Below are 57671 nucleotides of genomic sequence, written 5' to 3'. Positions count from 1 at the left end.
CACCGTCGCGTTGATGTCCAGCTTGCGGCGTTCAATGGAGGCGTCGATCGCCGCTTGCGGTAAGCCGCTTCGGCCGATCTCCTGCAGCCACAGCTGCCGGTATTTCTCATCGAAGAAAGCCGATGGTCCAGCGGCTTGGTCGGCATTGACGAACACGCCGCCGTCCTTCAGCGCGGCGAAGATATGGCGGAACAGCGCCTGCTTCGCTTCGTGCGTCAGATGGTGGATGGACAGCGAGGAGATGATGGCGTCATAGGGCTCCGTTGTCGGGAAAGCCGTGTAGTCCGCCACAATCCGCTTCACGTTCGGGTGATCGCCGAATCGGATCCCGGCTTGGTCGAGCATGGCCTCGCTAAGGTCCATTAAGGTGAATTGGCCTTGCGGGTACTTCTGCTGCACGAACGCGGAGAACAAGCCGGTGCCTGCGCCGAGATCGAGAATGCGCGGTTCCTGAGCAGTGGCATGGACCCATGATGCGGCAATGCCGTAGAAATCATCGAAGCACGGGATAAGTCCTCTGCGCTGCTGATCGTATTCCTTGGCGACCTGATCGAACTGCTGTTTCACGTATGGATTCATAACGCTTCACTCCTTCGCTATTTAGATCATCGTTTGTTGCATGGAATGCGTGCCGCCATGAAAGGCGACGATAGCCGTTCCATCTGGTTAGATCCATACTACTGCTTTGTTCTTCATTATTGAAATAGATATATCTCATTATGGTTATAGGTATTGACTATAAGCGGGTGCTTAAAGTTCGTTGAAAATGCGTTCTAACGCATGATCGAGCCGTTTCCATCGAGAAGATGGCTGTGTCGATTGCCAAGCGGTCCGAGCCTGCGACCGGCGCTAGCCAATAAGGAACGATCCGCCAGCAATGAACCGGGGCAATAACCAAGCCCTGGTTTATTTTTAATTTTAAATCCGACTAAACTTATTGACTTTAAAGTAATTGGAGTTATGATAGAAGTAACAATAATTTACAAACGGGAGCGGTAAGCTTCAGACGCGGAGGGATGAGGATGAAGGTTGTAGCGATTATCGGTGGCAGTCAGACGAATACGTTCAATAAGCTCGGCGAGCGGCATGGGTTTATCGTGGAGCATCACGATGGCAAGACGGGCGGCGGTTCGGTGGAGAGTTATTTTACCCGAATCATTAACCGGGCGGATGTGGTGATCATTCTAAGAGGCGCGATCAAGCATACCTCGATGTGGGCGGTACGCGAGCTGGCGGAGAAGAAAGGCAAGAAGATCGATTACCATGACGGCTTTGGCGCGACGGGCGCTTTCGAGAAGGCGCTTCGCCTGATCGGTTAATCTTGTAGCAATCAACTCCCTCTACACATCGCGTAACTTGATAACGAACTAAAGGTTGGTGGCAGCAATTACAGCATATTCGACTTGTAGATAGACCTTCTTCCCGTATCGGTGGGAAGAGGGTCTTTTTGGCGTTTCATCTGCTAGACTGCCCTATGGTATACTAAATCGTTGTACGAGAATCGGCATCGTGAGAAAGGTTGAGGGCAAATGGAGAACACCAACCCATTATTGGAAGCATTCAATCAAGCAGCATATAAACTCGGCGGGCATGGCAATCGGGACATTCAGGTGTTGAAAGAGGCACTTGCGCGAATGGACGACAACATGGTTGCAGATATGTACGGTAAGGGAGCCATTATTGAAGATTTTCAGCGCAAAATGGCGCTTCTGCTCGGCAAGGAATCCGCCGTCTTCTTCCCGAGCGGCACGATGGCTCAACAGATCGCGCTGCGCATCTGGTGCGACGAACGGGGACTGAAGCAAGTCGCCTACCATCCGCTCAGCCATCTTGAAATTCACGAGGAGCGCGGGCTGCACGAGCTGCATCACATCGAACCGGTGCTGCTTGGCGATAAGGAACAGGTCATCACGCTGGAGGATGTCAAGCGGATCGACCGGCCCATCGCATGTTTGCTGCTCGAACTGCCGCAGCGAGAGATCGGCGGCCAACTGCCGGCCTTCGAAGAGCTGGAAGCCATCTCCGCTTACTGCAAGGAGCAGGGGATCAAACTGCACCTGGACGGCGCGCGGCTCCTTGAGATTCTTCCGTTCTACCAGAAGAGCGCGGAAGAGATCTGCGCGTTGTTCGATAGCGTCTATATGTCGTTCTACAAAGGCATCGGCGGCGTAGCGGGCGCGATTCTGGCCGGCGATACGGCCTTCACCGAGCAGTCCAAAGTGTGGAAAAGACGCCACGGCGGCGATCTGATCCACCTGTATCCGTATATTCTGAGCGCGGATTATTACTACGAGCATCGCGCTGGCAAGATGGCGCAATATTACGAGGAAGCGCAGGAGTTAGCCCGTTATGTCAACGCATGCGGAGAACGGATTAAGACCGTTCCGTCCGTCCCGGTGTCGAATATGTTCCATGTGCACATGGCAGCGACGGTGGAGCAGATGACACCGATCCTGGCGGAAGTATGCGAACGTACGGGCGTCGGCCTTACGTCCTATGTACGCGTACGCGGCGAAGCGGAATCGTATTTCGAGCTCAGTCTCGGGGATCGTTACGAGGCGATTCCGAAGGTGAAGCTGGAAGAAGCGTTCGCGCTGCTGGGCGAGAAGCTGAAGACGTTGTAAATCCTGGTGTTGTGCAGGGTACAAGCCAAGTGAGTGTGATGATTGGTGACGGGCAATTAAAGCGGCAACTGTGCGCCTAAAGGCTTATCGGCGCGAGCCCAAGGCATCTACAATTTAATCGTCGCTTCTAGTGAAAGGTAATGCTATAATTTGCAGGGGACTCGAGCGATCGGGTCTCCTGCTTTTATACGGGTTAGCCTATAGTCGATTGCGCGTACGGTCTTGCCATCCTGCCGATGGTTACAGTGGTGCGTGGAGCAAAAAGGTGGAAGCAGGGCAAGAAATCCGAGTCGCTCGCACGGCTGAGCGAACTTGTAGAGCAGCATCCTTTTATAACCGAGTGGCAACAAGAATGGAAGTCGAAGCAGACGGCGCACGAGCAGCTGTCCAACAACTAAGAACTGGGGATATTCAGATGAACCGCAACAAGACACTCACATTACTTATTATTTCGCAACTTATTTTTGTATTGCTCATTATCGTCTGGATGGTCGTGGCAGGTTTGTCGATCATGATGTTCGATAGCCCGGAAGCGGCGACGCATGTGCCGACGTGGCTGTTCTTCCTCTACATCGCCTCTTATCCGATCGGCGTTATCGCAGGCATCATCACGGGTTGGGTGCTGTTCGCCAAGAAGCGGTACAAGGCGGCGCTCATCTGGAATAGCTTACCGCTCTTATGGATTGTACCGATTACGATACTGCTATTGGTCCTCTAAACGTCGAGGACGCGCGAAGCCCGGACATGGAAGCATGTTCGGGCTTTTGCTTCTACTCGGGCAGGAATTTATTTCCTGATCATCGAATTGTTCCTCATCGACCAAAGGGGGCTACTAACGAATGGGAATGCTCACGTTAAGCGGCGACTATACGAGATTCACGGCTTTCTCGCTGACGCATATTGTTGCGCTAGTCGCATGTGCGCTGCTCATCTTATTGCTCTATGTCGCCAAAAGCTGGCTGCAGCAGGGCGACAGACGGAGGCTATTCGCTCGCCTTACCCTGGTCGGCATACTAGGTGCGGCCGAGGCGGCGCTCAATGTCTGGTATGTCCGCGAGGACGCGTTCGGCCTGTCCGATACGCTGCCGCTTGAGCTGTGCAGCATCTCGCTTTATATGTGCATCTTGATGCTGCTGTTCCGCAGCAAGCGTTTGTTCCAGATCGTCTACTTCACCGGCATCGGCGGCGCGATGCAGGCGCTGTTGACGCCTGTGCTCACGTATGGCTTCCCGCATTTTCGGTTCTTGCAATTTTTCCTGGCGCATAGTTTCATCATTCTGGCCGTTCTCTATATGGTCTGGGTGGAGAAGTTCCGTCCGACCTTGCGCTCGATCGGGCTCACGATGATCTTCCTCAATCTGCTGCTGGTCATTATCCTGCTCGTGAACAAGGCGACAGGCGGCAATTACATGTTCGTCTCCCGCAAGCCGGACACCGCCTCGGTGCTCGATCTTCTCGGACCGTACCCTTGGTATCTGCTGTCGATGGAAGGGTTGGCGGTCGTTATTTTCTTGCTGTTGTATGCGCCATTCCATGCGGGCAATCGTCGTGAGCGGAGGCAGCTGCAGCTGAATAAGCAAGGTGATTAACCGTATATCTCACCGAATATCACGCGTAGTAGCCGCTGTCCATGTGACGGCGGTTTTTTTGAAATATAAGAATGTATAAGTTTCACGTTTATTAATCATCTTCTATTTCTCTGGAATGAAACTTAATACGCCGCCAGAGGACGGCGCAAGCCGTTTCACCTTGCGCGGCCGCAAAAGATGCAAAAGGTACTATGCGAATTTGGTACTATCCGCTTCCCATCATGCGCGTTACAGTGTGTACAGATTGGAATAAAACCGAGAGGCCGGAGGTTTCCGCATGACAAAATGGGTTGCGCTGCTCTTGCTCGCCGCGCTGTGTCTTCTCAACTATACCTACAACGACACTCCGGGCCAGGATCCGTACCTCATCACCGATTACAGCCGGCTTCATCCGGTAAAGGTCGAACGGGTAGCCAGCGGACACGAGGAGGAACAGCTGCGCGAACTGGTGAAGGAAGCGCGGGACAAAGGTCTGACCATCTCCATCGCAGGCCAGCGTCACAGTCAAGGCGGGCACACCTACTACAAAGACGGCATTGTCGCGGATATGACATCCTACAATCGCGTGCTCGAGTTCGACCCGAAGCGCAGAACGATTCGCGTGCAGGCAGGCGCTACCTGGAAAGCTGTGCAGGATTACGTTAATCCGTACGGGCTTGCGGTGAAGGTGATGCAGTCGCAAAATATGTTTACCATCGGCGGCTCAATCAGCGTGAACGCGCATGGACGGGACATTCGGAATGGCTCGCCCATCAAGACCGTTGAATCCTTTCGCCTGCTGAAAGCGGATGGTCAGATCGTGAACGTAAGCCGCACGGAGCATGCGGATCTGTTCCCCTATGTGATCGGCGGTTACGGCTTGTTCGGGATCATTCTCGATATTACCTTGACGCTTACGGAGAACGAGATGTACCGGATGGCTATCGAGCGAACAGATGTGGACCGTTACAGCGAATACTTCCGGGATCAAGTGCTCGGTAATCCGGACGTGAAGATGCATATTGCCCGGATCTCGGTCGCGCCGGACAGCTTCTTGACCGACATGTATGCGATCAATTATGCGGAGGAGCAGTCGGTCCCGCTACAAGGCCATGACAAGTTGAAGACGCGGGAGTTCGGCGTAACGGCCGCTAAACTGATGTTTAACCTGAACCGGACATCTGATTGGGGGAAGAATGCATTCTGGCGCATGCAGGAGCGATTCTTCGCGATGCAAGACGGCACCCGGATTACGCGCAACAATGCGATGCGGTCCGAATCCGCGTTCATGGAATTCCATGATGCGAGTAGCAACGATTTGCTGCAGGAATATTTTGTGCCGGTGGATCAGTTCGCGAGCTTCGTCAGCGAGTTTCGAGACGTGTTGCATGAAGAGGAGTTGAATCTGCTCAACATTACGGTTCGTTATGTGGAGCGGGATGAGGAAGCGGCGCTTTCCTATGCGAGATCGGATATGTTCGCGCTGGTCTGCCTGTTCCATGCTCCGCTGTCGGATAAGGGGCAGGAGCGATTGCAAGCGGGCATCCGGAAGGTCGTCGATCGCGTACTCGCGCATCAAGGGACGTATTACTTGCCTTATGCCGCCTATCCGAGCGTCGAGCAATTTCAAGCGGCATATCCCGGGCAGGCGTCATTTTTCGCCAAGAAAGATCAGATTGATCCGGAACATCGGTTCATGAACTACTTCTACATGGATTATAGAGGGGAGGGACATTAATGGATACGAGATGGTTGATCCGTTCGCAGAGCCTCATCACGCTGGCAGGAGGCATGATCTACCCCTATTATCTATTGTTCCTGAAAAATCTCGGCAACAGCTTCTCCAAATACGGGCTGGCGTTCGCGGTATTCACGATCAGTTCCGCTGCCGCTTCCCAATGGTTGGCGCCGCGGCTAGAGAAGCAAGGCCTTCGGATGCTCACCTGGAGCTCAATCGGGATGATGTCCGCTATGCTGGCGTTCCCGTGGGTGGAGAGCTACGCTATGGTGCTCTTGCTGCAGCTGCTGATGGGCATCTGCAACGCGATGCAAAAGATGAGCGAGCGCCTTCTGCTGGCCGAGCATACGGAAGCAGGCGGGCGCGGCGCTGTTATCGGCTCGTTTCACTTCTGGACGTCGGCGGCCTCCGGGTTGGCCGTCCTACTCGGGGGTTACGTCATCGATTGGCTGACCATACAGGCGCTGTTCTATGTGAGCGCCATGTTCTATGGCTGGAGCGCATGGATGACGGCGCGGGCGGACAGAAGGCTGCGGATTATCCGACGTCTCGAACATACAGGAACTATTGATTTGGAATAGGAGAACCTATGAAACTATGAAAACCTTTTTCCATAGTTGGATCAGTGAGGAATTCATAACATGGGGGAATAGGGATGAGAAAATGGACGCTGCTGCTCCTGGTTTTTACGCTAATAGCCATAGCACTTGCACCGATCGCCTCGGCAGCTGATCCGGCGATAGCGCAAAAGGCTTCGCAACAAACTTCGCAACAAGCGAAGCCAATCCCGCTGTACGTGAACGGACAGCCTGTTGGCTATAAGAAAATAAGCGTCAAAGGCGTTAGCGAGAATATGATCGCGGTGCGAACGGCTGCAGCTGCGCTGAAGTTGAAGCTGACCTGGTCGTCTATGGCGAAGGAATGGACATTATCCAATGCTAGTCACGCGATACAATTCAAAGCCAATACAACGACGGATGAAGTGGATCATCAGAAGAAGACGCTCCGGGTCGCGCCGACCATGGAGAAGGGCACGTTATACATACCGCTCCGGTTCATCGTCGAGTCCAGCGGCGGCTCACTTCAGTATTACAAAGGGCACATCGAGCTGTTCTGGGTGCTGACTTATGACCAGAACCAGCTTATTCACGCGCTAGTAAAAGACGATGCGGGGCAGTTGAAGGCATTGCTTAAGGATTGGAAGGACCTCACGATTCCGGTAGGTGTGGATGGAATTATGCCTTATGGTTTCGCGATTGATACGGTAGCGGAAGCGAAAGCGGTGCTAGAAGCTGGATTTCCTGTCAATTATCAAGATTTTGATTATGCGGGTTCCGGTATTCCGCATTTTGGATATACGCTTCTTCATAACGCAGTCAGTAACGGTAAGTTGGAGGTCGTGCAATTGCTGCTCGACAACGGAGCCGACCCGAATTTGACAACAAGGCTTACGAATTCGAATGCCCTTGAGTTGGCAATAGACGGGAAGAACAATGCCAGCGAAGGGTTCTATGATTATATGACACCGGATCACGAAGGTTTGGTGAAGACTTTTGAAGCGATGATCGCCCTCATAGAGCCGCTTATGAAAGTGAAGATTTATTTCAAAGACGAGGATGGCCATGTTCTGCTGACCAGTGATGATATTGTGCCGGGTTCGATCGAAGTCATGGAGCAACCGGGGTTTAATGGGGGCACGCAATATAGCCTCTACTTTACGTTCAAAGACGCAGCCAAATGGGAGCAAATCACGACGGATTTGATCGGGAAGACCTTGTCCATCTACATTAATCACTTACTGCTCGCGCAGCCTCGGGTTTACTACGCGATGACGGAAGGCAATGCAGGCGTTTCGGGAGCTTTCTCGGAAGAGGAGATTCGAGAAGTCGCGCATCAGTTCGAGCTTGCCGTTGGCAAATAACAACCAATAATCCCTTGCAACATGTGGCGCTCACATTGGCTTGCGAGGGATTTTTGCGTCTGCCGCTTGTAAGTGAAGCCCGCTCTCGTGGTACACTAATGCCTATCATATCCATTGACGTTAACGTAAACGTGCACCGGTGCGAGGGCGCTCCTGAGGGGGCGCGCTCGCCGGATTGCCTTGCGTATAGGAGAGGTTAGGCGTTGAAACATTCCATCTACGAGTTCGTGGAGACGAGCGATAACCTGCCGTTCGACGTATCGCTCCACAGCGTGAATTACATCCCGAGCCACTGGCACAACAGCGTGGAGATCATCTTCGTGCTGCGCGGGACGCTTGAGGTGACGGTCAACCAGACGATGACGGCGCTCTCCGAGGGAGACGTGCTGCTCATCAACTCGTGCCATGTGCATGAGGTGATCGGCCTGGACAAAAATATTATCGCGACCTATCTGATCCCGGACGCTTATCTCAAGGCCAACCTGAAGGGCGTCGAAGCGGCCAGCTTCGGATTCGATTCCCATTCGGCCGGCAAGGAGAGGCGTCCCGCGCTTGATCGGATTCGCCAGCTGCTGGCTGAGATGGTGCAGCTCAAGCATAAGAAGAGCGAGTATTACGAGCTCGACATGCAGGCGCGCATGCTCCAAATTTTCTCCATCCTGCTTAAGCAGTTCCGAATTCCCGCTAGCGGGGAAGCGGTCAGCGAGAAATATATGGAGCGGATGCTGCGGATCATCGACTATCTGGAGACGCACTACAGGGAGCCGATCTCCTTGCAGGACCTGGCGGACCGGGAGTATCTGTCCGTGCCGTATTTATCCAAGTTTTTCGGCGAGAACTTCGGTCTCAATTTCCAGTCCTACCTGACGAGCATCCGGCTCAAAAATGCGGTGGAGTCCTTGCTTCGACTCGAGGAAGCGCCGATCGCCGACATGGCGATGGAGCACGGCTTCCCGAACGCGAAGTCGTTCTACGCGGCGTTCAAGAACAAATACCATATGACGCCGAACGATTACCGCAAGCGCTATCGCCCCGAGACCGAGACGAAGCGGGAATCTTCGTCCTCATCGAATTATATGGCGTTCAGCCAATCGAGCGCGCTCGGGATCATCCATCAATTCCTGCAGCGGAGCAAGGTGCGAGATCTGGAGGAGACGGATCATGTCGAGGGAATCGAGACGGAGCATATTCCGCTGCAACTGTCCGGGGATAACCGGCACGCGCCGATCCGGCATACGTGGCGGAACCTGATCACGATCGGCAAGGCGAAGGAAGGGCTGCACGCCGATGTGCAGCAGCAGCTGCGCGAACTTCAGCGGCGCTGTCCATTCCGCTACTTGCGCTTCCACGGCATTTTCGACGATGCGATGATGGTGTATCAGGAGACGCAGGCAGGGCAGCCGATCTACAACTTCCGGTTCGTCGAGCAGCTGTTCGACTTCCTGCTATCGATCGGGCTGAAGCCGTTCGTGGAGCTTGGATTCATGCCTTCGGAGCTGGCGCATGACCGCAGCAAGACGATCTTCTACAACCAGAGCTACGTGAGCGGACCCAAGTCGCTCGATCGCTGGTGCGAGCTCGTCGGACGCTTCCTGCGCCATTGCATGAACCGGTACGGAGCCGCCGAGGTGGAGAGCTGGAAATTCGAGTTCTGGAATGAGCCGCAGCTCCAGTTGTTCTGGCCCGGCACGATGGAGGAATACTTCGAACTGTATCAAGTTACTTACCGTACGCTCAAGAGCTGTTCGGACAAGCTGCAGATCGGAGCGCCCGGGACCGTCATTTCGATGGAGACGCGAGCGTTCAATCAACACTTCTTCGCCTATTGCAGGGAGCATGATTGCTTGCCGGACTTCATCCCGCTGCACTTCTATCCGCATGATACGCTGGACGACTGGTCAGAGGGACTGCGGCAGGAGATGGATAAGAGTTGGACGCCGTACCGCCAGCTGCTGGAGGAATTCGGCGGCGTATCGGCCAATCCGGATTTCCTGAGGGATTGCCTGGCGAAGGAGCAGGCGATTCTTCGCGAATTAGGCATCGACGATGTAGAGCTCTACTTAACGGAATGGAACTCGACCGCCTATCATCGGGAACTGACCAACGATACCTTGTATAAGGCCGCTTATATCGCCAAAAATATCGTGGACAATCTGGATGCGATCGACGGCTTCGGCTATTGGGTGCTCAGCGACAATATCGAGGAGACGGCGGCTTCGCCGATGCTGTTCCATGGCGGACTCGGACTGCTCGCCCAGTATGGGATTCCGAAGGCGGGCATGATCGCGTACGAACTGCTCGCGAAGCTCGGCGACCGGCTCATAGCAAGGGGCGACCGTTACATCGTCACGACAGGCCGCGGCGGGTACCAGATACTAACCTTCAACTATTGCCACTTCGATGATCTGTATGCGCTTGGCGATATCTCGTTCATCGATGCGACGAACCGATACAATGCGTTCAAGAACGTGAAGACGGTGAAGCTGGAGATGGATCTGCAAGGCGTGCCCGATGGAACCTACAAGATGGAGATAACCGCGCTGGGTCGCAAGCATGGCAGCAGCTATGACTCTTGGGTTGAGATGGGCGCGCCGGACAGCATCACGACGGAAGATGTGAGCTATCTGAAGGCAAGCGCCAATCCGCGCAGGTACGTGACGAAGATAGAGGGCGGAGCGCATGTGAACTACGTCTCCGTTCTCGAGCCCCATGGCGTAATGCTGATGGAGTTGATCCCTCAAGCGTAGAAAAGTTTCGGGTCAATTTTTAATGTGCTTCGGCAGCCCGATGAAAGCGTTATCGCAAAACAACGTAAAAATCGTAACAAAACACCTTAAGCCGCCGCCTCTCATCTGGGAGGCGTTTTCTTTTATAATCAAGTTGTAATCGCTTACAGATAACGTTTTCAAATTCAAGCATATTTGTCCCTAGGAGGTCATCGTATGGCAGGATCAGCAATAAGAGGGCAGATCGTAACGCCCCTGAAAAGACTAACGTTCGGAATATCGCTCGGGTATGGGCTCATGATGCTTGCGCTCATGACACCGGCATTATTGCTTCTCACCTTCAAAATGATCGAAGTCGATCCTGACGGCTACACGTCGTCCTATGGTCTCGTCTCCGGCGTCGGCGCATTCTTCGCCTTGATCGGTAACCCGCTCGGCGGGGCGCTGAGCGACCGCACGAACATCGCGTTCGGCCGTCGCCGGACGTGGATGCTGATCGGTCCTATTATCGGCTCGCTCGCGTTGCTATGGGTCGGCTTGGCGACGGAGATCTGGCAGATCGTCATCGGATGGTCGATCGCGCAGCTGTTCTTCAACTTCGGGATGGCCGCATATACGGCACTCATTCCGGATCAGGTGGAAGAGAGCAAGCAAGGGACCGTATCGGGCGTTCTCGGACTGATGATGCCGGTAGCAATGGCGATCGGCATGGTGCTCATGATGGTCATGACGGATGTACCGTCCGAGGTCAAATGGTCGCTGCTCGCGATCTGCGGGATTATCGGCCCGATTATCAGCGCGTTCATCATTAAAGACGGCAGAATCGAAGTCGTCCAGCAGCCGAAGTCGCACATCTCCCTTGGCGAGAAGCTGAGCAAGATCTACCCGAGCCCGCGCAAGTATCCGGAGTTCACATGGGCCATCGCTTCCAAGTTCCTGCTCATGATGGGCTATTGCAGCAGCCTCTACTTGACGGTCATGCTCGTGAACCGGATGGGCTTCACGGAAGCGGAAGCGACGACCAGCGTAGGCGTCATCAATATTATCGCCATGGTCGGCATGGCGCTGACCAGCGTGTTCGGCGGCGTACTGTCCGATAAGTTCGGCAAGCAAAAGCCTTTCCTGTACGGTTCTGCGGCCATTATGGTCGTCGGCATCCTAATGTACGCGTTCATCCCGCAATACGCCGTTTATGTCATCGCTTCCGCTGTCATCGGCCTTGGCTACGGCTGTTTCTCGGCCGTCGATATGGCGCTCGTGTCGCGTATTCTGCCGCGCAAGGAAGATGCGGCGAAGGACTTCGGCCTGATGAACGTCGCCAACGCATTGCCGCAGTCGATCGTGCCGGCGATTGCGCCCGTATTGCTCGCGATCGGCGGATGGTCCTTCTTCTACATCATCTTGGCAGCATGCGTAGTAGCCGGTGCATTCGCGGTTCGTCCGCTCCCTGAAGTCGGCGGCGAGGCACGCAGAGATGCAGCAGCTCCGGCAGACACGTCGAGAAAAGCGGTTTAATCTTTACACGAATCATGCCTTGAACATAAAGGAGGACGACATGCAATGAAGACGCAAACGGAATCCAGCGAGACGATTCAATACGTGAAGAATCCAGGTGGACCAACGCTCGGCTACTCGGAGCAATCCGGCGTTACCATTCTGGAGCAGGACGGACTGTTCTTCAAGGATCTTAGCCGCGACGGCAATCTCGACAAGTATGAGGATTGGCGCTTAAGTCCGAAGGAGCGGGCACAAGATCTTGCTTCCAAAATGACGATCGAGCAAATCGCGGGCCTTATGCTGTACAGCAGGCATCAGTCGGTTCCGGCCGCAAGCCGCGGCTGGTTCGCCAGCAAGTATAACGGCAAACCGTATGAGGAGAGCGGCGCCAAGCCATGGGATCTGACCGATGAGCAGGCGGCTTTCCTGGCCAACGATAATCTGCGCCATGTTCTCGTCACGACGGTGGAGAGCCCTGAGATCGCGGCGCATTGGAATAACAAAGTTCAGGCGTTCGCGGAAGGAACGGGGTTGGGCATTCCGGCCAACAACAGCTCCGACCCGCGCCACAGCTCGGATTCGAGCTCGGAATTCAATGCCGGCTCGGGCGGCCACATCTCGATGTGGCCGGAGACGCTAGGCCTGGCAGCCACGTTCGACCCGAAGGTGACGCGGCGTTTCGGCGAGATCGCCGCACGGGAATACCGCGGGCTTGGCCTTACGACCGCGCTGTCCCCGCAGATTGATATCGCGACGGATCCGCGCTGGTTCCGCTTCAATGGCACCTTCGGCGAAGATTCGAAGCTCTCCACCGACATGGCCCGTGCTTACGTCGATGGCTTCCAGACATCGGAAGGGGAGCGGGAGATCGAGGGCGGCTGGGGCTATGACAGCGTCAACACGATGGTGAAGCATTGGCCGGGCGGCGGTTCGGGCGAGAGCGGCCGGGATGCGCATTATGCGTGCGGCAAATATGCGGTCTACCCGGGCAACAATTTCGAGGAGCATCTGAAGCCGTTCGTGGACGGCGCGTTCCAGCTCGAGGGCAAGACGGGGATGGCGTCCGCGGTAATGCCTTATTATACGATCTCGGTCGACCAAGATACGGTGAACGGCGAGAACGTCGGCAATTCCTACAACCGTTATCTGATCCAGGACCTGCTGCGAACCCGATACGGTTATGACGGCGTCGTCTGTACCGACTGGCTGATCACGGGCGACGAGAATGGCGCCAAGGACAGTTTCCTCTCTGGCAAGCCTTGGGGCGTCGAGGAGCTGACAGTAGCGGAGCGCCACTACAAGCTGATTATGGCGGGAGTGGACCAATTCGGCGGCAATAACGAGATGGGTCCGGTGCTTGAGGCTTACCGGATGGGCGTCGCCGAGCATGGGGAAGCGTTCATGCGCAGCCGGTTCGAGCAGTCGGCGGTACGCTTGCTGCAGAATATGTTCCGTCTCGGCCTGTTCGAGAATCCGTATTTGGATCCGCAGGAAAGCGCGAGTCTCGTCGGCAATCCCGCATTCATGAAGGAAGGCTACGACGCGCAGGTCAAATCGATCGTGCTGCTCAAGAATAAGGACCAGCTGCTGCCGCTTCAAGAGAAGCGCACGGTCTATATTCCGAAGCGTTACACGCCGGCAAGCAAAGATTGGTTCGGCAATCCGACGCCGGAGAAGCTGGAGGACCCGGTGAATCTTGCGATCGTGGCCAAATATTTCAACGTCACCGATAATCCGGACGAGGCGGACTTCGGCCTGGTCTTCATCAGCAGCCCAAGATCCGGTTCGGGCTACTCGGCTGAAGATGCGGCCAGCGGCGGCAACGGCTATGTGCCGCTCAGCCTGCAATACAAGACGTACACGGCCGAGCATGCCCGCGAGCGCAGCTTGGCCGGCGATCCGCGGGATTCGGATGTGCTCGACCGCTCCTATAAGGGCAAGTCGGTGACGGCCGAGAACACGTCGGACCTCGATGCCGTCTTAACGGCGAAAGAAAAGCTGCAGGGCAAGCCGGTCATCGTATCCATGCTGCTGCACAACCCGACGGTGGTGGAGGAATTCGAATCCGAGGTCGATGCGATCATCGCGGACTTCGGCGTGCAGGTGCAGGCGATCATGGAAATACTGACCGGAGCGGCCGAGCCGTCGGGCCTGCTGCCGATGCAGATGCCGGCGAACATGAAGACGGTCGAGGAGCAATTCGAGGACGTCGCGCATGATATGGAGTGCCATGTCGACAGCGAGCATAACCGCTACGACTTCGCCTTCGGCCTGAACTGGAGCGGCGTCATCGAGGACGACCGTACGCGCAACTATAAGAAGTAACGCTAAGCGGTATCGTATGCCGCCTGGACGTAAAAGATTTGCAATGATGTTTTGGACTTGAAACGAAGAAGGTCCCCGTAATTCCGCAAGCCCGAGGGCGACCCGGAGGAGGGGATCTTTTTTCGCTTAACAGCATATATATTTGCCATGAATATACCTATTTTGCAAGCTCGGGTGTGTGATAAGATGAAGCAAATCCGCTGTGGATAAAATATAGAATCGTTTAGGAGAATGGAAACCATGTCTGTGTCCAACAAGTTTGACCGCCTCCGACTAGTGCTGCTGCTCGGCGCTTTCTCGGCGCTTGGCCCGCTTACGATCGATATGTATTTGCCGTCCTTCCCGCAGATCGCCGACGACTTCGGTACCCAGGCTTCGCTCGTTCAGCTGAGTTTGACCGCATGCCTCATCGGATTAGGCGCGGGTCAGATCATTATGGGACCGTTAAGCGACGTGTTCGGGCGGCGCAATCCGGTTATTATTTCGCTTCTTTTCTATCTGGCTGCTTCATTCGCCTGCGCCGTCTCCCCGAATATTTATTGGTTTATCGCCGCCCGATTCGTGCAAGGCTTCGCGGCTTCCGCGGGAATCGTTATCTCCCGGGCCATCGTGCGCGATGTATATAGCGGCACGGAATTAACGAAATTTTTCTCCCTGCTCATGCTCGTTAACAACTTGTTCCCGATGATCGCGCCGATGGCCGGCAGCGGCGTCATCTCGTTCACGACATGGGTCGGCGTGTTCTTCGTCCTGAGCATTGTCGGCTTGCTGCTCGCGATCGTCGCCACGACGAACCTGAAGGAGACGCTGCCTGCCGAGAATCGGGTACCGGCCAACTTCGGGGAGCTGCTCAGCGGCATTCAAATGCTGCTGAAAGACCGGCAGTTTGTCGGCTATGCGCTGGCGCAAGGCATTATGATCGGCGGCGTGTTCGCCTACGTGTCGGGAACGCCGTTCGTCTATCAGAATATTTACGGCGCTTCTCCGCAGCTGTTCGCTCTGTTATTCGCTTCCAACGGCATCAGCCTGATTATCGGCTCTCAAGCGGTTGGGCTGCTGAGCAAATCGGTCTCGGAACGCAAGTTCGTCTTGATCGGGTTGCTGCTCGCTTGCACATCCAGTCTCACGGCATTGATCGTCATCCTGTTGAAGGGGCCTTTGCTGGCATTGGTCATTCCGTTGTTCTTCTTCGTTGCGTCCATCGGTATGACCGCTACGGCGTCCTTCGTATTGGCGATGGGCTCGCAGAGCAGCCGTGCCGGCAGCGCAGCCGCCTTGCTGGGCTTGCTGCCTTTCGTCATCGGCGCCTGCACGTCACCGCTCGTCGGCGTGGCGGGGGAGAATTCCGCGGTTCCGATGGGAGTCATCATCCTGTCCACGAGCCTGCTTGCGCTGCTCGCGTTCTTCGGGCTTGCCCGCAAGCCAAGAGGGGCGATGGCGCAGCATAATTCGGCGACGGCTAAGTCGTCCACATAGCGGCGCAAATAAAAAGGCGATCTGTCGGTTAGACAGATCGCCTTTTTCTATACGTATATGAAGCGTGATGACTAAGCGGTGCGAACCTTCGGTCTTGATTGTTTGCCGCCCGCGGCACCCCAGCCGCCTTGAACATTCTCCATATCCTCGCGCTCAAGCGTCTCGGGAATATCTTCGATCTCCGGTTGTTTCTGTTCAGCAGCCTCTTCGTTCAATACTGGTTTGACTTCTTCCGTCATGCTGCATGCCTCCTTTTCCTGCTGTTAACTTCAGTCAATCCTATCGTAGCTGTTTTTACTCGATGCTCCTATACCGCATTTAGGGTATATTTATCGGCTTGGCCAGCCGCCGTGAATGGTCGATTGGTAAAAAATTGTTAAGAAAGGCGGGATTCGCTTCATATTTGCTCCGAAACGGTATAGGGTGATAATAACGAAATACTAGAATCGATCGGAGGATGAGCATGAGCCGGAACATAGAAGAGGCAAGCGAGCTTGGCACAGGGCAGCGTACAATGAAAGCCATGGTTTACGACCGCTATGGAACGACGGAAGAGCTGAGGCTGGAAGAAGTCGAGGTTCCTTCGCCCGGAGAAGATGAATTGCTGATCGCCGTTCACGCTGCCTCGGTCAACTCCTGGGATTGGGACCTTTTGCGGGGGAAGCCGTACATCACCCGCCTCGGCGGATTTCGTAAGCCCCGCTATCGTATTCTGGGGGCGGATATTGCGGGTACGGTCGTTGCCGTTGGAGCCGCCGTTAAGCGGTTCCGGCCGGGAGACGAAGTATTCGGGGATCTGTCGGGCTGCAATTGGGGCGGATTCGCGGAATATGTATGCGCCCGCGAAGCGGCATTGACCTTGAAACCTGCCGGTATCAGCTTCGAGCAGGCCGCGGCGATTCCTCAGGCCGCCGTGCTTGCCTTGCAAGGACTGCGCAACAAAGGCCGGCTCAAGAAGGGCGATAAGGTGCTTATTAATGGAGCAGGCGGCGGAGTCGGCACGTTCGGGATTCAGTATTGCAAGTGGATCGGGGCGGAAGTGACGGGCGTGGATAGCGGCGCCAAATGGGAGACGATGTTTGCGATCGGGGCGGACCATGTCCTGAATTATGAGCAGGATGATTTTACGAAGCAAGGAATTCGCTACGATCTCATTCTGGATGTCGTCGGGAATCACTCGGTTCGATCCATTCAGCGCGCGCTCAAGCCTGGCGGCATCTATGTCATGGTAGGCGGACCGATGCCCCGGCTTCTTCAGACGCTGGTGGTATCGCCGCTGAGCGCGCGGTTCCACAAGAAGCAGCTCACGATACTTGTCCATCGACCGAATCATGACGATCAACTGGTCTGGAAGGAGCTTGTCGAGAAAGCTCAAGTTACGCCTGTCGTAGATAGGTGCTTCCCGCTCAGCGAAGCGGATCAAGCGCTCCGGTATCTTGGTGAAGGCGCAGCGAAGGGGAAAGTGGTCGTGCGAATAAAGAACTAGTCAGACGCGCATTCGCGCCAGCTCGACTAGTACAACGGAAGGAATGGCAGCCCTCTGAAGGCTTGCCGTTCCTCTTCGTTCTGCTAGGTGGTGACGAGCTGAGGCGTCTTGTTCGTCTGCTGCCAGAAGGTTATGAGCTCTTGCGATCCTGCCGCCATGCCGAAATAAGTACCGACTGTCTTGACGGTCATGTCGTGTTCGGCTTGCGAGAAGGCCGCGCAGGCATCTTGCACGAGCACGATACGATAATCCAGCATAAACCCGTCTCTTGCGGTAGATTCGACGCACAGATTCGTGCTTACGCCGGTCATGATCAACGTTTCGATCTTCATCGTTTGCAAGACCGATGCGAGCCGCGTATGAATAAACCCGCTGTACCGATGCTTGTTGACCACGGTTTCGTTCGGCAGCGGAGCCACCTCGTAGAATTCCGCTCCCCAGCTGCCCGTATGGCAGATCGGGTTCTTGCCGTCTTGGAAGCGCGATACCCACACCTCCGAATCGGTTGCCGCTTCATGGTTCGTCTGCAGGAAAATAATCGGGACGCCATGCTCGCGCGCAGAGGCTAACAGGTTATGCAGGTTCGGCATCATGGTCTTCACGGCGCTGACATCAATACCGAGTTTGGCGATTGCCCCATCGGGATGGCAGTAGTCATTTTGCACGTCCACCACAATCACGGCCGACTTCTTCTGGTCTAAGTTCGCATTCAATTTCTCCAAGCCTCTTCACCTGCTTATCTTAGGATAGCCTTGATCGATCAGGCTTTATATGGGTATTTTTCCATTGGGCTGTCGTTATTATTACAACTTGCGCGATTGGGAAGCCAGTTGAGGCAGACTGGAATACGAAGAAAACTTGGGAAGGAATCTATGTCATCTATGAAATCTATGAAATCTAAGCCATCGACCATACCTTTCCGATGGGAGCTACATATGCTTTAGCATCCCATAAAGTAAGGATGTGATGGTATGGCTATTGGCATCAAGTACTCCACGGGTCCCGTCGAGAATGCGATCCGATTGGACACGCTCCCGGGGCTCTCTCGGGTTGTGTTTGCTAAAGTATTAAATAACGGATCGCGGCGAACGACGGTTACGGTACGCCTCTTTCGGCTCAACGGGGCGAAAGTGCTGGTTGACTCGCGAACGCTGACATTGAACCCGGGTTCGTCCAGCGTGGTCGATCTGGTCGTCGCCGACCTCTTCCAATTCGAAGTGCAGTTTATCGTCCGCAATAAGAACGTACTCGTGTCCGCATGGGGTAAGAACCGTAATGGCGTTCCGGTTGCTGTCCACCGATTTACGCAGCAAGAACTAAACAAAACGTTTATCGATCTGTAACGGCGCAGCGCCAGGCGGAGGATCAAAGCCATATTTCGACAAGACTACCGGACGAATCGGCCGGTAGTCTTATTCGTGTTGGACATGCTAGATTTTCGTTCCTAAATTAGTTAACGACATAACAAATTAGGAAATCAAATAGTAAATGGCATTAACTTATTTTTACAAAATTAGCACTTTACAACCTTTTTGAAAGCGCTTATATTTGTCATTGAAGGTAAACGATAACCGGATAACAATTGTATTAATAACTAAAATACGAATCTGATATCGTTTGTTACCGATGTTTTGTGGACTTTCTCGAGGCATGCATTCAGGCAGAAGCAGGAGAATGCTCGATCAGAAAAGGGAGGTTACCGTATGAAGAAATGGTTGATGGGTTTGACGATGATTAGCATGGCGGCTGGACTGTTCGGCTGCAGCAATGACAATTCGTCAACAGGCGCTACGACGTCCGTGATGGACGATGGCGCAGGAGAGCAGGCAACGTCGCTAAAATATTGGACGTTCGTTGAACTGCACGGCCAACATTTTCAATCGATGCTGAAGAAGTGGAACGAAGCCAATCCCGATCGTCAAATCAAGCTGGAAGTATCCGTCATGCCTTATGACGACATGCATAACAAGCTCTCCATCGCGCTGCAGACCGGCCAAGGCGCGCCGGACATCTCGGATATCGAGGTCGGCAAATTCCCGGACTTCCTGAATGGCACGCCGCAGCTGGAATCGCTGAACGATGTGGTGGAGCCTTATAAGGATTCCATCGTCAAGTCGCGGTTGGATTTGTATACGAAAGACGGCACGGTGTATGGGCTTCCTACGCACGTCGGCGCCGCTGTAGCTTTCTATAACACGGAGATTCTGGAAGAAGCAGGCGTAGATTACAAGTCGATCGTCACGTGGGACGATTACAAGAAGGCAGGCATTCAAGTCTACGAGAAGACGGGCGATTACATGGGAACGGCGGACACGAGCGCAGGTTGGCAGATGTCGATGATGCTCGCCCAGCAAGGCAAGGATTTCACGGATGATTCGGGCAAACCGGTCGTTAATTCGCCGGAAATGATCAAGGGCCTTAGCATACTGAAGGACCTGCAGAAGAGCAACGTCCTTGCGACGGTTGCCGGCGGACAACCCGATACGGAAGAAGCTTACGGCGAATTCAACAGCGGGAAGTATGCAAGCGCCATGATGCCGTTCTGGTTCATGTCCCGCTTCGTTAACTACATGCCGGACTTAAGCGGCAAGATCGCGATCGCGCCGATTCCGGTCATCGAAGCTGGCATGCCGACTTCCTACGGCGGCGGCGGTACGGGCACGGTCGTGACCAAGCAGGCCAAAGACGTGCAGCTGGCCAAGGACTTCCTTGCCTACGCGAAGCTTACGCTGGACGCGAATATCAACATTTGGAATACGCTCGGCTTTGACCCGGTCAACACCGAAGTGTGGACGATGGACGAGGTTACGCATAACAAGGACAACAAGTTCGTGCAATACTTCCAGAACAATCCGTTCGAGGTGCTGAGCGAGATCAAGGACGGCATCTCGCTCATCAAGTCGACGCCATCCTCGCCGACGCTCAACAATGTGCTCAATACGACGACGCTGAACGAAATCTTCGAGAGCGACGCCGATGTAACGGAAGCGATTAACGAGGCACAGAGCCAAATCGAGCAGCAATTGAAGTAGACCATTTGTTCGAACTTGGCTGATCAGCTACCCTTGCTCTTCGAGGGTAGCTTTATTTTCAAATCGGAGGAGGGCTGAATAGTGGTCAAGCGCTTTCTTTATTCGCAAAAGGTTGCCCCTTATGTCTTTGTCCTGCCGTTCGTGCTCGTCTTCTTGATCTTCTGGCTCTATCCGCTCGCCAGTTCCGTCGAGATGAGCTTCCAGAAGGTCATGCTCGGACAGTCGGCGCAGTGGGTCGGTTTCGATAACTACGCGAAGCTGATCGACGACTCGATGTTCCTTAAGGCCGTCATGAACAGCGTCATCTATACGGTACTGACGCTCGCGATTCTTATTCCGTTCCCGATGATGTTCGCCGTCCTGATCAATGCCAAGTTCATGTGGGGTCGCGAGCTGTTCAAATCGGTCTTCTTCTTCCCGGCGCTGACCTCCGTGGTCGTAGCGGGCACGATCTTCCGCCTCATGTTCGGAGAGATGGAAGGGTCGCTGATCAACAGTCTGCTCGGGCTGTTCGGGGTCGAGCCGATCAAGTTTCTGAAGGGGCATACGACCGGCTTTGTCGCGCTGCTGTCGCTGGCGGCTTGGCGCTGGACGGGAGTGAATATCCTCTATTTTCTCGCAGGGCTGAAGAACATTCCGGAGGACTACTATGAAGCGGCTTCGATCGACGGGGCTTCGACCTTCCAGAAATTCTGGACCATCACGGTGCCGCTGCTCAAACCGACGACGGTCTATGTGCTTACGATCAGCATCTATGCCGGCATGGCCATGTTCGTCGAGAGCCTGATGCTGTGGAATGGCAACAATTCGCCTCAGAATATCGGTCTGACCATCATCGGCTACCTCTACCGGCAAGGGATCGAGAAGAACAATCTCGGCTTCGCGGCGACGGTCGGCCTGGTGCTGCTGCTCGTCACGATGATCATCAATCTTACGCAGCTGGCCTTATCCGGCTTGTTCAGGAAGGAGTCCTAAGATGGAAAGAAGGGCACGCTTTAGCAAAATTCTTCTCCTTGTCTTCTTCAGCTTACTCAGCTTGTTGGTGCTGCTTCCGTTCTACGCGATAGCGCTCGCGTCCTTCAAGCCGGGCAAGGAACTGATCCGTTACGGACTGAACTTGAAGTTGGACTTCTCCGTCATGAGCCTGGATAACTACGCCTTCCTGTTCTCGGGCAATAACGATTATTTCACTTGGTTCTTCAATTCGATGTTCTTGACCATTCTGCAGGTCGTCCTGACGTTAATCATCAGCGCCACCGTCGCATACGGATTCGCCGCTTATGAGTTCAAAGGAAAAACGTTCTTGTTCATCTGCGTGCTCTTGATCATGATGGTGCCGTTCGAAATTTTGCTGCTGCCGCTCTACCGGTTGATTTTCAACCTCGGTATGATGAATACCTACTCGGCAATTATCCTGCCAGGCATTGCGAACGCTTCGACAATCTTCTTCTTCCGGCAGTACTTACTTGGTGTGCCGAAGGAGATGATTGCGGCCGGACGCGTCGACGGCGCGAGCGAATACGGCATCTATCTGCGCCTGATCCTCCCTGTCATGAAACCGGCTTTCGCGGCCATGGGCATCCTCAATGCGATGGGCAGCTGGAACAACCTGCTGTGGCCGTTCATGGTCTTGAGCAATCCGAGCAAGTTCACGCTGCCGATCGGTCTGAAGACGCTGCTCACGCCATACGGCAACAACTATGATCTCCTGGTCGTCGGTTCGTTCTTCTCGATCATTCCGATCTTCATCCTGTTCGTCGCCTTCCAGAAGTATTTTATCGATGGCATGACGGCAGGTGCGGTGAAAGGATAGCGCAGGTTAAATTTGGGTTAAAAAGGAAAAATATGCGCCGTTTTGCGTAACCTTTCGGGAGGCTGGGTCGTCTATGTAGCGATGTCATTGGTTTGCGTCTCAAGTTGCGAGACTTGGCATGCAGCAATGACCGATTCCTAATCTCGGAAGGGGATGAATAAGGTGATACTCGGGAAACGCATGCAGAAGGCAACGCTCATCGTCGCTATTTCGGTTACGTTCATGACGGCATTGGCAGGATGCGGCAAGGACAAGGAGGACTCGCCGCCTGAAGAAACCGCACCGGCTGCGGATAATCAAGGCTCGCAACCGTCTAATGAGGTCTCGGAGCCGACGCCGTCGGAGGAGCCGGCCGATTCGGTCGTTGATCCAGGTGCGACCGAGCCGTCGGAAGACGAAACGCAGTCCTTAGAGGAAGTGTCCGCGAAGGACGGCGAGAAGTTTTTGGCGGCGCTGAAGAAGAAGGATACCGCGGCGTTATCCCTCCTGATGGCTCCGGCGGAGAATGAGTATACGGAAGCGGATATGGCCAAGGTGCTGGAAGGCTTCCAATTGTACTTCGACAGCCTGGATGAGCTGACGCTGCGCTTCGAAGCCAATGAGCAGAACGACGAGTACTTTATCGAACGCTATGCAATCGAAGGGAATAAAGATGGCAAAGCGCGAGTCCTGCCGTTCGAAGTGGAGTATGCCAAGTCGCAAGGGATGGCGAACATTCGCGATGATGCCAAGCGGGTAACCTTATACGACTCGCCGCTCATCGGCCAATATCCATATGCAATGCTCGAGGTTGAGCGTTACGTGCAGGCGCTGCTGGAGAAGGACACGGAAAGCCTGGCGCTGCATCTGGGCATGTACGACGACAATGCGGAGACGAAAGCGGCAGTCGATCAGGCGCTCAAGAAGTACGAGGAGTCGATCGATCTGGGCACGGTAAAGGTCATCGCCAAGGGCTACGATGGACAGGGGAAACAATTCTCTTATGAGCTTCGCGACAGCAAGCAACAGACGCACGAACTCCGGATTGCCGGGGAGGAAATGAAGATCGTGGACGATTGGGCGGCGGTTCAAGCGGCGCAATAGAATCGCGATGACGTAAGGCAACCGGTCGGCGGATCGGTTGCCTTTACGTTTTTACGGATAACCAAATATTACCTTCAGGTTAGAAATTTCCTTTGCTAAACTGTATGGATGTGAATTGAAATTTCTGCACTGGGGGCTTGGACATCTTGGTTCATTCTGCATCATCCAAATTTATTACTTTGCTTGTCATTCTTGGTCTGCTGTCGGCAGGGGGCGGAGCCGTATCTGCAGCGCCTTCGTTAGCCGTCGGTCTGCAATCCTCGCAAGGATACCAATCTGCTTGGACTTTCGGAACTGCTTCGATCGGCGAATACGATCCTTCGCTTGCGGTGCTCCATGCATACGCGGACGGATCCGTGCTCTACGGCAAAGTGCCCGTCTTTTCCGGAACCGGCAGATTTATGGAGATTGGTCTTCTGAGCCGCAACGGCACCATCGTATGGAAGCGAAGCGGGGCGATATTTAATGTGCACACGCAAGGCGAGAAGCTTGTTGTCCACGACTCGGCGCCAGGCTTCGATCACCGCGTAGACCGGTTCCTCACAATCCGGCCCAAAGATGGCGCAGTCCTGGGGACATTCAATACCCAATCGAAGCTGGGGTTGGACTATATCGATGATACCAACGTTTCCATTGATGATGCGGGGCGAATCTACATCGTTAACGGGGCATCTTTGTATGCGGTATCCGCCTCGGGAAGCCTGTTATGGAAGAAAACGTCGGAGATCCCGGCGGACTGGTCCTCGGATGCGATATTCGCTCCTCCGGTACAAGGTCCTGACGGCCATTTGTATGCATGGACAGGATGCTACGCAAGCCAGATGTGCAGCATGATCGGTGATGATCAGTATCGGATTTTATCGTTTGACGTTCAAGGTAAGCTCCTTTGGTCGGCGCAATTCGAGAACTCCACCGATGCGTTGAATTTCCAGGACGACCGTGTTGTCGTCGGCAATAGCTTCTCGGATATGTTCGCCGCCTTCTCCACGGTTGACGGCAAGAAGCTCTGGTCCTATCAAGCGGCATCCGGGCCTTGGAACATGGTGGAGACGGAGACCGACCCGTTCGGCTGGACCTTCATTGATGCCGTGGATAGCAATGATTACGGCGGTGCGTATACACGGTATGTCACCGCGCTGGACGAGAAAGGCGCGAAGCGCTGGCAGTTGAAGCTGGGCGAAACCCAATACCGGGTGTCCGGCTATTCGGCCGACGGCAAGTTTCTGTTCGTGGAAGGCGACAACGCGATGTATACGGTCAGTCGCTCTGATGGAAAAGTGACTTCGCGGCGCGCGAATTATCAGCCTGCAAGCAAGTCGGCGGCATCCCTTGGGCTTGTCTCCGGTCCGAATGTAAAGTGGAGCGAGCATCAGTTCACGGCGTTCGACCGATTCTACCGCAGTGCAAACGCAACACCGGATGATCAATCCTGGGTCTATAAAGCGGCGCCATCGACGGCAAACTGGGCGCCTGTCGGGAATGTAACGTTCACGGCGCCCCCCTATGCGCTGTGGATGACCGCCCCGAATTACGACATTATCGTCTGGACGAGCAGTCAGATTCGTGTATTCCGTCCGTCTATCTCGCCGGTATCGGTGTTGCTCAACGGATCGCCTGTCGTCCTGACCCAGCCGGCGATCGTAACGAACGGCGTTACGCTAATTCCGCTTCGCGGGTTAATGGAGAAGGCCGGCGTGAAATTGGAGTGGAATCCGGCTACGGCAGCCATTACCTTAACGAAAGGCAGCAGTAAGATACGCTTGACGGTAGGCAGCAAGACAGCCGTCGTCAACGGCAAAGCCAAGGCGTTGGAGGTTGCGCCGCAAGTGAGGAACGGGACGACCATGGTTCCGCTTCGCATGATCTTGGAGACGCTGAATGCAGCCGTGACTTGGGATGTCGCGACGCAAACCGTCGATATTCGAACGGAACAATAACGTAGCAACATGAACGCAAGGGCAGCCGATCATCAAAGAGGCTGCCCTTGCATTTATTATAGGGGCAATCTAACTTTACTGGTGCGTCGTTTAAGAGATATGACCATAAAATGGGAGGAGCGAGTAGTGATCAAAGTCATTAGAAGAATAACAGACGCAGATATTGACGGCGGTACCTCGGAATACGTGGAGGCGGTATCTCGCTACGGGTCTAGAGGAATCTTGGTCGACGACGAGTTGAACGTGGCGATGATGCATGTGGGGCGTAAGGACCTCTATAAATTGCCGGGCGGCGGCGTGGATCCTGGGGAAGATCCACAGGCGGCTTTCTTGCGCGAAATTAAGGAAGAAACCGGATACGAGGCGGAGATTATTCAGGCGATCGGTTATATTGAGGAGCATAAGGCGCGGAATGCGTTCATGCAATACTCCTATTGCTATATAGCGCGAGCGCTTCGTCAATCCGGCGCAACGCAGCTCACGGCGAGCGAACAGCGGCTCGGGCTGGTCATCCAATGGATGACGCTCGAATTGGCAGTAACCGCGATGGATCACTCGATCGAGAATTGCGCGGACTACTCCACCTTGTTCATGCTCGTACGGGATCGGACGATTCTTCAGCATGCGCATGCAATATCTTTGTTCGAATCGCTGCGGTGAATAACATCACCGACAACCAAACCATACATTCCTCAAACAGCGTCGTCATCGAAAACGGCGCTCTTTGTCATGCGTACCTCTTGCTATTTGCCGCCAATCACATGCCTCTCGTTACGTTAAGAGTGGTCCTATCCCTTGCCATCCTGACTACTAGGAAAGGCACGATGTACAAATTGAGGTAGCAATTTTAGAACAAGTCACAATTCATGCACTTGTACATTGAAATGAACGATGGCGGGGAATAGGATAGGAATAAGTAAATATGTTAGATTATCTGACATTCACGAACGTCGTTACATGGGGGCGGACTACAGAACGCGAACTTCCCGCAATCGGGAGCTGCGAGCTTCGATTGGCGCGAATGATGAAGCGATTGGAAAGGGAGAGGTACACATGAGCTTAGAGGCATTGAACGAACGCGTGAAATTGGATCTTTCCTATCTAGCCTACGGCGGAGCAGACTGGCTGAAGCCGGCGGAACATCCCGAAGGGCATGTGTATGACGTCGTCATCGTCGGCGGCGGACAGAGCGGACTAGGCACCGCATTCGGGCTGCTGCGGGAGCGGATTTCGAATATTCTGGTGATCGACGAGAATCCGGAGGGCTGGGAAGGCCCGTGGGAAACCTATGCACGCATGGAGACGCTTCGCACGCCGAAACATCTGACCTCGATCGATCTCGGCATGCCTTCGCTAACCTTCCGATCCTGGTGGGAAGCGCAATTCGGGACGCAAGGCTGGGAGGCAGTGGGCAAAATTCCGCGCGGCGATTGGATGAATTACCTCCGTTGGTATCGGAAGGTGCTTGAGCTGCCGGTACGCAACAATGCGAAATTAGCGCTGATCGAGCCGCTTAGTGATGGCATTCATCGTCTGCACATTGAAGGAGCGGGAGTGCCATCCGGCTCGCTGCTCACCCGCAAGGTCATCCTCGCCACAGGCATTCAGGGCGGCGGCGAATGGCATGTGCCTTCTATGATCGCCGATCATCTGCCGCGCAGTCTCTATGCGCATACGTCGGAGATGATCGATTTCACGGCGCTGCATGGGAGGAAGATCGCGGTTCTCGGCGGCGGCGCCTCGGCTTTCGACAATGCCAACTATGCACTGGCGAACGGCGTCGCGGAAGCGCATGTATTCGTACGGCGGAAGGAACTTCCGCGAATCAATCCGATCCGCCAGATGGAAGGCTCCGGCATGATCGAGCGGTACCCGGTTCTATCGGATGAGGACAAATACAAGGTCATGGCGCATTTCTTCCAACATAATCAGCCGCCGACGAACGATACTTTCGAGCGCGCTTCGGCGTGGCCCGGCTTTCAGCTTCATCTAGGTGCACCTTGGCTAAGCGTTAAGGCGACGGATGAAGGCGCTGAAGTCACTTCGACGGCAGGTACGCATACCTTCGATTTTCTGATCGTCAGCACCGGCCTGCTTACCGATCCGGCGCTGCGTCCGGAACTGAAGCTGATCGAGAGCCATATCGCCCGCTGGGGCGACCGCTATCAGGCGCCTGCGCATCAGGCGAATGCGATGATTGACGCGCATCCGTATTTGACTCCTGGCTTTGCCTTCACGCCGCGCGATGAATCGGGCTTTGCGCCGCTGCATGGCATCTTTACGTTCAGCTATTCCGCGCTGATCAGCTGCGGGATCTCGGCATCGGCGTTGTCGGGCATGAAATACGGCATTCCTCGGCTAGTCGCCTCGGTTGCCAATGAGCTGTTCCACGATGACCGACACGCGCTCTTGAAGCAATTTTATGAATATGATGTACCTGAGTTCGTCGGCCAGTGGCCGAAGGAATCTTCCTCTTAATGCACAGGCATTCATCCGCCGTTACATCTTATAGGCAGCACGGAAGGGGAGGCCGCAGCGGCCTCTCTTTTTTTAAGACTATTCTGCCTCATTCTCCCTTCGCCAAAACTCGACTCCGGACCCCCGGCAAGTGTATGATAAAGCTATTGGCTTAAAAGGGTTGGAGGTTTACATACATGTATCGCAATATGGAAGAATGTATTCTTGACTTGGAGAAGCACGGGCATCTCATCCGCATTACGGAAGAAGTGGATCCCCATCTGGAGATGGCGGCGATCCACCTGAAAGTTTATGAAGCAGGGGGACCTGCGATCTTGTTCGAGAAGGTGAAAGGCTCGAAGTTCCGCGCCGTATCGAATTTGTTCGGTACGTTGGAACGCAGCAAGTTCATTTTCCGCGACACATGGGATCAGGCAGGGGATGTCATCGCGCTGCGCAGCGATCCGATGAAGGCGCTTAAGAGCCCGATGAAGCATGTGGGCACCGGACTAGCCGCGTCGAAGGCGCTGCCGAAGAAGAAATCCGATGGCGTTCCGGCCGGGATGCAAGAAATCCGCATCTCGGACCTGCCGCTCATTCAGCATTGGCCGATGGACGGAGGAGCGTTCATCACGCTTCCTCAAGTGTACTCGGAGGATCCGGACAAGCCCGGCATCATGAATTCGAATCTAGGCATGTACCGGGTTCAGTTAAGCGGCAACGACTATGGGATGGACCGGGAAATCGGCCTACATTACCAAATCCATCGGGGCATCGGCGTTCACCAGTCGAAGGCGAACAAGAAGGGCGAGCCGCTTAAAGTGAGCATCTTCGTCGGCGGTCCGCCTGCGCATACGCTGTCTGCCGTCATGCCGTTGCCGGAAGGATTAAGCGAGATCGTTTTCGCGGGACTCCTTGCCGGAAGGCGTTTTCAATACAGCTACGATCAAGACGGCGCATGTATCAGCCACGATGCGGATTTTGTCATTACGGGCGAGATCTACCCGGCCGACACGAAGCCGGAGGGACCTTTCGGCGATCACTTGGGTTATTACAGCTTGATCCATGATTTCCCCGTTATGAAGATCAAGCATGTCTATGCCCGTCAAGGCGCGATCTGGCCGTTCACCGTCGTCGGCCGTCCGCCGCAGGAGGATACGGTCTTCGGCGCGCTCATTCATGAGCTGACCGGGGATGCGATCAAGCAGGAGATCCCTGGCGTGCAAGAGGTGCATGCCGTTGATGCGGCAGGGGTCCATCCGCTGCTGTTCGCGATCGGGAGCGAGCGGTATACGCCATATGCGCAAGCGAAGCAGCCGACCGAGCTGCTGACGCTGGCGAATCGGATTCTCGGGACAGGGCAGCTGAGCCTGGCCAAATATTTGTTCATCACGGCGGAGAACGAGCGGCCGCTCGATTCGCATGACGAGACGGAGTTCCTCGCGTATATTTTGGAGCGGATCGATCTGCGCCGCGACATCCACTTTCAGACGAACACGACGATCGATACGCTCGATTATTCGGGTACGGGGCTGAACACCGGGAGCAAGGTGGTGTTCGCCGCTTATGGTGATAAGTTGAGGGAGCTGTGCCGCGAGGTTCCGCAGCCGCTATTGAAGCTGGAAGGCGAGTTCGGGCGCGCGCGGCTTGTTATGCCGGGTGTCGTTGCCATTCAAGGGCCGGGCTATGTGGATGAACCGACCGAGCACGCGCGGATCCGCCAGCTGACGGAAGCGCTGCAAGCGCAAGGGTTGACGGAAACGTGCCCGATGTTGATCCTGTGCGACGATAGCGCATTCTTCAGCGAGAACATGAGCAACTTCCTTTGGGCGACCTTTACCCGCAGCAATCCGTCGCACGACATTCATGGCGTGAACAGCGGTTATGCGAACAAGCACTGGTATTGCGACAACGTCATTATCGATGCGCGGATCAAGCCGCATCATGCGCCGCCGCTTATTCCCGATGAAACCGTACAGCGGAAAATCGAACGATTCTTCGCGCCGGGTGCGGTTCTGGGTGGATTGAAGTCCTAAGTAACGCAGCGCCGTTATGAGCCGCCGTCCTTCAAGGAAGGCGGCTTTGTTCATTTTGAGCCGATATAATGGATGACCGGTAGATGTACAGCAAAAAGAACCTGTCGCTGGGGGAAAGCAGCAGCAGGTTCTTTTGTGCTCCTTGCGGTGGAACCGGTGTAACACACCAATCTTCAAAGGTTGCACGTTAGCGGAAGGAGATGGAGCTTGTCTTAAGCCCTGGTCAAGGAGCTCCAACGCACTTCCAAGTGCACGTCCTATCCTCAATGTTGCCGAGAAATTGCCATTTCATACCTGCTTGAATTCGTTAAACTTCATGGGCGAGCAGCCGATCGATGGCCGCACGCAAGTAGGTATGGAAAGCCTGTTCCTTGCGGGGCTCTAGCTGGCCGGAGATGGCTCGGTCAATCCGTTCGAAATTGTCGATCAGATGGTCAGCCTTCATGCCGCGCTTCTCCAGAATATTGTTCAGCCAAGCCGCGTAATCGGTGAAGGTCTGCTGGCGCCTAAGCGCATAAGCGGTCTCGAGGTAACGGAAGTGGTGTTCGTTATCCTCCATGCATTTGCGTTTGCCCGCCTCGCCGAATCGTTCCATCAGCTCCGGATAGGCTTCATAGATTCCGGCCGTAATTTGTTCGATTATGGCGGCGTACTGCGTAAGATTCACGCGGTCACTCATGTCGCCACGACCATAAACCTGCCGATTCTCGGGACAATGCCGGCCAATTCCGGATCGGGATATTGTCTCTCGAGCGCTTGGATTTGTTTGTACTCTTCACTGGTTACCCACGCCAGATAGGCCTCTTTGCTCTCCCATTCCATATGTACCGTAAGCTCGCCGGCCTTGGCCTCGTTGAGCAAGAGGAGGAACTTGACGAATCCCTCCGCTTGATCGACGTTGCCGGAACGGCTCTGATAGATCCCGATGACCTCGTCCGCTTTATGCGGAGGCACAATGAAAGTAGAATGTATGATATACATGGGCATCCTCCTTGTTAGGTGGTTGTACGATTATCCTACCGTCGGGATCGCTGAAGCGTCAAGCGCCTGGATGCGATATCCGCTGATATCGGGAAGCATGACAAGAAGTATAAAAACCGCCAACAGAAAGCGCATTGTCGCAGATGTGCTTCGAATCTTAGGTTGATGAAAAAGAACCCCGACGATCGGAAGGAATCGTCGGGGCTCTTTGCAATAGGAGTGCTGCTCGCGGCTACTTAGATACCCGCAGGCCTCTCTCGTTATTTGGTACCTCGGGGGCTTAACGTTTTAGCTTACCGTCAAACCTTGTTCCACATAGCTGCGCGTCCAGCAATCGCCGCTAAGGACGAATTCCCAGAATCCGCCGCCGCCGGAGCCGTGCTCGGTCTCCTTCACGTTCAGCACCTCCAGTTTGGGCGCGGTCCATGCCTTCTTCCCGATACGGCCTTCGATCTGTTTGTCCTCCATGTTACTCATCCTCTCCCTCATTAATTGCTGCAGCCGCAGTTCTGGAAATCGATCGTGTGCGACTTTTCCTGATTGCCTGCCTTATCCGTGCTTAGGTATTCGATTTTGTACGTGTTACTCGCACTGACCGTGAACGGCCCCGTGTACGTCATCCATTGCGTCCACCCTTTGCTCGTGTAAATACGATATTTGATCGCATTTACGCCAGAGCCGCCAACATTGTCGGCAGCTTCCAAGGTAACGGTAAGCTGCGTGATATGGATGCCGTCTTCAGGCTTAACCGGCGTCAGGCCGGCCGTTGTTTTTGGCGCAACCGTTTCCTTCGGAACCGTTAACTTGCCGTTCACATAGGAGGTATTGCATGCATTCACTTGGACGGAAGCCGACGACTTCATGGCGCCATAGTTGAATTCGACCTTGTACTTGCCTGGCTTGATGCCGTAGAATGCGTATTTGCCGTCCTTGTCCGTCGTCGCGGTAAGGCCGAGCTCAGGCAGCGTGACCGTTGCGCCTGCGATTGCTTTGCCGTTGCCGTCCGTTACTTTGCCGCTGATTGCGCCCAGAATGGAAGTCAGCTGAGCATTCAACGTGGTTGCTTTGCTGCTGCTCTCTACCTTCACGTTCGTTACTTTCTTGCTGCTGTAATCGACCGCTTGGAATTCAACCGTATAGACGCCGAGCGAGAGCTTGGTCGAATAGACGCCGTCCGCGCCAGTCTTAAGCGTGAGCGACTGTCCATTCCCCGTAATAGACACGGTGGCATTCTTTAATGCAGCGCTGCTCGTACCCGTTACCTTACCGGTCAACGTTCCGGTCTGCTTCACGAGCTGAGTATCGAGCGTAACGGCTTTATTGCCTTCGATACGTACGTTGCTCGAGACTTTAGCCGTGTACCCGGAAGCAGACACCGTAAGGGTATAGGTGCCGGGGGACAGCGTAATGGCATACTTCCCGATACGATTTGTATCAAAAGAGGCATACGTTTTGCTGCCGATTGTGACCACTACCTTGGCGCCTTCGATCGGCTGCTTCGATTCGTTCGTGACCGTGCCGGATACTTGTCCGTATTTCCACGCCAAAGCGGCATCCAGCTTCGTCGTGTTCTTGTTCGTAATCTTCACGTTCGAGAACGTCTGCGTCGCATAATTTGTTGCGGATACGGCTACCGTGTAGGTGCCAGTCGGCAATGTGAGTTCGTAGTCTCCGCTCTTCGCGCTGGGCTCAGCCACCCAATATTTCTTGCCGTCCGTAATTGTGACCTTCGCATCTGATCCAATAATGGCCCCTTGGAAGCCGGTGACCGTTCCTTTCAAGTACCCGCTGCTGCTTCCGCTAGACGAATGGGCCTGTACCTCTGCTTGTTGTAGAGGAGCCAACACGCCTACGATGATGGCGAGCATCAGTATAAACCCTTTCAGTATGGTGCGTGACTGAATAAAATTACCCATAATGTCTACTCTCCCTGTGTCTTTGTTGAGGTCAAAAGAAGGATGAACAATCGAATATAAGGCTCAATCCTTACGTCTTCGTAGAACTAATGTACTATAAATGATACAAAATGTATACAATTAATATGAGAAAATGGAAGAGTGATAGGAATTCCTGAACGTGAGGGACTAAGTGCTCATACGGTGTAGAAGGGATCGATCTCTCGGATTCAAATGAAGACTTGCAACTATTCGAAGAGCTTAGTCGTTGATAGAATAGAGGGTGGGAAGTTATGGAAGAGGCAAGGCGTTAATCGAAGAAATCAGACCAAAGGTGAGTGACAATGAACAAACGTATGAAGCGCATGCTTCTTGCAGGATTGGCATGCATGACGATCGGCCAGGCGGGATTGCCGGCGGCATCGGCGGCATCGGCCTCTGTCGCGACGACAACGATACAGCTTGACGGCTATCCGCTAACCATGCCGGTCGAACCGCTTGTCATCAGCGGAACGAACATGGTCCCGTTCCGGGCAATAGCCGTAGCGCTTCAAGTCGAAGTCGCATGGAATGCCGCGAGCCAGACGATTACAGCCGTGAAGCAGGTGAACGGCGTCGACCGTACGGTCGTCCTGAAACTAAATGATAAGAAGGCGACCGTGAACGGGACGACCGTGCTGCTCCATGTCGCCCCCATTGCCAAGAACGGCAATACGCTAGTGCCGCTTGCTTTCTTCAGCAGCCAATTCGGCGCGAAAGTAGCTTGGGACGGACCTACGCGCACGGTGACTATCCAGTCCCCGGTGGATGATCTGTATACGCTCGGTTATTATGCGATTTCCTCCTACAGCGAGGCGGCTTATGTCAGCCGGTTCGATTCCGTTGCCTTCGGGTGGTCGCGCATTGACGGCGACGGGAAGCTGACCTTATCCGGCGAAACTTTCAGGTGGCCGCAGGCAGCGGGCGAGACGACGCCGGAGTCGCTGGTGACGGATGCGGGCGCGCAAGGCACGCTTCCTTACTTCATGGTGTTCGGCGAAGACGGCGACGGGGAGCTGACCAAGCTGCTGAACGATCCGATGCTGAGCCAAGCGGCGATCGATGAGATGATCCGCATCGCGCAGGAGAATCGGTTCGGCGGTATCGCGCTTGATTTTGAAGGACTTGGATGGACCGGAGACTTCGAGCAGGCGCAGCAATCTTACACCGCCTTCGTTAGTGCGCTCGCCGAGCAGGCGAAGCCGCTGGGGCTGAAGCTGTCGCTGGCGCTTCATCCGCTGAACGGCGCCTATCACGGATACGATTATAAGGAGTTGGCCAAGGTTGCCGACGAGCTCGTCATTATGGCCTATCATTATGAGGATGAGACTCGCCCCGAGCCGATGAAGCGGGTCGACGAATCGATCCGGCTTGCGTTGAAGGAAGCGCCGGCCGAGAAGCTGGTGCTCGGGATCTCCTTCGGCAGCGAGGACGAGTCGTCGGTCAATGCCAAGATTGGACTGGCCAAACGCTATAATCTCAAAGGAATCGCGATCTGGCGAATCGGCATTATGGGCCAGGCCGCGATGGCGAAGATGCAGCAAACGATTGTAATGGACTAATTGAAGATTATCTCGAAGCTGTACAGGACTAACCTCCTGTGCAGCTTTTTTCATGGCAGAGCCTGGAGGACTACGCGTGCGCTGGAGAGATAACCCGGTTTGGGGCGCATCCATTCGGCGCGGGGAGGGATATTGCCCCAAACTATGTTACAATGGAGGATAGCTTACTGAAGGAGAGACATTCATGGAACCAGGATTACTGCTAGGATGCGTTATCGTACTGTTGATCATATGGCTGCTGCGTGTCAAGTACGTCAAATACGGCGGCGCAGGGCAGGCCGCCAAGGAGCTGCGGCTGCTTACGTCCAGCCAGCGGGAAGGAAGCAGTACGCCGGAGGACCTGCCCCGGTGGGAGGACAGCCAACGCCGGATGGAGAACTATCTGAGCGAATACAATAAGCTCAACATGGAGATTCGCTTCACCGAAGCCTTCTTGTTCTATTTGGAGCAGCATTACCCTGCTGACCCTCGCGTAGGCATCCTCCAAGAAAGCGCCGCCCACCGCAAAGATTCGATCTGGGGCTTCAAAGTGAACCGTTAATGGAACGGCTGCTGCTATGCAGCCGTTTTTTTTGTTATTCCAAAGTTGCCGGGTGCAGCAGATGGATCCCCTTTCGTCTCGCGGATCGGCACTTGGTCGTGCGACGATCGGACTAATTGTTGTCGAATTTTAACATGCCATTTCGTAGATCACATGTTAGAATTAAATATTGCTCCAAATTACGAGTCATTTCGACGAAGGAATGGGATATGAACGAAATCTCTGTTGACTTCCTGACAATCCTGCTGCCATCGTATTTATTCTTCTACATGGCAATTCGCTTATATGTTCGCAACCGCAAGAGCGAACTGAACCGGCTGGCCTCATTTTTGATGCTGTCGCTGCTGTTCTACTTCCTTGGCGAGTATACGAAGAAGGCGCTGTTCCCGCCTCAATGGGAATCGCATATCGTTCTGATGTGGAATGCCCCCATGCTGCTGATTGCAATCAGTCTGCTTGTGCATATCTGTCTGATCGTCAGCGGACAGATCTCGCGGCGGAACAAGCGGTTCATACCGATTATTTATGCTTCACCCTTAGTGTTACTGGCGGTGCTGCTTGCCGTGTATTCGCCGGGTGCGCTATACCGGGTCGAGGTGAAGAACGGGCCGAGCCCGCTTCACCCTATGCTGCTAGCCTTGGCGCTATTCTTCGTCGGGGTCTACATGCTCTCGTCCGTCTCGATTCTGCTGATCTCCTGGTTCAAATCCAAAGAGCCCAGGCGCAAGAAGCTGCTGCTGAATCTGCTGCTCAGCATTCTGATGCTCTTTGTCTGGCTGTTCGTGGTTACGCTGCTGCTGCAGATTGGCGTGCTGACGAGCCCCTCGGCGATGTCCTGTTACTTCACGGGGTTGTTCGTCTGGCTCTTGCTTATGCAGCGCGCGATCAGCAAATACGATTTTTTGCCGGACTTTCGCAAGCGATTCATTACGTTATTCCAATCGGCGCCTACGGCAATTATGATGTTGGATGGCGAGGGCGGCGTTCGCGAGATGAATCCGAGCGCCAAGTCCATGTTCAATGGCCTGAAGAACCGGACGGGCGTCATTGACGTGGCAGGCCATCTTTATTTCGAAGACGGCACATGCCTGACGGAGCAGCTGGGAGCCTATATCTCCGCCAAAAAGGAAGGGATGGGGCTGGCGCTTACGCTGCGCATTCCGTTCGAGCAGCCGGCCGATATGATGGCCAATCTGGATCGGATCACGGACGGGGATGAGACCTTGCTCGTCCTGCATTTGATTGATGTGACGGTACTGAAAGAGACGGAACGCCGCCTCGTCGAATCCGAACGGAATTACCGGTATCTCGCTCATCACGATACGCTGACCGGTCTTTGCAACCGAGCGTATTTGCAGGAGTTGGTTGACCAGAAGGTGCAAGATCGGGAGCGGTTTGCCTTGATTCTGATCGATCTCGATGATTTCAAGGCGATTAACGACCGCAACGGCCACCTGGTCGGCGACAGTTACCTCGAGCATATTGCCCATGTGCTGAAGGCGCACGCGCAGGAAGGCGATATCCTAGGCCGGATCGGCGGCGACGAGTTCATCGTCATCTTCCCGATGGGGAAAGCTCCGGTCTTGCAAGCGGCTCGCGACCGGCTGCAGGCGCTTACGATTCGGCCTTTCATCGGATACGATTTGCTTATTCCGATATCCTTCAGTGCCGGGGTGGCTTTATATCCCGAGCATGCGCCTAATTTGACGGAACTGATCCGGAAGGCGGACGAAGCCATGTATAGCGTCAAGCGCAGCGGGAAGAACGATCTGGCCGTCTATACGGCAGAAGACATATTGGCGCTGACGGCAAGGGAAGCCTGACCGTGTCGCGCATCACAAAAAACGCCCTGCAGCTTGCTGGTACGCAAGCATGGCAGGGCGTTTTTTTGGCATTTGGGTATGAGCGCATCTCGCTAGCTGAACAAACGCATGAACACAATACCGGCAAAGGCGGTGAGCATGCCGGTCAGTTCCAACCGCGTGAACCGCTCCTTCACGATGAAGCGGGTATAGAGCAGGACTAGCAGCACATTCAGGGCGACGATCGCAGATACGAGACCGGCTTTGCCGAGTTCAAAAGCGCTCAGGATGAGCATCATGCCGACGGCATTCGTGATGCCGACCCCCATCCCGACGAGGAACGTGCGCCCATCGCGCCACTGCGGCTTCGAAGCGGTTCGTGCTGCGGGGTGAGCTGCGGCCGGATGTGATCCCTCGACACTGGCGACCTGAACCACGCGCTTCAAGGCAGCCTCCGTACGCCAATCGCGAAGACGCCATAGGCCGAAGCATAACGTGCCCGTGGCGAACATGGCCAATAGCGTGGGATAGAGCGGAGCTTCGAGCATTCGCGAATATTTGCCCGTCAGATCGTTGCCTGCGAACATGAACAGGGCAAGGAGGCCCCATTGCGCCCCTTGCAAATTATGCAGCGTAATATCGTTGGAGTAGCGCACCAGAAGAATGCCGGCAATGATGATGACGAAGGCGACGAGCTGGGAATAGGTGAGCCGCTCGTTCCAGATGAAGAAAGCAACGATCCCGACGACGACGGCCGGCAGTGCGGTAATGATCGCCACGACCGAAGCTTTGCCGACTTTGAACCCTTTGAACATGCTTGCGTTAGCGGCAAAAGAGAATAATCCCATCTGGACGCCGATCCAAGCTTCGTTCGTCCATTGCTGACCGGAAAATCCCATACACACGGCGCAGATAACGACTCCCATGAAGAATGTCCCGCATAGCAGCATATTGCGGTTCAGCTGCTGTTGACTGGTCCAATGGTAGAACGTGCCGCGCAAGCCGAAACTGACCGCGGCGAGCAAGGAAAATACTAACCACATCGTTGCTTGCCGATCTCCTCTCGATCGCTTGAAGCGCTATTGTATATCGAATGATGAACTATTCGCCGGATAATAGGCTGTGCTATAATTGTTAAATGTTGGAATATGGAAGCGATTTAGCCGCTTACTATATCCTAACAGAAATTGCTCGGATATAAATTGTAATATTTTCCATAAAGATGGAATGGGAGGATGAATCTTCATGCTGATTGAATTGTCGCATCGCATTCGCCATGATCTGCCCGTATTTCCCGGCGATGACGCAACGACGCTGAACCATACCAGGCAATATGCGAATGAACACTACAATAACCACCAGCTGTCGATCAACATGCATGCCGGGACGCATATCGACGGTCCGATGCATCTGACGGAATCGCAAGTCTACTTGAGCGAATTCCCGCTGGATACCTTTGTCGGCAATGGCTGCGTCATTAACGCGGAAGGCGATGACGTCATCGACTACAAAGCGGAATATGAGTCGTTAATTCAGGAACGGGACATCGTGATCGTTCATACAGGGCATAGTGACATGTTCGGCCAACCGTCGTATTTCACCTCGTATCCTGCCGTCATGCCCGCTTTCGCTGAGCTGCTCGTCCGCAAAAAGGTCAAGCTGCTCGGCCTGGACACGCCGTCGCCGGACTATGAGCCTTTCGCGATCCATAAGCGATTGCTCGGCAATCGGATTTTGATCGCGGAGAATCTGACCGGCGTCCGCCAACTGCTGCATGTCGGAGCATTCGAAGTGATAGCGCTGCCGCTCCATATTGAAGCGGATTCGTCGATCGCGCGGATCATTGCCCGGGTAATAGACAAGCGATGAAGAAGACGATACCGATCTGGCATATTGCGCTCGTTATTGTCCTGGTGCCGCTTGTCGCTGTAGTCGGGTTTTTGGGGATGATTTTTACTTCATTAGCAGGCGGAGGCAAGTTTTATACACCGCTTGTCTTCGTCATGTCCTTCGGCCTAGTTATTTTACTTCTGCTAAGTCTCGTAAAGCGCATTCCACGCAAGTGGTATCTGACCGGCTTCGCTGCGTTCTTATTCCTTGGTGGCGCTTCAGTTGCGGTACACGAGCTGAGACAAGCCTATCGGGACAGCTTCGAGGTGATGAAAGCGGAAGTCGACCTCTATGCGTACCAGCCATTCGAGCCGGGGACCCAAGCCGCCCTGCTGCAGGAACCTTCAACCTTGACCATCTCGAATCCCTTGCCGCGATTAGATGGCGCGACAGCGCTTTATCCGCTATACGCTGCTTTCGCGCAAGCGGTCTATCCGAGTAAGACGTATCCGCTCGATGAGAGTGAAGTACTGTGCAGCACGACGCCGATGGCGTATCAGCGGCTGCTGAATGGCGAAGCCGATATGATCTTCGCGGGCCCGCCATCCGAGGAACAGCTGTATGAGGCCAACCGAAGAGGAATCGAACTGAAGCTTACGCCGATCGGGCGGGAAGCGTTCGTCTTTTTCGTCCAGGCCGATAATCCGGTGGACAATGTGGCGCTGGAGGACCTAAGAGATATCTATGCCGGGAACATCACCAATTGGCAGGCAGTCGGCGGGAATAGAGCGAAGATCCGTGCCTTTCAGCGGCCTGCGAACAGCGGCAGCCAGACGATGCTCGAGAAGATTATGGAGGGACGTCCATTGATGGCGCCTCCGCAGGAGGACGTCGCGGTCGGGATGGGCGATATCATCGATCAGACGGCGGACTACCGCAACTATCCGAATGCGCTCGGTTACTCGTTCCTCTTCTACGCGACGCAGATGGTGGACAGCGGCGACATCCGGTTGCTGAAGATCGACGGGGTTGCGCCTAGCAGGGAGACGATTGCCAGTGGAGCGTATCCGCTATCGATGGAATGGTACGCGATAACCGCGGAGACGGACAATCCGAATGTCCAGCCGTTCATCGAATGGATGCTGTCCGAGCAAGGACAGCGCATTGTCGAAGCGACTGGTTATACGCCGATTGGTCAGACGAATTAAGCCGTGAGTTGGCGTAAAAATTTTTTGAAACCTAAATCAGTTATTTACGTAGTGCGGTTCCCGAATTATAATTGAGACTGATTATCAATATTAAATAGGGGGCTTTATTGGAATGAAGGTCTGGAATACTGGTGCTGTCCTTTTCGTGGCAGCTTCGATTGCGCTAGCCGGGTGCGGCAATAAGGAGAATAATCAAGCTGAATCGGCAGAAGCAGGTACAACCGCTGCTAATACAGCCAATACGACAACGGAATCTGCCGATGCGCCTGTCGATTTGACCGATGCGATGACCGGCTACAAAACATATGGCATTGAGCAATGCGACCAATTCATTATTGAAACCGAAAAATTCGTTACCGCAGTGAAGAATGGCGATCTGGAGACGGCAAAGGCGCTGTATGCGCCGACGCGCATGTATTACGAACGCATTGAGCCGATCGCGGAATCGCTCGGGGATTTCGACCCGAATATCGACGCTCGCGAGAATGACGTGCCGGACGCCGATTGGCGCGGATTCCATAAGATCGAGCAATCGTTGTGGGTGAACAACACCACCGATGGCATGGCGGAGGTCGCAGACCGGCTGTTTAGCGATGTTCAAGCGTTGCGCGCGCTGATGGAGACGGTCGAAGTCGATTCGACGATGCTGGTTACCGGAGCAGTCGAGCTGCTCAACGAGGTGTCCTCTTCCAAAGTGACCGGCGAAGAGGAGCGGTATTCGCACACCGACCTGTATGATTTCGTTGCGAACGTGGAAGGCGCAAAGAAGATCTATGAGCTGCTTCAACCGGCGTTACAGGCGAAGGATGCGGAGCTGGAAGCTCAGATCGGCGAGAACTTCACGGCGATGGAGACGCTCTTGGCCAAATACAAGTCCGGAGATGGCTATGTTTCGTATACCGATCTAACCGAAGCGGATACGAAAGCGTTAAGTCAGGCGCTGGATGCTTTGGCTGAGCCTTTGTCCCAGATGGGGACGATACTGGAGGCGTAATCGATCATGAGCGAACAAGGGGGAACGCAAGATCCTTCCGATCAGCTTCGTAAGGATGAGAACACCCGGCAGTCGGGCGGCATGTGGCGCAAAGCGATCACCCGCCGGGACGTGCTGAAGCTGGCGGGGATCGGCGGCGCAGGTCTGTTGTTAGGCAGCCTAGGTACCGGGGGGATCCTCCAGGCCGGCAGCGCGCCGGTTAAGCGGGAGGCGCAAGACTTGGCCGGCAGCGGCGTCGTTGATTTTTACGGCGCGCATCAGGCAGGCATTGCTACGCCTCCGCAAGATTTCGTTTGTTTTGCCGCCTTTGATCTGACAGTGGATGCGGTTGCCCAGGTGCGCAAGCTGTTCCAGCAATGGACCGAAGCTGCCGCAGTGATGACGAGTGGAGGCATGATCGGTAGCTCGAACGACAATCCGAATCTCCCGCCTTCGGATACCGGGGAAGCCGCGGAGCTTGTGCCCTCCGGATTAACCATTACCTTCGGAGTCGGCCCGTCCCTCTTCGATGCGCGTTACGGATTATCGGCCAAGAAGCCGGATACCTTTGCGGACTTGCCGGCCTTCAGCGGTGACGAGCTCCGCCCCGAATGGACAGGCGGGGATATCGGCATCCAAGTATGCGCCAACGATTTGCAAGTCGCCTTTCATGCCATCCGCAATCTCGCCCGTATCGCCAGGGGCAAGGCCGTCCTTCGTTGGACGCAAGAAGGATTCCAACGCAGTTCGCATTCCGACAAGGCTGGCGCTACGCCGCGGAATCTGATGGGGTTCAAGGATGGCACCGTCAATCCGAATGTGCATGATCCGAAGACGATGGACGAGGTTGTATGGGCGCAAGCAGACGATGGCGTGCCTTGGATGGCGGGCGGCAGCTATATGGTTGTCCGGCGCGTACGCATCCGGGTTGAAGTGTGGGATCGTTCGACCTTGCAGGACCAGGAGGCTACGTTCGGCAGACATCGTCGCAGCGGCGCGCCTCTTGGCAGCCGTGACGAGTTCGATCAGGTTGATCTTAACGCCAAGGATGAGAATGGCAATCCGCTTATCCCGATGAATGCCCATGTCCGATTAGCCCGCGGAGACAATTCGGTTCATTTGCTGCGAAGATCCTATTCCTATTCCAGCGGGCTCGATCGAACAACGGGTCAATTGGACGCCGGTTTGCTGTTTATCAGTTATCAGCGCGATATCGCCAAACAATTTATTCCGGTGCAGAAACGGCTTGCCAGCGACAAGTTGAACGAATATATCGTGCATAATGGGAGCGCGGTGTTTGCTTGCTTCCCGGGGGTGCGCGAGGGCGGATACATCGGAGATACGCTGCTGTAAGGGAAGGGAGCATCTAGAATGAGATGGCTTGGTCATCATCAGAAGAAGCAGGGACATCGTATTAGCGTCGCAATCATGCTGCCGGTGTTGGCGCTGCTGTGGTCATTGAACGTCGGAGCGGCTTATGGAGCGGAGAAGCCGCAGCAGCTTGACCGAATTTTGCCTGTCATCGGCGGCGCGCTCGTCGATATTGGGCAGCAGAAATACAGTGACGCTGAATCCGCGATGGAGGAAGCCCAGAATCTATGGCTAGAGTCCGGTGGCTCAGACTTGGCCGAGGACGTGACTCTGGCGTTGTCCGATGCCCGTGTTGCGGTGGCTTCGGCTTCCAGCGACCCCGTCGGCGCCAAAGAAGCGCTGGCAGCCGCAGTGAAAGTTGTGAATGCGTACATGAAGGCGCAGGATGGGGAGGCTGAAGCATCAGGTCCGGAGGCAGCCGGCAAGCTTACCCCAATATTGGAGCAGTTAGCTGCCCATGTTCAATCTGCCCAATGGGACGCGGCTAGCGCCGATTACAGCCAACTGGATAAGGCATGGACGAAGATCGAGCAGCCGATCCGTTCAGATAACACGGCTGTCTATGGTACGCTGGAGACGAGCATGAGCATGATTCGTATCGCGCTTCGAGCAGAACCGCCTCGCGCGGAGCAAGCAGCCGAGGAGACGGCGGCGCTGTTGGAGGAAGTCTCCGATTATGCGGCAGGCAAGACGCCGGAAGCAACGTTACAACAACAATCTGCTACGTTGGCGGAAGCCGTGAAGGTATTGGGTCAAGCGGCCGCACAGGCAGAGGGCGGCCGCATAACGGAAGCGAACGACCAGCTGCAAGTCTTTATCCGAATGTGGCCGAGCGTGGAAGGCGAAGTTCAGCTTCGCTCCAGCGATGTCTACCGCAATATCGAGATTCAGATGACGGAGGCTTCAGGCTACCTCATTTCCGAGCCTGCGGAGACGGATAAGGCGCTTGCGGTGATTGGCGAGATGAAACAACAGCTCGAACCTATGCTGGAGGAGACACGCTACACCGCTTTCGACGCCGGGGCGATCCTGCTGAGGGAAGGGTTGGAAGCCATTCTAGTCCTCGCTGCATTGATTGCCTACTTGAATAAGTCCGGCAATGCCGACAAGCGCAAATGGATCTGGAGCGGAGCGGGCTTCGGACTGGTATTGAGCGCCGTCATGGCGATCGTCTTGACTTACGCGGTGTCACAGGCGATATCAGGCTCCGCGAGGGAGAAGATCGAAGGTTTTGCCGGATTGGGAGCCGTTATCTTCATGCTGCTTGTCGGCAACTGGCTGCACAACAAATCGAATATTCGCACTTGGAACGCATTTATCGATAGGCAGATCGGCGGCGCGCTGGCCAGAGGCAGCTTGTGGTCGTTATTTGCGGTAGCGGCGTTATCCGTCTTCCGGGAAGGGGCGGAAACGGCGATTTTCTATGTAGGCATGGCGCCTTCGATCTCGCTGTTCCAGATGGTATTAGGTATAGCGGCTGCCATAGTGCTGCTAGCCCTCGTTGCTCTGTCGATGATCCGGTACAGCGTCAAGCTGCCGCTGCGCCCGTTCTTCCTATTGGCCTCCGCTTTTATCTACATCCTGGTGTTTCGATTCATCGGCGAAAGCATACACTCGCTTCAAGTATCCGGCTTATTGCCTGCGCATAATATCGCAAGCGGCGTATCGTTGGGGGCATTAGGCATCTATCCGACGTTAGAAACCATCATTCCGCAGGCTTCATTGGTCGTTTACCTGCTCATCCGTTACCTCTCGAGGTTATATATTGGCATTCGGAAGGAAACGACCGTCTAACCCGCCTTCCGCATCGGACTAAAAAAGCTTAATTGGCTCTCGGCGTTCATAGCCGTCAGAGCGCAATTAAGCTTTTTTGCCTTACGCCTTCAGATCCAGACTTTGGCCCAGATGGGGCTGTACGCTTTGCTGCATCGTGCGCAGCATATCTTGGCTGTTCTGAATCGCGGTCTCCTTGGCCATCTTCATCACGCTGACGCTGACGGCTTGTCCGAGTTTCATCTGGGACAGACTCATGGATAGCATAGCAACATCCATTCGCGGTGCACCTCCAATTTAAGGATACTCCTTATATCGGCAGGCAGGTCGCTTCAGATGAATAGGAAATCATGAAGCTAAGGCTCCGGAGGCGCTCTTTATAATCTTGTATCGATCTCGAAAGCCTGCCGAATGGCTTCGACATCAAGGGATCCGGCAAGCAGGGAGGCTAGCTTGATACGGGCTTTAGGACCGTTCAGATGATTGCTGAAAATAACGCCGGCTTCCTTCAGCGTATGCCCGCCACCAGCATAACCGTAAGTGTCCTGCACGCTGCCGCTGCCGCAGCGGCTGACGAGCACGACGGGAATCTGCTTGGCGATGGCAAGCTTGATGCCGTCCATCATGGCAGGCGGTACGTTGCCGAGACCGAACGCTTCAATGACCAGTCCGGCAGCGCCGCGGTCGATGAAATATTCGATCATGTCGCTATTCATATCAAGTGCCGTCTTAAGTAAATGCACCGTGCTCATCCGGCTCGGTACCGGGTAACATTCCTGGTTACGCGGCGAATAATGGAAGACGGCTTTCGCTTTCTCCACAAATCCGATCGGGCCGAACTCCGTCGATTTGAACGACGACAGGCTGGATGTATGCGTCTTGGTGACGTATCGGGCCGCGTGCACCTGATCTTGGAACACGACCAGCACGCCTTTGTCGGAAGCTTCGTCGCTTGCTGCCGTTCGGATCGCATTGACGAGGTTCGTCGGGCCGTCGGAGCCGATCTCGTTCGATGACCTCATCGCCCCCGTAACCACGACGGGCTTGCCTGCCGGTAAGTGCAGATCGAGGTAATAGGCCGTTTCCTCAAGCGTATCCGTCCCGTGCGTGATGACGATACCATCGATATCGGGACTGTCGATCGCGGCTTTCACTTTGTGGTACAGCACGTGCAAGTCCTCGAACGTCAGATGCGGACTTGGCTTATTGAACACATCCTCCATGACGATATGAGAGGAATGGTCCAGCCAGCTTGTCATATAATGGCCTTCGATTGGCTCTACGACGCCGGTCTCCGGATTGCTCTGCATGGCGATCGTCCCGCCGGTAGTAAAGATATGAATTCGTTTCATAGGACCTCCCCATGCTGATTCGTGAACGTTCTTGTTCCTATAGACGAAGAACGACGCATTCAGCGCTGCTAACATATAAGCTCGTAATTCGGCCGGCACTTCTTAAGGAAGCTGCTTATCGCCAATGACTACGGTTCCCCTCATTGTATACCAATCATAGAATGCGTGCGACATCCGGAAGGTAATGATCAGTGACAACCAGGTCAAGTACCATGACCAATTGATATACTGGATGAGTTTCGTTTCATGCTCGATGAGCACCTCCGCAGCCGTCATCCAAGATGGGAAGAACAGATACCAGCCAATTTTGTACGGCAACGGTTTATGCTTGGGATAGCGCAGCACGAAGAGGATGCAGATAGCCGGATAGATGAAGTATTCGAATGAGAAGCTCGTCTTTATCGTATTCGGAAATTCGCGGACGGGGTAATGGATCCAGTTCGCCTCGACGGCAAGAACCCCCATCGGCCAAGTCAGCACTTGTTTGAACAGGAAGACCAGGATCACTTCCCTGAACTTGTCCCGCGGGGTAAACAATAGGAGCAGAAGGGCGGTTAAGACGATGCATCCGATGAGTACGATCCGGTTCAGGAGCATGAATGGCTCGATCCTTTCGCTAGCGAGCATGCTGATTATTCATTCCAAAGTATGCCTTCGCGCATGAGGAATTATAATATAACAGCAGATGTAACCCTTGGAACGCCAAGAATCAACCTTCTTGCGGATTCTCTCTCTCCTTGTCGGAGGAGCCCAGAAAAGACATAGCCATGCCGGCGAAGGTCAGGAGGATTCCGGCCGCTTGCGGAAGGCTTGGACGAAATCCGCTAATCAGTATATCCAGTACGATGGCGATCCCCGGATCGAGGAAGGCAAGGGCGGATATCGTTCGGGCAGGCAGGGCGCGGACGCTGCTGAAATAGAAGTAGTACACGATGCCGGTATGGATGACGCCGATGACGGCAACCGTCGCCCAGTTCCCGCCTGTAAGCGAGCCAAAAGCGCCAAAATGAACGAAAGGCGGCAGGATCAGGATCCCAAGAAGCGTCTGCAGCATCGTGACCGCATAGGGACTCATCATGGTTATCCCTTTGCTGAGGAGGGTCATGCAAGCATAGAACACCGCGGCGAGGAACGCCCACAAGACGCCGGACGACATCCACTGCTGCAGCGAAGCTTGGCTGCCGAGACCTGACACGAGTGCGGTGCCCACGACGCAGGATATGATCGAACCGATCGAGATCCATGTGAGCCGCTCCCGGAACAGCGCACTACCGATCAGAAGGACCAGCACCGGTGCCAAATAATAAATGGACACGCCTACCGTAACAGGTGCAAGCTCGAAGGAGCGGAAGAGGAATACCCAGTTGAACACCAAGAAAATTCCGCTGAGCAGCACGATCAGCACCTCGCGCCGCTGCCACCGTTCCTTCTTGTATTGGCCGGACAGAAGCCAGATCGCGCAGAGGAATAATGTCGCGCATACACATCGGACGAATACGAGCTCGAATGAGCTGAGCGCGGTCAGCCCGGCAGCATAGCCGATGGAACCGAATATCGCCATGGCGAGAAGCATGCGAATGAATGGGGATTGCAACGTGTTCATGGTGCGTATGACCTGCCTTCTTAAGATAATCTAGTTGCGGACAAGCTTGACGATACAAATTTTTGCGCAGGCCGTCAATAGAATAACGACGGCACGATGAATTGCAGAAGGTGGATCTGAAGCTTTCCTGCACGGCGTCATTGAGCCGCAATAAAGTATGGATGAAAACGGTATAATCGTGAATGCTATTTACTTTAATCTGCGGCTTGCTTTATAATAAAGACATTGAACTTCATAACGGATTATCGGAGGAGCCTGCCACCAGCGGGCTCCTTCTGTCTTTTTTTGGGTATATTACCTTGAAGAACGATAATTCAGGCAACCGCAGGAGGGAATATGGAACAGCAAGCTTATTGGGCAATAGCCATCTTTCTGGTTATCTACGGACTGATAATTTCGGAGAAAATCCATCGAACCATTGTAGCTATGATCGGCGCAATTTTGATGGTCGCAACGGGAATTGTTAGCCAGGAAGTGGCCTTGCATCATATCGATTTCAATACGCTAGGGCTATTAATCGGGATGATGATCATCGTCAGCATCACTGCGGAGACCGGATTATTCCGCTATATGGCTGTCTGGGCGGCCAAGAAAGTGAAAGGAGAGCCGGTTTGGATCTTAGTGGCCCTGGCATCGATCACGGCGCTAGGCTCGGCATTCCTGGACAATGTCACGACGGTGCTGCTTATGGTACCGGTCACCTTTAGCATTACGAGGCAGCTGCGGGTATCGCCTACTCCTTTCTTGATCACGCAGATCTTCGCTGCGAATGTCGGAGGTACTGCAACGTTAATCGGCGACCCGCCGAACATTATGATCGGCAGTGCGGTGGAGGAACTGACCTTCATGGCATTCATCAACAATTTGACGCCGATCGCGATCATCGTGATGCTCGTCTACCTGCCGATTTTCGTGTTCATGTTCCGCAAACAAATCCATACGACCCCCGAGCTTAAGGCTGGGCTGATGAAACTGGATATCTCGGCGATCATCACCGATCATAAGCTGCTGCGCAAATGTTTGATTATGATGGGGCTGACGATTCTAGGTTTCTTCCTTCACCAGACGGTGCATCTGGAATCGGCTACGGTTGCGCTGGCCGGTGCGTTTGTTCTTCTATTGATGACAGGCGAACATAAGATGGAGGAATCGCTCAGCCGCGTAGAATGGACGACGATTTTCTTCTTCATCGGGCTATTCGTACTTGTGTCCGGGTTAGTTGAGACAGGCGTAATCGCGCAACTCGCGGCGCGCGCGATCGATCTGACCGGCGGCGATCTGGTAGCAACGTCGATGCTGATTCTGTGGCTCAGTGCCATTGCGTCCGCGTTCATCGACAATATCCCGTTCGTGGCGACGATGATTCCGTTAATTCAAGAGATGGGCCAGATGGGCGTAACCGATCTGGAGCCGCTATGGTGGAGCCTTGCGCTTGGCGCATGCCTAGGCGGTAACGGCACGCTGATCGGTGCGAGCGCGAACCTGATCGTTGCCGGCCTTGCGGGCAAGGAAGGACATCCGATTCGTTTCCTTTCGTTCTTGAAAATCGGTTTTCCGCTCATGCTGCTCTCGATCGCGTTATGCAGCATCTATATTTATTTGCGTTACCTGATCTGATTGAGGGGTTAAGGAGGGCAACGGCTATGGTCACATACAGCTACGATCAAGGAAAGCTCGACATTCAGGAGAGCAAGGACGGCGAGGATACGTCGTTTGCGATTCGCGTCATCGGCGATGACCCGCAGATGCTGCAGGGGCTGAAGCAGGTGCAAAGAACCTTTGAAGAAAATCAAGACTTCGACGACGTCTTGTTCTATGCCTACCCGGGCCACGAATACAAAATCATCGTGCAACAGCAGTATTACGATGATTTCGTAACGGAACTGTTTAAGGCACGGTTGCTCGATAGCGTGGCTCGCAAGTAACGATACGATCGTAATACCCAATTCAATATCGGAAGTACCTGGAGGAGTCTGTCACCAAGGGAGAGCTGTGTCAATCGCAGCTGTATCGTTGGTTGAGGGGCTCTTTATTATTTTAGCGCACAAATGCGCATGTTAATTTGAAACAGGAGGGATTTATCCATGTTAATTTTTGATCTTGCCATTATTCTGCTGGCGTCCAAACTTGCGGGGGAAGTCAGCGTGAAACTGCGCCAGCCGGCCGTTCTGGGGAAGCTTCTGATCGGTATCGTGCTCGGTCCTGCCGTGCTTGGCCTTATTCATGAGACGACCGCGCTTGAGGAGCTGAGCCAGATCGGTGTTATTCTGCTCATGTTTATCGCGGGACTGGAGACCGACATCGATGAATTCAAACGAACCGGCAAAGCCTCATCGTACGTAGGTATTGCAGGGATTGCCGTGCCGTTAGCCGCAGGCTACTTCACCGGGCTTGTGCTTGATATGACTACCTTGGAGGCTGTATTCCTCGGTCTCTTATTGTCAGCCACTAGCGTCAGCATCTCGGTTCAGGCGCTTAAGGAGATGGGCCGTCTCAAATCCCGCGAAGGCGCGACGATTCTAGGAGCTGCCGTCATCGATGATGTCCTCGTCATTATTGCGCTTGCCTTCGTTATGAGTCTTGCAGGCGGCGATGTGAATCTTGGCCTCGTCATCGCGAAGAAAATCGCCTTCTTCGTCATCGCGATTCTGGCCAGCTGGAAGATTGTGCCGTGGGTCCTGCGTCTCTTTGCTCCGCTAAAAGTGACGGAGAGCGTCGTCTCCGCAGGCTTGATTATTTGCTTCGTATTCGCCTATATGGCGGAATACACCGGCGTCGCAGCGATTATCGGCGCATACATTGCCGGAGTCGCAATCAGCCTCACGGGCTATAAGCATGAAATTACCGAGAAAACGGAAACGATCAGCTACGCCGTATTCGTTCCGGTCTTCTTTACCTCGATAGGCGTCAAGGTTGAATTTACCGGTATATCAGAGCACTTGTGGCTGATCGTGCTGCTGAGTTTGATTGCCATTGCAACGAAATTGATCGGTTCGGCACTAGGGGCGCGGGCAGCGGGTTTTGGCACCCGCAATGCGCTTGGCATTGGAGCCGCGATGGTATCGCGCGGCGAGGTGGCGCTTATCATTGCCGCAATCGGTCAAGAGGCGGGGTTATTGAACGATTCGATGTTCGCGGTGCTTGTCGTTGTTGTACTGGTCACGACGATTGTGACGCCTCCAATGATGAAGCTGTTCTTCAAGGAAGAAGCGGCGCAGCCGCAAACCTGATTATGCAAGAAAGGCAACGACAGCCAGAGCGGATCATCCGTTCTGGCTGTTTGCTATTGCTATGGGATGATATGACCCATTACCGCATGAATGAGCACGCGATAAGGTGATGGAGCTCCTTCGATCTCGAAGATAACTTCGTACACGAGCGGGGTACCAGGACGATCGGGCAAATAATAACGGGTGACGACAGGCTTGCTTGATAGCTCGCCTTCACCGCGATATGAGGCTTTGGCCAGACGCACGGCTTTTTTGGACGATACGACAGGATAGGTCCGGCGATGAAACAGCTTCTCTTCTAATCCCGGATAGACGGTACCTTCCACGCGGCGGACGACGCCGTCGCGGTCAACCTGGATTTCCAATTGCCCTCCATATACAGGCGTATTGAACAAAAGCTGTTGCAGCTTGACGATCGAGCCGCCGTCAGTGCTGCTTGTTTTTTCTTTGACGAGCATCTCTCGGAGCGGGTGAATCAAGCCATAGTGCGTACGCACCTCGCGGAGGAAGTCATAGGCGATCCATTCGGGCGTGTGCCTCGACGGCTTGCTCAAGACACCTGACAGCAATGCGGGCGTCCCTAAGTCAGAATCGATCTCGATCTTTTGGATGCGGCCGTATGCGCCAAGTTGTTGCTCGAGCTTATGCTTGAGGGCGCTGGCTTGCGGAGAGGCTTCGGCGTGCAGAGGAAAAGCAATGCAAATCGCGATTAAAGCACAGACAGCTGCTGTTTTTGAAGAAGCGATCATTGGCAAATAGCCTCCTAATGGTTCACTTTCCTACTATATAAGAAGTTTCCCCAGGAGACCGAATTATACCTATCATCAGTTGATTTACTCATCTTTAGCTTAGTGGCGGGTCGTTAGGCGGTTACTTGCTTGCAGGGAGATAAGCATTCGTATGCGGCAGCGGATTGAGGTTAGGAACGGCTTAAAGGGCGGGGAGAGAGCTTGTTGGAAGGACGGCGAAGAATGATTTCGGCGGCGCGCAGCCTCAGTTCTTCATTCTCGTGCTGAAGCATTTCCTCCAGAACAAGATACGCCTTGCGTTTCAACGCTTTCTCCGATTTGCCGCGGAACAGCTCCGCAATCCGGCTCGTTACCCGGCTAAGCACTGGATGTTTCGGAATTTGGTCCGATAACATCCAGGTATTGCGGTGCTGCCGTTGCAGCTCCGCTTGTTGATGCTGATGCATTTTCTCGAAATGATAAGGATGCATGCCTGTCATTGTTCTTCCTCCTCGGTGGGGGTAATGTTTTTGGTTTCGGGATTTTCTATGTCTCCCGACGGTTCTTCTTCATTGTTTGCAAAGCGCGGTTCGTCGATTTGGAATCCGATGCCGGCGAAATAAAACCATTTGGCATCCGGAGCATCTTTCGTCTTCGTCAGATCGTCCAGTTCTTTGATGACGGCGCGGAATTTACCGAGCCAATCCAAGAATGCGCCTTCGCTGGCCCGAATCTCTGCTTGCACCGACATGCGGGACCTTTTGTTGACGTCTTGCTCTTTCGTCTGGAATGCCTCCTCAGGTGCGGACAATACCCGATCTTTTGCCCGCCCGAGCACTTCAAGCATCGCATGCCGGTAATAATCTCCAACCTCGACCGTGTAAGGCAGCAGATCATCGGCTGGGCGGAAGCTGTAGGCGACGGCACGATAGAATTTCTGAATAATGCCGTTCTTCGCTTCCGTTCGCACGACCTCGATATAGCCGAACTTCTCCAGCTCGTTTAGATGATAGTGTATCTTAGCGCGGGGGATCTCCAGGTGCTGCGCAATCTGCTGGCCGGTATAAGAGCCTTCGATGAGAAGGGCGAGTATCTTGACGCGGAAAGGATCGCTAAGCGCGCGTAACTGATCATAGTTCGTTATCGTAAATGATTGGTCCATTTCATTTTCACATCCTAACATTTTTACACGGTCAAATTTATTTACTCGTATAATAAAACATGACGGTATAAATTGTCAACCAAATCATGGAAGTTTTTGCAGCCCATTTTGTAACCGGATAAACAGGTACGTGAGTGCCTTGCAGTTAGCGGGAATTGCACGATTGCAAGCCGGTGCGTTAGACTTAGTAGTAGAGGGGGAGTAGAACGATGAAGACCAACAAGAGCAGCCAGATCGGCCCGCCGCGCTTTCGCATAGCCGTTCATATCCTCGTGCAACTCGCGCAAGGAGGTACCTTCCTGTCTAGCGCTTCCATAGCATGCGCGGTCAATTCCCACGCGACCTTTCTCAGACGGATCCTTGCCTCGTTGGCGCAAGCGGGCATCGTGGAGGCCAAGGAAGGGCGAGAGGGCGGTTACGGTCTGAAGCTTCCGGCCGATCAGATTACGCTCGGTGAGGTCTATCTGGCCTTACGCTCAGAGGAGACGGAATGCAAGGAGTCTAATAATGAAGATTGTGCGCAGGCGGAGAAGATCGACCATATCTTGGGGACGATCATTGAACAGGCGGATCAACAGACGATTGCCTATTTACGCAAGTACACGATTCAAGATATGATGTATTCACTAAAATAAAGTAAGTAAAATCTCTTGCCAGCCTCCAGTCTTATCTATTATAATGTGCTTAAAGCAGTTGCAGTTAGTTTGAATGATAGCTAACTGCTTTTTTAGAAACATACTGTGCTTAATTTAGGCACAGTAAATGGAGGAGGCAATGTAATGACCATTCAAACTCAGCAAGCAGCTTCATATCTTGATTTTGTTCAGAGCAGGAGATCGGTACGCGTCTACGATCCGACTGTCCAATTAAGCAAACTGGAAATTGAGGAAATCATTCAGGAGGCCGCGCTAGCACCTTCATCGGCGAATTTGCAGCCATGGCGTTTTCTCATTATTGATCAGCAGGAATTGAAAGAGCAGCTCCATCCGATCGCCAATAATCAGGATCAAGTGCTTTCGGCTTCGGCAGTGATAGCTGTTCTAGGGGATCTGGAATGCTTGGAGCATGTCGAAGAAATTTATACTGCCGCAGTGGAGAAGGGCTTCATGCCGCAGGCGACGAAGGAGAGTTTCGTGGCGCGCCTGAATGCCATGCTGCCGCACATGAGTGAACAGCAGCGTAAGGAGATGGCGCTGTTCGATGGCGGTCTTGTAACGATGCAGTTGATGCTATCCGCTCGCGCAAGAGGTCTTGATACCGTCCCGATGGCCGGCTTCGACAAGACTAAGTTCAAGGAAGCCTTCGCGATCCCGGACCGCTACGTTCCGATGTTGTTGCTCCCGATCGGCAAAGCACTCCAAGAAGGGCATCCGACGACAAGATTGCCCGTTGAACGGATTACGTTCTGGAACCAAGCCTTCCAAGGATAATCGGTCGAAAGGCTCTTCTAGACACAAAACTGCCGGGCTGTTGGTGCCCGGCAGTTTTGTGTCCTTCCTTGTTCGTCGCGACCCATCCTGATCGTCACGTGCTAGCAGCAATTGGCAGCGCGCGTTGAAATCGGACGGCGGCAACGTTATGCTTACGGTAGCGGCTTCCAATCTGGTGGTCTGCTGCACCAATAAACGTAAGGAGGCACTTACATATGAAAATTACGTATCACGGACATTCTTGCATTCATATCGAGACAAGCCGCGGCAAATCACTGGTCATCGATCCGTTCCTGCGGGGCAATCCGCTTGCGGTGGCGAAGCCTGAGGAGATCAAGGCTGACGCGGTACTGCTCACGCACGCGCACGCCGACCATATTCTCGATGCCGAGCCGATTGCCAAGAGCAACGATGCGCCGGTAGTCGCAATCGTCGAGCTTGCTACCTACATGTCGTGGAAGGGCGTTAAGACTGTCGGCATGAACATGGGCGGAACCGTCGACCTCAAATTCGCGCAGGCCAAGATGATCCAGGCTTTCCACAGCTCGGGCATTGTTGACGAAGAGAAGCAGCAAATCATCTATGCAGGCATGCCTGCCGGATATATCGTGCGCGCAGACGGATTCACGATTCTCCATGCCGGCGATACCGCGCTTTACGGCGATATGAAAATAATCGGTGAGCGCAATCAGATCGATGTCGCGTTCGTGCCGATCGGCGACCATTTCACGATGGGACCCGAGGATGCGCTTCAAGCTGCAGAATGGTATGGAGCTAAGCTTGTCATTCCGGTGCATTACAATTCGTTCCCTGTCATTAAACAGGATGCCGAAGCGTTCGTGGCACAATTACAGGAACGCGGCTTGGAAGGTAAGGTGTTGGCACCGGGAGAGTCTATTGAATTGTAATGGCTGCACGCCGTTCAAGCGATGGCAGCCAGGATGCACTAGGCATTCTCCTCCAATCCATCATAAGCGCATAACCTTACTCGTGATGATCCACAATACTTAAACGTGTGGATCATATAGGAAATGAGGAGACAAAGGTGAGCGTATTATATACAGCAACCGTCACCGCAACGGGTGGACGGGCCGGAAAGGTCGTATCTTCGGATAACGTACTGAATCTCGATGTTAAGATGCCCAAAGAATTAGGCGGTGCCGGCGGCGCAGGAACGAATCCGGAGCAGTTGTTCGCGGCAGGTTACGCCTCGTGCTTTGACCAAGCGCTAAACCTCGTCATCCGTACCAAGGGCATAAAAGACGTGACGGGCACCCAGGTGACTGCCCATGTTTCCCTGCTAAGAGACGAGTCGGACAACGGATATCAGCTGGGGGTTCGACTTGAGGTCAAAGTCGATGGCGTAGACGCGGATACCGCGCATCAGCTGGTCGAAGAGGCTCATCAAGTGTGCCCTTATTCCAAAGGTACAAGAGGGAATGTGACTGTCGACCGCATTGTCGTGCAGTAATATTGCCCTCTAACAAGGGATTTCTGCGACGAACCGGACATTGATTCGGTTTCTTGCAGGAATCCCTTTTTTTGTTTTTTTCGGCGTGCAACGCAGTTTACGGTATTTTCTTTTTACGCTATTCTGAATATATTTATGAATTCAGCTTGGAGAGGAGGCCCTATATGGGACGCCTTGTGTTTTTTCTCGGTCCGGCGGGAGCGGGCAAGACCACGGTTGCCAAGTCGCTCGCCCGGAGACGAAGCGCGGTGCTGCTAGATATGGATACGCTGCTTCGGCCAGCCGCGGAGGCGATTATGAAGCTTCAAGGCCTCGACCCGGACGATCGTGATTCGGACGATTACAAGCGTCTATGCCGTGATCTTGGTTATCGCATTACGATGGATGCGGCGCTCGAGAACATCGAGCTTGGCACGGAATGCTTCGTCATTGGACCTTTTACGAAGGAGACCGAGGACCCGAAATGGCTGAAACAGGAGCTTAGGCGGATTGGCCGGACGCTGACGGATATCGAGGTTAAAGTTGTTTTCGTTCATCTGAAAGGCCTTGCGGACTATCGGCAGCGGATCGAACGACGCGGATCCGTTCTCGATCAATGGAAGCTTGATCATTGGGAGACATTCTCGCGATCGCTTGCGCGCAGGCAGCTGCATTGGCCGATCGATGCACGCTCTATGATGGAGTTTGATAATACCGCAGCGCTAACATCAGAGAAGCTAGCGATGCTCGAGCTTTTTTTGGACCAACAGATTATGGAAGAGTGAAGGTGAGCAGGATGGCAAAATACTGCATGAGCTGCGGACACGAGCTTCAGCAGCGCGAAATTGACGGAATCATGAGACTTGCATGCGGCAGCGCAGACTGCTCTTACGTCCATTGGGGGAATTACAGTATCGGAGTAGGGGCACTCGTCCTTAAGGAAGATAAGGTGTTGCTCGTAAGAAGGGCGCAAGAACCTGGCAAAGGTTATTGGACGAATCCTGGAGGGTATATCGAGCAACTGGAGCCGATTCATGAGACAATTGAGCGCGAAGTACTAGAGGAGTCCGGCGTTGAAGCCGTAGCTAGCCGCATTGTCGCGGTGCGAGATCAACCAAGAGGCATACATAATGTTTATCTTGCGTTTGCAATGGATTATATAGCGGGAGAGCCTGTCCCGGATGGCGTGGAGGTTGACGCGGCAGGATTTTTCAGCTTGGAAGAAATGCAGTCGATGAACGTTGCAGGGCTAACGCAGTGGCTCGTAGATATCGCATTAAAGGGAGACAAGAATGCGGGATTGGCTATAGACACGAATCCAGTCGTTCCTTTGCAAGGGTATGGATTATTCCGTGTCATGTAATGGACAAAGCCTATAGAATGAAGAACAGGGTCACTTGCGAGAAGTGGACCCTGTTTGCGTTAGATGGCTTCGCCTTCCGTTTCGAGTCCGCGCATGCCGTCGATAAGCGATAGCTCCGCAATAATTTGCTCGTAACGATTCGTCTTCTTCAGCTTGAGATGAAGGCGGATGATGAGGATTCCTTCGGAGCCCGAGCTGTCTTCCGTTTCCATCATCAACTTGTTGATTTGGATTCCGTTATGGCTCAGGTGGCTGACGACTTGATTGAGGCAAGTGGACCCTTTAGACACGCGAATAATGAGGTGGCGTGTTTTTTTCGTGCGTGAGAAGCGCTTCTCCATCTTATTGAAGAAGAACAGGCTTACCGCGACGAGTAATGTAAGAATTGCCGCGCCAAAGTAAAATCCTGCCCCCACCGTTAATCCGATAGCGGCAACAACCCACAAGGAGGCCGCAGTAGTCAGCCCGGAAATCGTCAGCCCGGTTCGCATAATCGTACCTGCGCCGAGGAAGCCAATCCCGCTGATCACCTGTGCCGCCAGACGTGCAGGATCCATTCGAACATTCGGCTCACTCGCGAACTCCGAGAACCCGTAGATGGACAGAATGACGATAGCCGCTGAGCCTAAACATACGAGGATATGAGTACGGAACCCGGCAAAATGCCCGCCAAGTTCACGTTCAAGTCCAATTAAACCGCCGAGCAGCAGCGCGAGCACCATGCGAAACGTAATCTCCCAATAGCTGATTTGCCACACTTCGGGGTTATAAACCAGGTCCAATTCGGGTCCTCCTTTTTGCCGCAGTTAAATGTTGTGCAAGTATATTAAGGTTGATTCCGCTTTATACGTCTATATAGCGTACCACTGTCTTTACAATTTGTTAATATACCATCACCTGCGATTTCCGGAGTGAAACGGATAGGTTGAAAAAGGGCCGGAGGTCAGCCCTCCAGCCCTTAACTATGGTAACTTCCGCTCGGTGCGTTCAGTACCCACTCCAGCAGTGCAATCATATCCTCGATACGCCCAAGATGCGGATTAGCCTGAGCCTCCTCGGGAGATAGGGAAGACCGCAGGTTTTTATGCTGCAAGTTCAGTTCGTTTAATTTTCGCTTGATCTGGTCTTCGGTTCTCATTTGCAATCGCTCCTTAATATGTTCGGATTGTTTTAGGCGCTTCCATTCGCTTTGAACAAGAAGCCGGAATAAAAGTCCTACAATCGGGGAATCGTACACTAATGTGCAGTGAATCATTTCCACTTGTGTTGGGCGATAGTACAAGTTATTATGTAATTCCTGTCGCGGAAAGTCAAAGCATAACAAGCGTTAAACTGAGGTTGCAAAAAACAATTTCAAAAAACACTTGCAAAGCTAAACGGTAGTATGGTATATTCTAATTCCGGTCGCGAGAGTGACGCGGACAAGCAGTAAAGCGATAAAGAACTGATGAATGCTGATCGAGCAGGAGCTCGCTCAAAGCAATCATCACTTGTTCCTTGAAAACTGAACAATGAGCGATATGTTTTATAGCTAGTTAAGTAATGAGTCACAAGCACTTCTTTCATGGAGAGTTTGATCCTGGCTCAGGACGAACGCTGGCGGCGTGCCTAATACATGCAAGTCGAGCGGATCTTATCCTTCGGGGTAAGGTTAGCGGC

56 protein-coding genes and 1 rRNA gene (1 of these 57 running past the window's edge) are annotated in these 57671 nt (G+C 53.9%); 40 read left to right on the top strand and 17 right to left on the bottom strand.

Translation table 11 applies throughout. The features are described from left to right. A protein-coding gene (locus tag FHS18_RS29425; RefSeq protein ID WP_183603978.1) for a class I SAM-dependent methyltransferase crosses the window boundary here: on the bottom strand, positions 1 to 579 show its 5' portion. Its footprint begins 96 nt before the window's first position; the window shows 579 of its 675 coding nt (coding positions 1–579); the start codon lies at positions 577 to 579; its stop codon lies off the left edge, out of view. 443 nt (positions 580 to 1022) lie between these two features. On the opposite strand from FHS18_RS29425, the gene FHS18_RS29420 reads away from it, so the two are divergent. From FHS18_RS29420 to FHS18_RS29365, 12 genes are all read left to right on the top strand, one after another. Continuing rightward, positions 1023 to 1319 (top strand): DUF2325 domain-containing protein, encoded by a 297-nt coding sequence (locus FHS18_RS29420; protein WP_246427989.1) that lies wholly within the window; start codon positions 1023 to 1025, stop codon positions 1317 to 1319. Between the two features lie 210 nt (positions 1320 to 1529). Next, positions 1530 to 2624: a threonine aldolase family protein gene (locus FHS18_RS29415; protein WP_183603976.1), complete on the top strand. Its 1095-nt coding sequence runs from the start codon at positions 1530 to 1532 to the stop codon at positions 2622 to 2624. A gap of 248 nt (positions 2625 to 2872) precedes the next feature. Continuing rightward, positions 2873 to 3022, top strand: a complete 150-nt coding sequence (locus FHS18_RS29410; RefSeq protein ID WP_183603975.1) for a hypothetical protein — start codon at positions 2873 to 2875, stop codon at positions 3020 to 3022. 17 nt (positions 3023 to 3039) lie between these two features. Beyond that, positions 3040 to 3342, top strand: a complete 303-nt coding sequence (locus FHS18_RS29405) for a hypothetical protein (RefSeq protein WP_183603974.1) — start codon at positions 3040 to 3042, stop codon at positions 3340 to 3342. Between the two features lie 121 nt (positions 3343 to 3463). Next, complete coding sequence (locus FHS18_RS29400; RefSeq protein WP_183603973.1) at positions 3464 to 4213, top strand: YwaF family protein; 750 nt, start codon at positions 3464 to 3466, stop codon at positions 4211 to 4213. Positions 4214 to 4490: 277 nt separating this feature from the next. Next, positions 4491 to 5930 (top strand): FAD-binding oxidoreductase, encoded by a 1440-nt coding sequence (locus FHS18_RS29395; RefSeq protein ID WP_183603972.1) that lies wholly within the window; start codon positions 4491 to 4493, stop codon positions 5928 to 5930. Then, positions 5930 to 6511: an MFS transporter gene (locus FHS18_RS29390; RefSeq protein WP_183603971.1), complete on the top strand. Its 582-nt coding sequence runs from the start codon at positions 5930 to 5932 to the stop codon at positions 6509 to 6511. Before FHS18_RS29395 ends, FHS18_RS29390 begins: the two co-directional genes overlap by 1 nt. Positions 6512 to 6585: 74 nt before the next feature. After that, positions 6586 to 7851 carry a stalk domain-containing protein gene (locus FHS18_RS29385; RefSeq protein ID WP_183603970.1) on the top strand — a complete coding sequence of 422 codons (1266 nt, stop codon included), beginning with the start codon at positions 6586 to 6588 and terminating at the stop codon, positions 7849 to 7851. Positions 7852 to 8054: 203 nt separating this feature from the next. Then, complete coding sequence (locus FHS18_RS29380) at positions 8055 to 10598, top strand: GH39 family glycosyl hydrolase (protein ID WP_183603969.1); 2544 nt, start codon at positions 8055 to 8057, stop codon at positions 10596 to 10598. Between the two features lie 195 nt (positions 10599 to 10793). Next, positions 10794 to 12092: an MFS transporter gene (locus tag FHS18_RS29375; protein WP_183603968.1), complete on the top strand. Its 1299-nt coding sequence runs from the start codon at positions 10794 to 10796 to the stop codon at positions 12090 to 12092. Positions 12093 to 12137: 45 nt separating this feature from the next. Continuing rightward, the gene (locus FHS18_RS29370; protein ID WP_183603967.1) at positions 12138 to 14399 is read left to right on the top strand and encodes a glycoside hydrolase family 3 protein; all 2262 of its coding nucleotides are present in this window, start codon (positions 12138 to 12140) and stop codon (positions 14397 to 14399) included. Positions 14400 to 14639: 240 nt separating this feature from the next. Beyond that, a complete protein-coding gene (locus tag FHS18_RS29365; RefSeq protein ID WP_183603966.1) occupies positions 14640 to 15875 on the top strand; it encodes a multidrug effflux MFS transporter in 1236 nt (411 codons plus the stop codon). 71 nt (positions 15876 to 15946) lie between these two features. Here the strand turns inward: FHS18_RS29365 and FHS18_RS29360 are convergent, their stop codons facing one another. Next, a complete protein-coding gene (locus FHS18_RS29360) occupies positions 15947 to 16114 on the bottom strand; it encodes a hypothetical protein (protein ID WP_183603965.1) in 168 nt (55 codons plus the stop codon). Between the two features lie 224 nt (positions 16115 to 16338). Between FHS18_RS29360 and FHS18_RS29355 the strand changes: the two genes are divergently transcribed. Next, positions 16339 to 17361 carry an NAD(P)-dependent alcohol dehydrogenase gene (locus FHS18_RS29355; protein ID WP_246427988.1) on the top strand — a complete coding sequence of 341 codons (1023 nt, stop codon included), beginning with the start codon at positions 16339 to 16341 and terminating at the stop codon, positions 17359 to 17361. Between the two features lie 83 nt (positions 17362 to 17444). On the opposite strand, the gene FHS18_RS29350 is transcribed toward FHS18_RS29355, so the two are convergent. Beyond that, positions 17445 to 18083 (bottom strand): cysteine hydrolase family protein, encoded by a 639-nt coding sequence (locus FHS18_RS29350; RefSeq protein ID WP_183603964.1) that lies wholly within the window; start codon positions 18081 to 18083, stop codon positions 17445 to 17447. A gap of 249 nt (positions 18084 to 18332) precedes the next feature. Between FHS18_RS29350 and FHS18_RS29345 the strand changes: the two genes are divergently transcribed. The 9 genes from FHS18_RS29345 (at position 18333) to FHS18_RS29305 (ending at position 29719) form a co-directional block, all read left to right on the top strand. After that, entirely contained in the window at positions 18333 to 18704 is a 372-nt protein-coding gene (locus FHS18_RS29345) for a hypothetical protein (RefSeq protein ID WP_183603963.1), read from the top strand. A 360-nt stretch (positions 18705 to 19064) separates the two neighbouring features. Next, the gene (locus tag FHS18_RS29340) at positions 19065 to 20393 is read left to right on the top strand and encodes an ABC transporter substrate-binding protein (protein WP_183603962.1); all 1329 of its coding nucleotides are present in this window, start codon (positions 19065 to 19067) and stop codon (positions 20391 to 20393) included. A gap of 81 nt (positions 20394 to 20474) precedes the next feature. Beyond that, the gene (locus FHS18_RS29335; RefSeq protein WP_183603961.1) at positions 20475 to 21368 is read left to right on the top strand and encodes an ABC transporter permease subunit; all 894 of its coding nucleotides are present in this window, start codon (positions 20475 to 20477) and stop codon (positions 21366 to 21368) included. 1 nt (position 21369) lies between these two features. Continuing rightward, positions 21370 to 22206, top strand: a complete 837-nt coding sequence (locus FHS18_RS29330) for a carbohydrate ABC transporter permease (RefSeq protein ID WP_183603960.1) — start codon at positions 21370 to 21372, stop codon at positions 22204 to 22206. 162 nt (positions 22207 to 22368) lie between these two features. Next, positions 22369 to 23289 carry a hypothetical protein gene (locus tag FHS18_RS29325; RefSeq protein WP_183603959.1) on the top strand — a complete coding sequence of 307 codons (921 nt, stop codon included), beginning with the start codon at positions 22369 to 22371 and terminating at the stop codon, positions 23287 to 23289. Between the two features lie 146 nt (positions 23290 to 23435). Further along, entirely contained in the window at positions 23436 to 25226 is a 1791-nt protein-coding gene (locus FHS18_RS29320) for a stalk domain-containing protein (RefSeq protein WP_183603958.1), read from the top strand. Between the two features lie 126 nt (positions 25227 to 25352). Continuing rightward, positions 25353 to 25886 (top strand): NUDIX hydrolase, encoded by a 534-nt coding sequence (locus FHS18_RS29315; protein ID WP_343060730.1) that lies wholly within the window; start codon positions 25353 to 25355, stop codon positions 25884 to 25886. A 393-nt stretch (positions 25887 to 26279) separates the two neighbouring features. Beyond that, positions 26280 to 27704, top strand: a complete 1425-nt coding sequence (locus FHS18_RS29310; RefSeq protein WP_183603957.1) for an NAD(P)-binding domain-containing protein — start codon at positions 26280 to 26282, stop codon at positions 27702 to 27704. Positions 27705 to 27880: 176 nt separating this feature from the next. Continuing rightward, on the top strand, positions 27881 to 29719 hold the full coding sequence (locus tag FHS18_RS29305) for a UbiD family decarboxylase (RefSeq protein ID WP_183603956.1): 1839 nt from the start codon (positions 27881 to 27883) through the stop codon (positions 29717 to 29719). 307 nt (positions 29720 to 30026) lie between these two features. On the opposite strand, the gene FHS18_RS29300 is transcribed toward FHS18_RS29305, so the two are convergent. From FHS18_RS29300 to FHS18_RS29285, 4 genes are all read right to left on the bottom strand, one after another. Continuing rightward, complete coding sequence (locus tag FHS18_RS29300; RefSeq protein WP_183603955.1) at positions 30027 to 30398, bottom strand: hypothetical protein; 372 nt, start codon at positions 30396 to 30398, stop codon at positions 30027 to 30029. Beyond that, positions 30395 to 30700: an antibiotic biosynthesis monooxygenase family protein gene (locus FHS18_RS29295; protein WP_183603954.1), complete on the bottom strand. Its 306-nt coding sequence runs from the start codon at positions 30698 to 30700 to the stop codon at positions 30395 to 30397. Before FHS18_RS29295 ends, FHS18_RS29300 begins: the two co-directional genes overlap by 4 nt. A gap of 288 nt (positions 30701 to 30988) precedes the next feature. Further along, on the bottom strand, positions 30989 to 31177 hold the full coding sequence (locus tag FHS18_RS29290) for a paeninodin family lasso peptide (protein WP_183603953.1): 189 nt from the start codon (positions 31175 to 31177) through the stop codon (positions 30989 to 30991). Between the two features lie 11 nt (positions 31178 to 31188). Continuing rightward, positions 31189 to 32616, bottom strand: a complete 1428-nt coding sequence (locus FHS18_RS29285) for a carboxypeptidase-like regulatory domain-containing protein (RefSeq protein ID WP_183603952.1) — start codon at positions 32614 to 32616, stop codon at positions 31189 to 31191. A gap of 323 nt (positions 32617 to 32939) precedes the next feature. Between FHS18_RS29285 and FHS18_RS29280 the strand changes: the two genes are divergently transcribed. From FHS18_RS29280 to FHS18_RS29270, 3 genes are all read left to right on the top strand, one after another. Continuing rightward, positions 32940 to 34196 (top strand): stalk domain-containing protein, encoded by a 1257-nt coding sequence (locus tag FHS18_RS29280; protein WP_183603951.1) that lies wholly within the window; start codon positions 32940 to 32942, stop codon positions 34194 to 34196. Positions 34197 to 34380: 184 nt separating this feature from the next. Next, a complete protein-coding gene (locus tag FHS18_RS29275) occupies positions 34381 to 34737 on the top strand; it encodes a hypothetical protein (RefSeq protein ID WP_183603950.1) in 357 nt (118 codons plus the stop codon). Positions 34738 to 34946: 209 nt separating this feature from the next. Further along, on the top strand, positions 34947 to 36560 hold the full coding sequence (locus FHS18_RS29270; protein WP_183603949.1) for a sensor domain-containing diguanylate cyclase: 1614 nt from the start codon (positions 34947 to 34949) through the stop codon (positions 36558 to 36560). Between the two features lie 92 nt (positions 36561 to 36652). On the opposite strand, the gene FHS18_RS29265 is transcribed toward FHS18_RS29270, so the two are convergent. Further along, positions 36653 to 37582 (bottom strand): DMT family transporter, encoded by a 930-nt coding sequence (locus FHS18_RS29265; RefSeq protein WP_183603948.1) that lies wholly within the window; start codon positions 37580 to 37582, stop codon positions 36653 to 36655. A gap of 202 nt (positions 37583 to 37784) precedes the next feature. Between FHS18_RS29265 and FHS18_RS29260 the strand changes: the two genes are divergently transcribed. From FHS18_RS29260 to FHS18_RS29240, 5 genes are all read left to right on the top strand, one after another. Next, positions 37785 to 38408: a cyclase family protein gene (locus tag FHS18_RS29260; RefSeq protein ID WP_183603947.1), complete on the top strand. Its 624-nt coding sequence runs from the start codon at positions 37785 to 37787 to the stop codon at positions 38406 to 38408. Beyond that, on the top strand, positions 38405 to 39577 hold the full coding sequence (locus FHS18_RS29255) for a PstS family phosphate ABC transporter substrate-binding protein (protein ID WP_183603946.1): 1173 nt from the start codon (positions 38405 to 38407) through the stop codon (positions 39575 to 39577). Before FHS18_RS29260 ends, FHS18_RS29255 begins: the two co-directional genes overlap by 4 nt. 112 nt (positions 39578 to 39689) lie before the next feature. After that, positions 39690 to 40571, top strand: a complete 882-nt coding sequence (efeO, locus tag FHS18_RS29250; RefSeq protein WP_183603945.1) for an iron uptake system protein EfeO — start codon at positions 39690 to 39692, stop codon at positions 40569 to 40571. A 6-nt stretch (positions 40572 to 40577) separates the two neighbouring features. After that, on the top strand, positions 40578 to 41903 hold the full coding sequence (gene efeB, locus FHS18_RS29245; RefSeq protein WP_183603944.1) for an iron uptake transporter deferrochelatase/peroxidase subunit: 1326 nt from the start codon (positions 40578 to 40580) through the stop codon (positions 41901 to 41903). Between the two features lie 18 nt (positions 41904 to 41921). Then, on the top strand, positions 41922 to 43715 hold the full coding sequence (locus FHS18_RS29240; RefSeq protein WP_183603943.1) for an FTR1 family iron permease: 1794 nt from the start codon (positions 41922 to 41924) through the stop codon (positions 43713 to 43715). A gap of 81 nt (positions 43716 to 43796) precedes the next feature. Here FHS18_RS29240 and FHS18_RS29235 read toward each other — a convergent pair whose 3' ends face one another. From FHS18_RS29235 to FHS18_RS29220, 4 genes are all read right to left on the bottom strand, one after another. Continuing rightward, entirely contained in the window at positions 43797 to 43973 is a 177-nt protein-coding gene (locus FHS18_RS29235; RefSeq protein WP_183603942.1) for a YjfB family protein, read from the bottom strand. Between the two features lie 98 nt (positions 43974 to 44071). Continuing rightward, on the bottom strand, positions 44072 to 45046 hold the full coding sequence (locus FHS18_RS29230; protein WP_183603941.1) for an asparaginase: 975 nt from the start codon (positions 45044 to 45046) through the stop codon (positions 44072 to 44074). A gap of 102 nt (positions 45047 to 45148) precedes the next feature. Continuing rightward, positions 45149 to 45643, bottom strand: coding sequence for a CBO0543 family protein (locus FHS18_RS29225; RefSeq protein WP_183603940.1), 495 nt, complete (start codon positions 45641 to 45643; stop codon positions 45149 to 45151). Positions 45644 to 45755: 112 nt separating this feature from the next. After that, complete coding sequence (locus FHS18_RS29220) at positions 45756 to 46649, bottom strand: DMT family transporter (protein WP_246427987.1); 894 nt, start codon at positions 46647 to 46649, stop codon at positions 45756 to 45758. A 336-nt stretch (positions 46650 to 46985) separates the two neighbouring features. On the opposite strand from FHS18_RS29220, the gene FHS18_RS29215 reads away from it, so the two are divergent. From FHS18_RS29215 to FHS18_RS29205, 3 genes are all read left to right on the top strand, one after another. Next, positions 46986 to 48266, top strand: coding sequence for an ArsB/NhaD family transporter (locus FHS18_RS29215; RefSeq protein ID WP_183603939.1), 1281 nt, complete (start codon positions 46986 to 46988; stop codon positions 48264 to 48266). A 26-nt stretch (positions 48267 to 48292) separates the two neighbouring features. Beyond that, positions 48293 to 48574: a hypothetical protein gene (locus tag FHS18_RS29210; protein ID WP_183603938.1), complete on the top strand. Its 282-nt coding sequence runs from the start codon at positions 48293 to 48295 to the stop codon at positions 48572 to 48574. A 159-nt stretch (positions 48575 to 48733) separates the two neighbouring features. Beyond that, positions 48734 to 49879: a cation:proton antiporter gene (locus FHS18_RS29205; protein ID WP_183603937.1), complete on the top strand. Its 1146-nt coding sequence runs from the start codon at positions 48734 to 48736 to the stop codon at positions 49877 to 49879. 59 nt (positions 49880 to 49938) lie between these two features. Here the strand turns inward: FHS18_RS29205 and FHS18_RS29200 are convergent, their stop codons facing one another. The 3 genes from FHS18_RS29200 to FHS18_RS29190 all read right to left on the bottom strand — a co-directional run bounded on the left by FHS18_RS29200 (position 49939) and on the right by FHS18_RS29190 (position 51769). Next, a complete protein-coding gene (locus FHS18_RS29200; protein WP_183603936.1) occupies positions 49939 to 50628 on the bottom strand; it encodes a hypothetical protein in 690 nt (229 codons plus the stop codon). Positions 50629 to 50798: 170 nt separating this feature from the next. Then, complete coding sequence (locus FHS18_RS29195; RefSeq protein ID WP_183603935.1) at positions 50799 to 51107, bottom strand: hypothetical protein; 309 nt, start codon at positions 51105 to 51107, stop codon at positions 50799 to 50801. Beyond that, positions 51104 to 51769 (bottom strand): ArsR/SmtB family transcription factor, encoded by a 666-nt coding sequence (locus FHS18_RS29190; protein ID WP_183603934.1) that lies wholly within the window; start codon positions 51767 to 51769, stop codon positions 51104 to 51106. Before FHS18_RS29190 ends, FHS18_RS29195 begins: the two co-directional genes overlap by 4 nt. 209 nt (positions 51770 to 51978) lie before the next feature. Between FHS18_RS29190 and FHS18_RS29185 the strand changes: the two genes are divergently transcribed. The 6 genes from FHS18_RS29185 (at position 51979) to FHS18_RS29160 (ending at position 56012) form a co-directional block, all read left to right on the top strand. Then, on the top strand, positions 51979 to 52404 hold the full coding sequence (locus FHS18_RS29185; protein ID WP_183603933.1) for an Rrf2 family transcriptional regulator: 426 nt from the start codon (positions 51979 to 51981) through the stop codon (positions 52402 to 52404). A 144-nt stretch (positions 52405 to 52548) separates the two neighbouring features. Further along, complete coding sequence (locus FHS18_RS29180; protein ID WP_183603932.1) at positions 52549 to 53199, top strand: nitroreductase family protein; 651 nt, start codon at positions 52549 to 52551, stop codon at positions 53197 to 53199. Positions 53200 to 53414: 215 nt separating this feature from the next. After that, positions 53415 to 54107: a metal-dependent hydrolase gene (locus FHS18_RS29175; protein ID WP_183603931.1), complete on the top strand. Its 693-nt coding sequence runs from the start codon at positions 53415 to 53417 to the stop codon at positions 54105 to 54107. A gap of 137 nt (positions 54108 to 54244) precedes the next feature. Continuing rightward, complete coding sequence (locus FHS18_RS29170) at positions 54245 to 54670, top strand: Ohr family peroxiredoxin (RefSeq protein ID WP_183603930.1); 426 nt, start codon at positions 54245 to 54247, stop codon at positions 54668 to 54670. A gap of 164 nt (positions 54671 to 54834) precedes the next feature. Next, a complete protein-coding gene (locus FHS18_RS29165; RefSeq protein ID WP_183603929.1) occupies positions 54835 to 55434 on the top strand; it encodes a P-loop nucleotide/nucleoside kinase family protein in 600 nt (199 codons plus the stop codon). Positions 55435 to 55445: 11 nt separating this feature from the next. Continuing rightward, positions 55446 to 56012 (top strand): NUDIX domain-containing protein, encoded by a 567-nt coding sequence (locus tag FHS18_RS29160; RefSeq protein WP_246427991.1) that lies wholly within the window; start codon positions 55446 to 55448, stop codon positions 56010 to 56012. 59 nt (positions 56013 to 56071) lie between these two features. On the opposite strand, the gene FHS18_RS29155 is transcribed toward FHS18_RS29160, so the two are convergent. Further along, positions 56072 to 56734: an MgtC/SapB family protein gene (locus tag FHS18_RS29155; RefSeq protein ID WP_409348587.1), complete on the bottom strand. Its 663-nt coding sequence runs from the start codon at positions 56732 to 56734 to the stop codon at positions 56072 to 56074. A gap of 236 nt (positions 56735 to 56970) precedes the next feature. Continuing rightward, the gene (locus FHS18_RS29150) at positions 56971 to 57150 is read right to left on the bottom strand and encodes a hypothetical protein (RefSeq protein WP_183603927.1); all 180 of its coding nucleotides are present in this window, start codon (positions 57148 to 57150) and stop codon (positions 56971 to 56973) included. A 423-nt stretch (positions 57151 to 57573) separates the two neighbouring features. Between FHS18_RS29150 and FHS18_RS29145 the strand changes: the two genes are divergently transcribed. Further along, positions 57574 to 57671 (top strand): 16S ribosomal RNA (locus tag FHS18_RS29145); the annotation flags it as partial.

The organism is Paenibacillus phyllosphaerae (genome assembly GCF_014192105.1).
Taxonomy (GTDB): Bacteria; Bacillota; Bacilli; order Paenibacillales; family Paenibacillaceae; genus Paenibacillus_Z; species Paenibacillus_Z phyllosphaerae.
The sequence above is the reverse complement of the archived record's forward strand: the minus strand, read 5'-3'. Positions and strand labels throughout refer to the sequence as shown.

Bases quoted from the DNA above. Each gene is read 5' to 3' on its own strand.
- FHS18_RS29285 (WP_183603952.1), bottom strand. From the start codon at position 32,616: ATGGGTAATTTTATTCAGTCACGCACCATACTGAAAGGGTTTATACTG.
- FHS18_RS29225 (WP_183603940.1), bottom strand. From the start codon at position 45,643: ATGCTCCTGAACCGGATCGTACTCATCGGATGCATCGTCTTAACCGCC.
- FHS18_RS29370 (WP_183603967.1), top strand. From the start codon at position 12,138: ATGAAGACGCAAACGGAATCCAGCGAGACGATTCAATACGTGAAGAAT.
- FHS18_RS29230 (WP_183603941.1), bottom strand. From the start codon at position 45,046: ATGAAACGAATTCATATCTTTACTACCGGCGGGACGATCGCCATGCAG.
- FHS18_RS29385 (WP_183603970.1), top strand. From the start codon at position 6,586: ATGAGAAAATGGACGCTGCTGCTCCTGGTTTTTACGCTAATAGCCATA.
- FHS18_RS29390 (WP_183603971.1), top strand. From the start codon at position 5,930: ATGGATACGAGATGGTTGATCCGTTCGCAGAGCCTCATCACGCTGGCA.
- FHS18_RS29155 (WP_409348587.1), bottom strand. From the start codon at position 56,734: ATGGTGCTCGCGCTGCTGCTCGGCGGTTTAATTGGACTTGAACGTGAA.
- FHS18_RS29395 (WP_183603972.1), top strand. From the start codon at position 4,491: ATGACAAAATGGGTTGCGCTGCTCTTGCTCGCCGCGCTGTGTCTTCTC.
- FHS18_RS29405 (WP_183603974.1), top strand. From the start codon at position 3,040: ATGAACCGCAACAAGACACTCACATTACTTATTATTTCGCAACTTATT.
- FHS18_RS29190 (WP_183603934.1), bottom strand. From the start codon at position 51,769: ATGGACCAATCATTTACGATAACGAACTATGATCAGTTACGCGCGCTT.
- FHS18_RS29305 (WP_183603956.1), top strand. From the start codon at position 27,881: ATGTATCGCAATATGGAAGAATGTATTCTTGACTTGGAGAAGCACGGG.
- FHS18_RS29415 (WP_183603976.1), top strand. From the start codon at position 1,530: ATGGAGAACACCAACCCATTATTGGAAGCATTCAATCAAGCAGCATAT.
- FHS18_RS29160 (WP_246427991.1), top strand. From the start codon at position 55,446: ATGGCAAAATACTGCATGAGCTGCGGACACGAGCTTCAGCAGCGCGAA.
- FHS18_RS29300 (WP_183603955.1), bottom strand. From the start codon at position 30,398: ATGAGTGACCGCGTGAATCTTACGCAGTACGCCGCCATAATCGAACAA.
- FHS18_RS29340 (WP_183603962.1), top strand. From the start codon at position 19,065: ATGAAGAAATGGTTGATGGGTTTGACGATGATTAGCATGGCGGCTGGA.
- FHS18_RS29180 (WP_183603932.1), top strand. From the start codon at position 52,549: ATGACCATTCAAACTCAGCAAGCAGCTTCATATCTTGATTTTGTTCAG.
- FHS18_RS29175 (WP_183603931.1), top strand. From the start codon at position 53,415: ATGAAAATTACGTATCACGGACATTCTTGCATTCATATCGAGACAAGC.
- FHS18_RS29260 (WP_183603947.1), top strand. From the start codon at position 37,785: ATGCTGATTGAATTGTCGCATCGCATTCGCCATGATCTGCCCGTATTT.
- FHS18_RS29185 (WP_183603933.1), top strand. From the start codon at position 51,979: ATGAAGACCAACAAGAGCAGCCAGATCGGCCCGCCGCGCTTTCGCATA.
- FHS18_RS29295 (WP_183603954.1), bottom strand. From the start codon at position 30,700: ATGTATATCATACATTCTACTTTCATTGTGCCTCCGCATAAAGCGGAC.
- FHS18_RS29265 (WP_183603948.1), bottom strand. From the start codon at position 37,582: ATGTGGTTAGTATTTTCCTTGCTCGCCGCGGTCAGTTTCGGCTTGCGC.
- efeB (WP_183603944.1), top strand. From the start codon at position 40,578: ATGAGCGAACAAGGGGGAACGCAAGATCCTTCCGATCAGCTTCGTAAG.
- FHS18_RS29375 (WP_183603968.1), top strand. From the start codon at position 10,794: ATGGCAGGATCAGCAATAAGAGGGCAGATCGTAACGCCCCTGAAAAGA.
- FHS18_RS29195 (WP_183603935.1), bottom strand. From the start codon at position 51,107: ATGACAGGCATGCATCCTTATCATTTCGAGAAAATGCATCAGCATCAA.
- FHS18_RS29255 (WP_183603946.1), top strand. From the start codon at position 38,405: ATGAAGAAGACGATACCGATCTGGCATATTGCGCTCGTTATTGTCCTG.
- FHS18_RS29310 (WP_183603957.1), top strand. From the start codon at position 26,280: ATGAGCTTAGAGGCATTGAACGAACGCGTGAAATTGGATCTTTCCTAT.
- FHS18_RS29235 (WP_183603942.1), bottom strand. From the start codon at position 43,973: ATGGATGTTGCTATGCTATCCATGAGTCTGTCCCAGATGAAACTCGGA.
- FHS18_RS29200 (WP_183603936.1), bottom strand. From the start codon at position 50,628: ATGATCGCTTCTTCAAAAACAGCAGCTGTCTGTGCTTTAATCGCGATT.
- FHS18_RS29210 (WP_183603938.1), top strand. From the start codon at position 48,293: ATGGTCACATACAGCTACGATCAAGGAAAGCTCGACATTCAGGAGAGC.
- FHS18_RS29280 (WP_183603951.1), top strand. From the start codon at position 32,940: ATGAACAAACGTATGAAGCGCATGCTTCTTGCAGGATTGGCATGCATG.
- FHS18_RS29365 (WP_183603966.1), top strand. From the start codon at position 14,640: ATGTCTGTGTCCAACAAGTTTGACCGCCTCCGACTAGTGCTGCTGCTC.
- FHS18_RS29290 (WP_183603953.1), bottom strand. From the start codon at position 31,177: ATGAGTAACATGGAGGACAAACAGATCGAAGGCCGTATCGGGAAGAAG.
- FHS18_RS29275 (WP_183603950.1), top strand. From the start codon at position 34,381: ATGGAACCAGGATTACTGCTAGGATGCGTTATCGTACTGTTGATCATA.
- FHS18_RS29355 (WP_246427988.1), top strand. From the start codon at position 16,339: ATGAGCCGGAACATAGAAGAGGCAAGCGAGCTTGGCACAGGGCAGCGT.
- efeO (WP_183603945.1), top strand. From the start codon at position 39,690: ATGAAGGTCTGGAATACTGGTGCTGTCCTTTTCGTGGCAGCTTCGATT.
- FHS18_RS29420 (WP_246427989.1), top strand. From the start codon at position 1,023: ATGAAGGTTGTAGCGATTATCGGTGGCAGTCAGACGAATACGTTCAAT.
- FHS18_RS29345 (WP_183603963.1), top strand. From the start codon at position 18,333: ATGGCTATTGGCATCAAGTACTCCACGGGTCCCGTCGAGAATGCGATC.
- FHS18_RS29330 (WP_183603960.1), top strand. From the start codon at position 21,370: ATGGAAAGAAGGGCACGCTTTAGCAAAATTCTTCTCCTTGTCTTCTTC.
- FHS18_RS29165 (WP_183603929.1), top strand. From the start codon at position 54,835: ATGGGACGCCTTGTGTTTTTTCTCGGTCCGGCGGGAGCGGGCAAGACC.
- FHS18_RS29270 (WP_183603949.1), top strand. From the start codon at position 34,947: ATGAACGAAATCTCTGTTGACTTCCTGACAATCCTGCTGCCATCGTAT.
- FHS18_RS29150 (WP_183603927.1), bottom strand. From the start codon at position 57,150: ATGAGAACCGAAGACCAGATCAAGCGAAAATTAAACGAACTGAACTTG.
- FHS18_RS29240 (WP_183603943.1), top strand. From the start codon at position 41,922: ATGAGATGGCTTGGTCATCATCAGAAGAAGCAGGGACATCGTATTAGC.
- FHS18_RS29215 (WP_183603939.1), top strand. From the start codon at position 46,986: ATGGAACAGCAAGCTTATTGGGCAATAGCCATCTTTCTGGTTATCTAC.
- FHS18_RS29220 (WP_246427987.1), bottom strand. From the start codon at position 46,649: ATGAACACGTTGCAATCCCCATTCATTCGCATGCTTCTCGCCATGGCG.
- FHS18_RS29205 (WP_183603937.1), top strand. From the start codon at position 48,734: ATGTTAATTTTTGATCTTGCCATTATTCTGCTGGCGTCCAAACTTGCG.
- FHS18_RS29360 (WP_183603965.1), bottom strand. From the start codon at position 16,114: ATGACGGAAGAAGTCAAACCAGTATTGAACGAAGAGGCTGCTGAACAG.
- FHS18_RS29400 (WP_183603973.1), top strand. From the start codon at position 3,464: ATGGGAATGCTCACGTTAAGCGGCGACTATACGAGATTCACGGCTTTC.